Source organism: Paenibacillus sp. IHB B 3415 (genome assembly GCF_000802655.2).
In the GTDB taxonomy this organism is placed as follows: domain Bacteria; phylum Bacillota; class Bacilli; order Paenibacillales; family Paenibacillaceae; genus Paenibacillus_AQ; species Paenibacillus_AQ phytohabitans.
Genome location: NZ_JUEI01000047.1, coordinates 1 through 57,671 on the forward strand (window position 1 = coordinate 1; position 57,671 = coordinate 57,671).

Below are 57,671 nucleotides of genomic sequence, written 5' to 3' on the forward strand. Positions count from 1 at the left end.
GCAAGTCTGCCGCGCCAGCCCCGGCGGCCACCGGCAAGTCTGCCGCGCTAGCCCCGGCGGCCACCAGCAAGCCAGCTGCGCCAGCCCCGGCGGCCACCAGCAAACCAGCCGTGCAAGCTCCAGCGGCTACCGCCGCGCCGGTGAATACGGTGACTCTCTCCATTACTGGGGATGAGGAGCACGGCGTTATTCTGGCCCCGGCGGCTTATGAAATAGAGAAGAATGAGACTGCGCTGGAGCTGCTGGGGCGGATTACCCGCCAGCACAAGATCCAGATGGAATATCAGGGCAGCAAAACCTTTGCCTATGTGGAAGGTATTGATAATTTGTATGAATATGATCACGGGGCAGAAAGCGGCTGGATGTATAAGGTGAACGGAGAGTTTCCGTCCAAGGCTTCCGGCAGCTGGGTTATGAAGCCCGGAGATACGGTTGAGTGGCTGTATACGCTTGATCTTGGCAAGGATATCGGAGCATCGGCGCCATGAACAGCGGCTTTCGGTCCATGCATCCTGCCGTAGCCCTGCTGTATTATGCCGGGCTGCTGCTGTTCGCCCTGCTGGGGCTTCATCCGTTGTTTCTGGTTACGGAAATAGCAGGTCTGCTGGCGTTGCTGCTGCTGCAGGACCAGGGGAAGGCGCTGCTGCGCGGTCTGCCTTTTATGCTCCTGATGGGCGGTTCAGTCGCAGTGCTGAATCCGTTGTTCTCGCACAGGGGTGCACATATTCTCTTCTACTGGCTGGACCAGCCGATTACGCTGGAGGCTGTGCTGTACGGACTTATAATGATGACCGTACTGCTGACAATCTTCATCTGGTTCATTTCATACAATTACACGGTAACGACAGATAAATTCATGTACCTGTTCGCCGCCGCTGCGCCCAGAACGGCATTACTTACGCTGATGGCGCTCCGGTTTGTCCCCTTATTCCAGCGGCGGCTGCGCCAGATTACCCTGATCCAGCGCCTGCGCGGTGTGGATGTCCGCACAGGAAGCCTGCGCAAGCGGATGCAAGACGGCATGACGCTGCTGAAGGTGCTGCTCACCTGGTCGCTGGAGGAAGCGCTGCAGACCGGAGATTCCATGACGGCCCGCGGCTACGGGGTTGCCAAACGCAGCACGTACAGTATATACAAGCCGGATCGGCAGGATAAGCTGATTCTGCTGGTACTGACGCTCAGCGGTATGATTGCACTATTCTTTTGGCTGCAGGGCTACGGTACGCTGGAGATTTATCCCCGGATGAAGAGTATGGATTTCGGCTGGCAGGATGCCGTGATGTACGGCAGCTTCTGTTTGTTCGTCCTGCTCCCTGCAGGTCTGGAAGGAAAGGAGAAATGGTTATGGAGATCCTCAAAGCAGAACAAGTATCCTTCCGCTATCCTGAAGAAGACAGGGACTCGCTCCATGAGCTCTCGTTCACAATAGAAGAAGGCGAATTCGTAGTGCTCTGCGGCCCGTCAGGCGGCGGCAAAACGACACTGCTGCGCCATCTGAAACGTGAGCTTGCCCCGGTAGGCATGTTCAGCGGAAGCCTGACATATAAAGGGCAGCCCCTGCCCGGTCTTCCGGCAGCCGTTGCCGCAGGGGAAATCGGAATGGTCTTCCAGAACCCGGATGCGCAGATCGTGATGGATACCGTCTGGCATGAGCTGGCCTTCTCTATGGAGAATCTCGGGATACCGCCTGCAGTGATGCGGACCCGGCTGGCTGAGATCTGCGCATTATTTGGACTTGAGCCGCTGCTCTACCAATCCGTGCACGAGCTGTCCGGCGGACAAAAGCAGCTGCTTAATCTGGCCTCGGTGCTGCTGCTTCAGCCCAAGGTGCTGCTGCTGGACGAACCGACCTCACAGCTTGATCCTGTAGCTGCCCGGGAATTCATTATGGCGCTGCAGCGGCTGAACGAGGAAATGTCAGTGACGGTAATCATCAGCGAACACCGGCTGGAGGAGGTGCTGCCGCTGGCCGACCGTGTGCTGATGCTGGAGGGCGGCAGGCTGGTGGCAGATGCAGGTCCGCGCGCTTTCGTTCAGCAAGCCGGCAGTGCATCGCTCGCTCCGCGTCAGGCTTATCTGCCGGCAGCTTCGCGGTTATATCTGGGACTGTCCCCGCAAGCGGGAACGGCCGAAGCGGAGAATATTCCGCTGACTGTGCGCGAGGGCAAACGCTGGCTGCATTCCAAGGAAGCGGGAGCTGCTGTCCTTCGTGAACATCCGGCTGCTATTCCCGGCGCAGGATTACCTGCTGCGATCTCCCGTGAAGCCTCTGCATCGCCGGGTATTGTCACATCCGGCGATGCAGTCGCTGAGCCCGTTACTCATCCGGCTGGAGCCTCCGGCCCGGGCGGGCCGGATTCACCCGTGAACCTTCCTGCACTATCCGCAGAAATTCTGCTCAGCTGCCGGGAGGTTACCTTCCGCTACGACAAGGAAGGCCGGGAGGTGCTGAGGAAGCTCTCGCTAACGCTGAGGCGGGGAGAGCTTCTGGCGGTTATGGGCGGGAACGGTGCCGGGAAGTCGACCCTGCTGCATGTACTGAGCGGCCTGATGAAGCCGCAGCGCGGCAAGGCCGAGCTGTCCAAGGGGAGTACAACCGGGCTTCTGGCCCAGAATCCGCTGCTCTATTTCAGCTATGATACTGTGGCTGAGGAGCTGCAGCATATGGCGAAGTATGCCGGGGCGTCCCTGGAAGAAGCCGGGCGGGAAATAGATGCCCTGCTGGAAGTCTTCCGGCTCCGCGAGGTGCTGCAGAGCCATCCGCATGATCTCAGCGGCGGGCAGCAGCAGCAGACCGCACTTGCCATGATGATGCTGCTGAAGCCGGATATCCTGCTGCTGGATGAGCCGACTAAGGGGCTCGACCCGGCAGCCAAGGACAGGCTGGCTGCTCTGCTCCAGCAACTGCGCGGGCAGGGGGCCAGTATTCTGATTGTAACGCATGATGTGGAGTTTGCCGCTAAATATGCTTCCCGCTGTGCGCTGCTGTTTGACGGCAGCATAACAGCGGAAGGGGCGCCGGCAGAGTTCTTCAGCAGTAATTATTTCTATACTACGGCAGTCAACCGGATGGTCCGGGACTTACTGCCGCAGGCATTGACAATAGAGGATGTGATTCGAACATGGTCCGGTTCCGCGCCCCCCTGCTGATTGCTCTGGGATTATTCGTGGCTGGCCTCGCGCTAACAGCGGCGCTGAAAGACCGTCATTATGTGCTGCTCAGCCTGGTGCTGCTGCTGGCTGCGCTGCTGCCGCTGTTTCTCCGGCTGGAGCGCCGCCAGCTGGCATCCCGTGAACTGGTGCTGCTGGCCGTATTATCTGCTATTGCTGCGGTCAGCCGGATTCCTTTTGCCGCATTGCCGGGGGTCAAGCCCGTGTCTGCCGTTGTCATTCTGTCGGCTTATGTCTTTGGGGCAGAGGCAGGGTTCGTCATCGGTGCAGTGGCGGCGCTGGTATCGAATATCTACTTCGGTCAGGGCCCCTGGACACCATGGCAGATGTTCGCCTGGGGGATGACCGGACTTACGGCAGGCTGGCTGCGGAATACCTGGTGGATGAAGAAACGGCCCGGGCTGCTGGTCTTCGGTTTTATCTGGGGATTCCTGTTCGGCTGGATTATGAATCTATGGGTTATTCTCAGTCTTCCGGATGCGTTCAGCTGGGGGCTTGTGGCAGCGACCTATGGAGCCAGCTTTTATTTTGACCTGGCCCATGCGTTATCCAATGTCTTTTTTCTGGCTATTCTGGCCGGAGGATGGACTAAAGTGCTGAAGAGATTTCGCAAGAAGTATGGACTGCTTCAAGAGTGAAAAGCTGTTTATAGGTCTTTGTTCATATGAATCGATAATATTTTTCAATTTTCGACATTTTTTTCAGCGTATTATCAACATTTTGGCCTAATTCTCCGATAAATACAGTACAGCAAGATATCGAGAAGGCGGGATTATAAGAAATGAGACATCTGAAGATTAAGCATAAAATGACTTTGCTGATTGCAGTGATCGTAGTGTTACTCATAGGCATTGGGACGACAGGCATTATGACCACCAGCAGAATGGCGGACAGGTCCCAGGAGACATACGAACAGAATTTGCTGCCGATTTATCTCATTACGGAGATCCGCGGGAATAACCGGGCGATCGAATCTTTTCTGCTGGAGGATCTCATTACCAAGGATGCTGCCAAAAGTCAGGAGCTTAAGGCGGCTATTGAAACGAATATCACTACGAACAATGAACTTTTGGAACAGCTCAAGACGGTTGAGTTCAGCAATGACAAAATCGCGGCTAATATCAACGAATATCTGCTCCTTCTGCCGGACTACCGCTCCCAGCGTGATAATATCATCCATCTTGCCGACAATAATCTGAATGATGAGGGTTATCAGGTTTTCTCGGGTGGAGCGTTCAGTGAATCGCGCCGGACGATGGTTAACCTGCTGGAGGATACTGCGGCCCTGCTTGTACAGGATTCATCCGCGCATAATGAGGACACTGTAGCAAGTGCCAAGAGCTCCATCACTTTAAGTGGCATTCTGATTACCATTGCCTGGGTTCTGAGTATTGTCATCAGCATCATGATTACCCGGTTGATTACGAAACCGCTCAAGGAACTGCAGCAGCTGATGAAGCGCGCAGAGGAGGGGGATTTGACTGCTGCCGCCTCCTATCAGTCGAAGGATGAAATCGGCCAGATTAACACTTCGTTTAATACGATGCTGGAAGGCCTCCAGAATATGATGCGCGGAGTTTCCGAGAGTGCCGAGATTCTGTCGGCTTCCTCAGAGGAGATGAGCGCCAGCGCAGAACAGACGGCGCATGCTTCCCAGATGATCGCCGAGACCTCAAGCGAAATCGCTGCCGGATTCGATGTGCAGGCCGAGAGCATCGCACGTACCGCCCGGTCAGTCCGGACGATGACGTATGATATTACCGAGGCCCGGCACAGCGGCAATGAAATGAACGGTCTGATGGCACAGGCTGCCTCATCAACGGACCGGGGTGTCGAAGCGGTTGAACGAATTCTGGTCCAAATGCGGGAGATTGACTCCAGTGTATCGGCAAGCCAGAGTATTGTCGGCAGTCTGGGCAGCCTGTCCGAAGAGATCAACACGATCATCACAACCATCAATGACATTGCTACCCAGACTAATCTGCTGTCACTGAATGCCTCGATTGAAGCGGCCAGAGCGGGAGAGCATGGGCGGGGCTTCGCTGTGGTTGCAGGTGAAATCCGCAAGCTTGCGGAAGCTACCGGAAGAAGCTCGCTGCAGATCACGGAGATTATTACCCATATCCGCCAGCAGACTGAAAGTGCAGTGGAATCCATGGAGCTGGGCTCCGGGATTGTCTCCCATGGCGTAGCGCAGAGTGAAGTGGTCTCCGCTGCATTTACTGAGATACAGACCTCTATTCAAGCAGCCAGCGAGCAGATGGAATTGATTACGGAGGTTATCGGACATGTCGCCCAGGAATCGGAGGGCGTAGCCCAGGCGATGGCCCAGGTGGATGAAATCTCGCGTAAAGGCGCCGGTGATGTTCAGGACACAAGCGCAGCGAGTGAGCAGCAGCTAACCGCAATGGGGGAGATGTCTTCCTCTGCCCAGTACCTCGCCACATTGGCCGAGGATCTGCAGAAGCATCTGGCCCGGTTCAAGCTATAGGAAGTACTGAAGCCTTGTTCGGCTAAAGATAACAGAGAGTTTCCTGTTATCTGCAGCTGAACAAGGCTTTTTTTGAATGAATAAGGTCATCCGGCCTACAACAACAGGCAGCTTTCTGCAACATACGGCTTACTGCTCACGTCTTTAATGATACCGGGAGAGCAGCTCCGGGGTATTGCTAAGGAAAAGGAAGGGCGCCTTGAGCGCGATTCCATGATTCCATGATTGGATGTTCATTCCAGGTTGTGAACCTGAATTCAAGGAGGCGATTCACAGGATGAGGACCCCAATATTCAAACTGGCCCTAGTTCCGGTATTAATGAGCACACTTATTGCCTGCAGTGCAGGTCAGGACGGAAATAATGCCGTTGTCCAGGAGCCGGGGAACAGCACGGAGGGCACGGGTACACCAGCCGGACCTGCCCGAACCGCTGAATCCGTCAAATCTGCCGAACCAACCCCGGAAGCAGCCGGGCCAGCGGTAACGGCGGAGGAGATCGGGCATTATGAGAATATAGTTATTTCTGATTGGATGGATGAAGATACGGTTGTAGTGTCCAAGGAGAACGACAAGTTAGGTAAAATGAGTCTGGAGGAACTCGCGGATTCATTTCCCAAAAGCTTGTACTTCTACCACCTGGATACCCAAGAATTCGAGTTGATCAAGGAACAGGAGGATGTGTTTCTGGGAGACGCTGTATTGTCATCCGATCATAAGCATCTGCTGTATAGTGAATTCTCATTAGGTGATCCGGTCTACTACGTGATGGATTTAGGGTCAAAGAAGACCTTCGGCATCACGGGCGAGCCGATTGCAGGGGCGTTAAGCGCCCGGTGGGCTGATGATGACACCGTTATAGGGCCTGCATACAGCGGCGGTGCTTTTACAGCAAATACCTCCGGTAAGATCGCTGCGGTGGAGGGACTTAGCGGTGAAGGACTGATTGTTGTCCGGCAAATCAAAGATAAGATTTATTACACTACCAATTCCGGCGAATCGCTCCAAACCTTCGATCTGAATACCAAGGAAAAAGCCACATTGAAAATTGACCGTGTGGGCAACGTAATTCCTTCACCGGACGGAGACCAGCTGCTGGTCCTGCAATATAAGGATTCCGCACAAGCGCTGCTCCTCACTGATACAGACGGGGGGAACCAGAAGATTATCGTGGAAGGCGCGGAGCTTGGCGGCATCTCATTGTCGCCGGACCAGCGGATGATTGCTTACAGCATGTCCGCTGACGGGAACGGTACGGCCTCTACTGCTCTTTATGTCTACGATCTGGAATCGGGTAAGTCTGCCAAGGTTGCAGACGGTACAGGGAACCTGACGACCTCCTGGAGCCCTTCGGGCAAACAGCTGGCGTATACCGAATGGAGCGGGGATGAGGGCAGCAGCAGTGTGGTTCAGTTGAAGGATTAGATATTATTAGCTTTCGAACTTGAAGGGACAATACAAGACGGAAGTGACGGAGGGGAAGTTCAAACCTTCACCGCAGTTACGACCACATCAATTTTAATTCATGATTTGCACCCAAAAAGCGGCCCGTCCCGGAACATACCGGAAACGGACCGCTTTTATTATGCTGCGTAGAAGGGACGTTCCCGCCCCTCATAAAGTTTAAGAGTACCAGCCCCACACGAAGATGAACAGGGTTCCGAAGATGGTAACCAGACCCACGAACAGTGCATAGGCGATGTTGATGTACAGCTCTTTCTTGGAGTCGGCCGATTCCCCGATGTGCATGAATACAAACAGCTGCAGAGAAGCCTGGATAAGCGCTGTAATCAGCAGCACGGCCATATTGGCCCCGGAGGAGAGATCTCCGTAGATGACAATCAGCGCAGCGGCAGAAAGGACCAGAGAGGCCAGATAACCCATCACATGGCGAATTGGGAACAGTTGCTTCATCATGTCACATCAGTCCTTTCAGGTAGACGAAGCTGAAGATAAAGATCCAGACAACGTCCAGGAAGTGCCAGAACAGGGAGAAGATAAAAGCTTTGTTGGCGGTGGCCGGTGTGATGCCGTGGCGCCACAGCTGAATCATGATTCCCGCTCCCCACAGGAAGCCGAAGCTGACGTGGGCACCATGCGTTCCGAGCAGTACGAACAGACTGGAGAGGAAACCGCTGGTTTGCAGTGTCGCGCCCTCATGCACGTAAGTGAAGAACTCATCGATTTCAATGCCGATAAAGCCGAGGCCCATAAGCAGCGTGATGGCCATAAAGACCATCATCGCTTTCTTATAGCCATGCCGCATGGCATGGATAGCCAGACCTATTGTGAAGGAGCTCGACAGCAGCAGGAAGGTTTCAACCAGCACAGGGCCGATTTCAAATATCTCGCTGCCGCTCGGGCCGCTGGCGAAACGGTTGACCATTACTAAATATACAGTGAACAATGTAGCAAAGAGAGGGATTTCAGCTCCGAGAAAGACCCAGAAGCCGAAGATCTTGTTACTGTTCTCTTCCGTTGAATATTCGAGCGGCTTGGACGCATCTATTTTCATACAGTCTCACCCCGCTTCAATTTCTTTTCTGTAGCGATAACCTCTTCAGCCGAAATATAGTAGCCGTGATCCCGGTCGAAGGACATGAAGGCCAGCATGACAATGACACCGATACCTGAGAGGATGGCCGGAATCCATAAGCTGAATACCAGGGAGAATCCCAGGATGAAGAAGATCACGCCCAGAATGAACGGCTTGCCGGTATTGCTAGGCATATGGATCTTGGTGATTTTTTTGTCGTCATAGAGCGGGATATTGTCCTGCTTCGCGGACCACAAGGCATCGCGGGTCTGCACAGTAGGTACAATTGCGAAGTTGTAGATCGGCATCGGGCTATGTGTAGCCCATTCAAGTGTCCGTCCATCCCATGGATCACTTGTTGTGTCTCTAGGCATATAACGTGTGCTCCAGTAAATATTGTAGACCAGCAGCAGGAATCCGATAGCCAGGCCGACTGCCCCTACGAAGGACAGCATATTAAGCGGACCAAAGCCCGATTCCTCGGAATAGGTATACGTCCGGCGTGTCATTCCCATCAGACCCAGGAAGAACAGCGGGAAGAAGGTTACGTTGAAGGAAATCACGATCCACCAGAAGGAATGCTTACCGAGCCGTTCATTCAGGCGGAAGCCGAACACTTTAGGGAACCAGTAATGGAATCCGGCGATGACGGCGAACACAGCACCCGGAATGAGTACATAGTGGAAATGCGCCACAAGGAACATCGTGTTGTGATACTGGTAATCGGCACTGGCCATTGCGAGCATGACACCCGTTACCCCGCCGATGGTGAAAATCGGAATAAAGGCGAGCGTATACAGCATTGGCGTTGTGAAGGTAATCCTGCCTTTTCGCAGGGTGAACAGCCAGTTGAATATTTTAACCCCTGTAGGTACGGCAATAGCCATTGTGGTAATCGAGAAGAAGCTGTTGACCATGGCGCCTTGACCCATCGTATAGAAATGGTGAGCCCATACGAGGAAGGACAGGAGCGAGATAATCAGCATACTGAATACCATGGAGGTATATCCGTACAGGTTCTTTTTGGAGAAGGTGGCGATAATTTCGCTATAAATACCGAAGGCCGGCAGAATAACGATATAGACCTCCGGATGACCCCATACCCAGAACAGATTGGCCCAGAGCATATCCATCCCGCCGTTGGCCATCGTGAAGAACTGGGAGCCGAACAGGCGGTCGAACATCATCAGCGCAAGCGCAACAGTAAGTACCGGGAAGGCGAAGACGATAATGACGTTGGTGATGAGTACGGACCAGGTGAACATTGGCATCTTCATCAGCTTCATGCCCGGTGCGCGCATCTTGAGAATCGTTACGATAAAGTTGACCCCTGTAATCAGAGTCCCGATACCGGAAATCTGCAGGGCCAGGGAGTAGTAGTTGTTACCGACCGTCGGGCTGAATTCAAGACTCGCCAGCGGGAAGTAGGCTGACCATCCGGCATCCGGCGATCCGCCGATAACGAAGGAAATGTTCAGCAGCATGGCCCCCATGAAGAAGAGCCAGAAGCTGACGGCGTTAAGCCGCGGGAACGCGACGTCACGCGCGCCGATCTGCAGCGGAATGATCACATTCATCAGACCGATGATGAACGGCATGGCCATGAACAGAATCATGATTAGACCATGCGTGGTAAATACCTCATTATAATGCTGGGCATCGAGGAATTTCATTTCCGGCGCTGCCGTCTGCAGACGCATCATCATCGCGTCCACGCCGCCGCGGAACAGCATGAGCAGCGCCGCGAGGATATACATGACACCGATTTTTTTGTGATCTACAGTGGTAAGCCATTCACGCCAGAGGTATCCCCATTTCTTGAAATAGGTAAGCCCGACGAGAATCCCGATGGTTGCCAGTGCAATACTGATCATGGCCCCGTATATTAAGGGTTCGCCGTGAACCTTAAATTTGTCTAAATCCATTAGGGTAGCTCCTTTCAGTGTGTTGCATCAAGCTCTTTCAGAGCTAGTGTCCTTCATGTGTACTTTCATCCACCGGTGAGCTTGGCAGTGGCTGATCGACCTCCGGATCAGGTTCGCTGTCAAATTCGGTTCCGCTGGACGGCTCAGGAGAAGGGTGGATCTCTTTGTTATCCTGATGCTCCTCACTGCCGTTGTCCATGTCCATCTCACTTCCGTTACCACTCATGTGTTCACTGTGGTCTCCAGGGGGAGGACTGAACCCTAAGTGGGTCGAGGAATAGGTTTTACGTCCGAGGAAGTCTGTGGCGAGCAGGCCTTTGAATTCATCCTCTGTAAGCTCTGGTGCGGTTTCCTTGACGTCATTCACCCATTCGTCGTAATCCTTGCTGCTCATAACAAGTGCTTCAAATTCCATGTGGGCAAAGCCTTTACCGCTGAAGTTGGCATTCTTTCCAATATAAGAGCCTTCGGTATCAGCAGACAGGTGAAGCGTGGTGAGCATGTCGCTCATGGCGTACTTTTGTCCGGCAAGCTGTGGAATCCATAAGCTGGTAATGGTGCCGAACGAGTACATTCTGAACTCAACTGCACGATGCACAGGCATATTCACGTAGTTAACCGTTTCAATACCTTCCTCCGGATAGCTGAAATGCCATTTCCAGTTGGAGGATGAAGCGTAAATGACCAGCGGTGTCTGATCTTTATAGTCCGCGGCTACGTTCTCGACTTCGGTAGTTGTCTTGACGGTTACAACTGACAAGAAGGCGACGATAATGATCGGGATAATAATCCAGATCGCTTCAAGTACCTTGTTGCCCTCCTCATGTTCAGGAATGTAACCCTCATTACTCTTCTTCGCCCGGTATTTCACCAGTACAAAGATATATAAGATGTAGACAACTGCCAGAACACCAAGCATTACAACAATGGAGAGAATGATGGTGTCCGATAACGTCCTTGCAGACGGCCCCTTCGGGTTCAGAACAGCGATCGAGCTGCATCCCGGCAGGAGAAGGATCAGGCTTAGAAACAAAGCGTATAACGGTCCCTTTTTTTTCATATAGAACTCCTTCCTTCAATACTACTTTTCATTCGCCGTTCATTAACGGGCTTACTACTTAACCTGTATCTATAGTAAGAACTACTTACCCATAATGCAAAATACATATTTTGTATAAATAGATAAAAAAGCCCTTAAAAATGGCGAACAAGTTAAATATGTGTGATCAAATTGTTACAACTACTTAAAGGTATGATAAAGATCACTGTAGTGGCGCAGTTTAAGCTAATTTTAAGGTTGTTCAAACTTTGTTCAAGAATGCACAATTGTTATTAATTTTGTCACATTTATTTTGAGTCAAAAACACGTGAATTAACCGCTTATGGCCTGCTGTGACAGCATTCGACGCAAATTGTCGTATTTCAGAAAAAAAGCTGAATATTCATTTTATCATTGCAAAAAGGGTAACAATATTTTAGCTTGCGGTTACAATCTCTCAAATTACGTTATATCTATGTGTGATAAAGTAATAGACAAATATACATAGATTGGAGATTGCTGCTGTGCCCATTAAAAAAATAATGCTGTTATTCCTCTCTTTATTCCTGATTACGGGTCTTGTACAGATCCCTGCTAACGCTGAAGGTAAGACTAATGTACTGAAGCTCGGGATCAACGATAAATTGAGCGGTATAGAAGCCGTGTCTGTAAAAGGCACTTATTATGTCCCGCTGCGTGCTCTGGCCGATGAATTAAAATGGACGCTTACCGGCCTGACCGACGGAGTTCTGGTGTCGGGCGGCTCCGGGTCGCTGACTTTGCAGGGCGATGCCGGCGCTGTGCTCAAAGATGGCACAGTGGTGCCTGTGAGCACTTTTTTGCAGGACGGTAAACTTATGGTTCCGCTGAAAGTAAGCGGGTATCTTGGGTATATCATAACCTTTGCGGGGGATAAATATTTACTCCGGGTGAAGGACGGCTCGGCGGGGCTTACGGATGAAGCCTTTGTCACCCAGTATGCAGCAGAACTGAAACCTGCGGAGACAGCCCCGGCGGAGCCTGAGCCCTCTGCTGAACCCGGCAAGCCGGGACAAACCGTGTATCTTACTTTTGATGACGGCCCGTCGGCGACGACTTCCCAGCTGCTGGATATCTTAAGCAAGTATGAGGTGCAGGCAACCTTCTTCATGCTGGGAAATAATATGAACAAATATCCTTCGCAGGTGAAGCGGATTGTGAAGGAAGACTACGGCCTGGGGCTTCATGGCATGACACACCGCAAGGAGAAATTCTATGCTTCCCCGGCTGCGGCACTGGCAGAGATGTCAGGCGATAATGCTGTCCTCAAGAAACTGACGGGCGCTACTACATCGCTAATCCGGCCGCCATATGGCAGCAAGCCCTATTTCACCAAGTCTTTCCGGGATAAGGTGCTGGGTCAGGGCTATCATCTCTGGGACTGGAATGTGGATTCCAATGACTGGAGATACAAAGAGGACAGTGACAAGATCTACAATACAGTAATGGAGCAGGTTCGCACGCTGAAGAAGTCGAAGACAAATCCGGTCATTCTGATGCATGATCAGAAGGCCACCCTCAAGGTGCTGCCGCGTCTGCTAGAAGCGCTTAAGAAGGAAGGCTACACCTTCCAGGTCATTACGAAGGATATGGAGCCGGTGAATTTCTGGAAGGATAAACGGTGATCAGAAGGATTTGAATGCAAAAGAGCAAGCTGCGGGAGTTTCCGCCGGCTTGCTCTTTTTTTGCGGCTTGACAGGGAAATATGGAACCAACCCTTGTGAAAAAAAGTGAAACGGTGAGTAGGGCTAGGCTGCCAGACCGCCAGACCGCCAGACCGCCAGACCGCAACTGCGAAAATCCTGCACGAAATACAACAATCGGTGGCGCAGAAGCGTCGATCTGGTGGGAATCTTGCACGAAATACAACAATCGGTACCGCTGAAGCGTCAATCTGCTGGAAATCTTGTACAAAATACAACAATCGGTACCGCTGAAGCGTCAATCTGGTGGAAATCCTGCAGAAAGTACAACAATTCTGGATATGGCCCGCCGAATCGCCGGAAATCCTGCAGAAAGTGCAACAATGCAGGTTCGCGCCGGCTGAATCAGCGGGCAAGGATGTATTAGCACTAGAGTAACGATGGCTCTATTTGTACAGATAATGGACAAGCATATTGACCAGCTCGGATTTCAACCGGTCCACGGTGATCCGCTGCGGGGAGAAGGAGATGACATCGACGATAGCGCTCACCGCTTCGAACACAATCACGGAAGCTGCCTCAACGTCCTCAGTCTTCAATTCATCCTGACCCATCTGCAAATACTTAAGGGTTCTGAGCCGGCCGGTTTCATACTGGGCATCCATCAGCTGCTTGATGACCTCATCACTGTGGTACATGATGCTCAGATCTTTATGATATCCGATAAACGCCTTATGCGAGAGCAGAAGGGTGTCTATCAGATGCAGAATCAGCTCGGAGCGGCCGATCGTTTCGAAATTAATCTCTGACATTGAAGCATCAATCCTGGCCAGAAGGTCATCGCCGTACATATGGAGAACATCGATGAATACGGCTCTTTTATCAATAAAATAGGAATAGAAGCTGCCTGTGGATACCCCGGCCGCCGCTGCGATTTCCTTGGTATTGGTCTGATGAAAGCCCTTGTCCGAGAATAGCTTCATTGCTGCCTTGATAATGGCTTCCTTGGTTCTGATACTGCGCTCCTGCTGCGGAGTTCTAACCTTGTCCTCGATTTCGCCCATGTCGTAAGGTCCCCCTTATAGTTCAAATTGTAGAGGAGCAGTTTTGAGCTGTCAATAAAAGTTGAACTATAGTTCATTTTTTGTAATTGACAAATGTGAACTTTGGTTCATATAATGCGAATATGAACTTTATTTCATATTTTGAAGGGTGATGGAGATGGGCATTAGAACACGCAGAGCGTTATCTTTTACGGCAATAGTCCTGGGCTTTTTCATGGCGCTGCTGGATACGACGATTATTAATATTGCCCTGCCGGAGATGACACGTCATTTCGGCAGAAGTGTATCACAAGTCTCTTGGGTGATGAACGGCTATAACCTGGCATTCGCCGTGTTTATACTCACCGCCTCCCGCCTGGCCGATCAGTTCGGGCGGAAGAAGGTGTTCCTCATCGGAGTGGCGCTGTTTACGCTGAGCTCCCTGCTGGCGGGTTTCTCTACTTCGCTCGGCATGCTCATTGTTCTTAGAGTCATTCAGGGATTGGCCGGTGCGGTGATTGTGCCGGTCACGATTCCGCTGACCACAACAACCTTTCCCAAAGAAATGCACGGCCTGATTATCGGCATCTGGGGTGCGGTCTCCGGGGTGGCGGCTGCAAGCGGTCCGGCGCTTGGCGGGATTCTGACACAAAAGCTGAGCTGGGAATGGATCTTTTTTGTGAATGTGCCGCTTGGGCTGCTGAGTATTGTGCTGACGGCCATATTCATTAAGGAATCACGGGATAACACGGCAGGCCGGTCTATAGATTACGGCGGGGTCCTGGGGATCACTGGAGGGATGTTCTTCCTTACATATGCTCTGATCAAAGTGCGGGATTACGGCTGGAGCTCACGAATTTTCCTTGCGCTGCTGGCTGCGGGAATATTGTTTGTGGTGTTCTTTTTTATTATGCAGTACAAGGGGGAGGAGCCGATGCTGCCCTTGTCATTGCTAAGGATCAGAGCGTTCAACAGCACATCGGTTTCTATGATCATTCTGGGTGCGGCGCTGATGAATGTTTCGCTGCTGACCTCCTTTTATCTGACCCGGGTGATGGGGGTATCCGAACTGAAGGCGGGTCTTGTCCTCTCCATGATGGCAGTCGGCTCCATCGCCAGCTCAGCCATTTCCGGACCGCTGTCTGCAAAATATGGCAGCAGCCGGTTTGCCGCAGCAGGCATGGTGTTGATAGGCGGCGCCACCTATTCCATGAGCGGGCTGCAGGCCGACTCTACACTGGGCGCGGTGATGCTCCGGCTCGCGCTGGCCGGCCTCGGCGTGGGGCTCTCGATGGCGCCTGTGATGTCTTCGGCGATCCGGGTCGTTCCTGAAGATAAGGTGGGTATTGCTTCAGGGGTAACCAATATGGCGAAGTCACTCGGGAGTGTAATCGGTGTGGCAATTATCGTCACCGTGCTGCAGCATAATACAGCTGGGCAGCTGAGAGCAGTGAACTCCGCTAACATACGGGTGATACCTGGAGCGGATGTGCAGCAGCAGGCTGCGGCAGATGCCTTCAGCCAGACCTATAAGTTCGCAAGTTACCTGATCCTGCCGGGAATCGTCGCAGCTTTATTCAGTGATGAACGCAGACAGCGGCGGGGCAGCTTTTGATAATTAGCGGTTCATAGCTCTACAGCTGTTTGCCTGTGCCCGGCGGAATCCCCGAAATAACATCTTTCTTATAACAACGAAAACTAATTGTTTGTGAAACTGGACATTGATTATTTTGTTCACCGGAGTCCCGAAACGTAGCAATACGCCCCGGCCGCGCATAAATTGAATAAGGACGAGATGCCGGGCAGTGTTCTCTGTGGTCCCCCATCCTGTTCAAGTACCGGGAGGGATGCTTATGCCACGCAGAATTGCCAGTACGCCCAGACAGGACGGCTACCGTATGCCCGGAGAATTCGAGCCGCACCAGGGGACATGGATGCTCTGGCCGACCCGGACGGACACTTGGAGACTGGGGGCGAAGCCGGCGCAGGCTGCTTTTGCCAGAGTGGCGGCAGCGATTGCGGAGTTTGAACCTGTAACGATAGGCACCATCAGTGCCCAATATGAGCATGTCCGGGCACTTGTGCCACCGCAGGTACGTGTGGTGGAGATCTCCTCGAACGATGCGTGGATGCGGGATATCGGCCCGACCTTTGTAGTGAATGGCAGCGGCGGGGTGCGGGGAATTGACTGGGGGTTCAATGCCTGGGGCGGACTGGACGGAGGGCTGTATTTTCCCTGGGACCAGGATCTGCTGGTGAAGCGGAAGGTGCTGGAGATCGAGAAGCTGGACTATTATGACCTGCGGCATTTCATCCTTGAGGGCGGGGCTGTTCATGTGGATGGAGAAGGTACGCTGATAACTACTGAGCAGTGTCTGCTGCATAGGAACCGCAACCCTCATCTGACCAAAAGGCAGATCGGGGGTTATTTGCGCGACACGCTGAACGTAGACAAGATTATCTGGCTGCCCAGAGGGATGAGCGATGATGAGACGGACGGGCATATTGATGAGGTGGCTGCTTTTGTGAAGCCGGGCGTAGTGGTGATGAGCTGGACGGACGACCGGGAAGACCCGCAATATGAGGTGCTGCACGAAGCCTATTCACGGCTCATCCGGCAGAGGGATGCCCGCGGGCGCAAGCTGGAGGTTCACCGGCTGCACATCCCGGAGCAGCTGGTCATTACAGATGAAGAGGCGGGATGGATCGACCCGGCCAGCGGCAGCTACAGCCGTGCCCCCGGCACAACATTCGCAGCAACTTATGTGAATTTCTATATCTGCAATGGCGGAGTGGTAATGCCGGCATTCGGGGACAGGCGGGACGCGGAGGCGCTGGAGACACTCCAGCGGATATTCGCAGACCGCAAGGTGGTCCAGGTCAATACCCGCGAGATCGCCTTGGGCGGCGGGAATATTCACTGTATTACCCAGCAGCAGCCCCGGGGCTGCTAGCTTTGCAGCTGCACCTGCACCGGGCTCGAAACGGGCCGGCATATCGTCTAACCCGGGTCCTCTTGTGGCCCGGGTTCTTTTTGTACATGGAGTGAAATGGCTTACCCGGCCAACTCGCTGAAAAAGCGCTGGTTGAGGTTCTATCTATGTTTGTATGTTAATGATTGACATATAACCGCAACTGTATTAATAATAGTAGTACAGTTAATACACCTTGACACCCTGTGAAACATCATATGAAAGGAGGACTGTCATGTTCGAACTCGATGTACGCAGCCGCAAGCCGATCTATGAACAGCTGACCGGTAAGGTCAAAGAGATGATTATGCATGGTATTCTGCAGGCGGATGAACAGCTGCCTTCGGTGAGGGCTTTATCCTCGCAGCTCACGGTGAACCCCAATACGATACAGAAAGCCTACAGGGAGCTGGAGCGGGAGGGCTACATCTATTCCCTGCAGGGCAAAGGCAATTTCGTGGCCCACCAGCAGCAGGGACGCAATGAGAGCAAACGGGCAGAGCTGAAGGAAGAGCTGCTGCGGCTGATGGCGGAGGCAGTCTACCTTGGATTCACCGAAAGCGAGATGAGTGCGCTGTACCGCCAGGCGCTGGATAAGAGAAGAGAGGAGAACAGCCATGATTGAGATACGCGGAGTGAGCAAGATTTTCCAGGAGGAAAAGGCTGTTGACAACATTTCGCTGACTGTACATAAAGGGACCATATACGGCTTGCTGGGCTCCAATGGGGCCGGCAAAACAACGCTGCTGAAGACGCTCGCCGGCATCTATCGTCCTGAAACAGGGAGTGTCAAGATAGACGGCCAGCCGGTGTTTGAAGCTCCTGAGATGAAGCGCAGACTGATCTTCATGCCGGACAGTCCTTATTTCTTCCCGCAGGCAACTATCAGAAGTATGGCGGCATTCTACCGTTCCATCTATCCGGAATGGAGCCAGAAGAGGTACGAGGAGCTCGGGACGGCGTTCCGGCTGGATACCCGGCGCAAGCTCAGCCGTTTCTCCAAAGGAATGCAGCGCCAAGCCGCCTTCTGGCTGGCCCTCAGCTGCAAGCCGGATGTGCTGATTATGGACGAGCCGATCGACGGGCTGGACCCGGTCATGCGCAGGCAGATCAAGAATCTGTTGTTCCAGGAGGTGGCCGAGCGGGAGCTGACCGTGCTGATCTCCTCGCATAACCTGCGGGAAATCGAAGATCTATGCGACCATGTCGGTATTATGCACGAAGGCCGGATGCTGGTCGAGAAGGATCTGGATGATCTGAAGGCAGACACGCATAAGATCCAGGTGGCTTTCCGCGATGAACGCCATGCGGCGGCGCTGGAGGCCAAGCTGCAGATTCTCCACCAGGAGCAGCGGGGAAGTGTCAGCCTGTATATTGTAAAAGGCGACCGGGAGCGGATCGCCCAGGCTTTTCATGTCTACGAGCCGTATGTGTTCGATCTGCTGCCGCTGACGCTGGAGGAAATCTTTATTTATGAAATGGGGGATGCCGGTTATGACGCGCAGCCGATACTTCTTTAACTGCAGCATTATCCGCCAGAACCTGCGCCAACACGGCTGGATTGGAATTCTATATACACTGGTCCTCTTGTTTGTGTTGCCGCTGGAGATGTTCATGGAGAGCGATCCGCTTGCGGAGCCAAATACAGTAGACAATCTGTTCAATATTGGTGGTGCCGATATCGCGCCGTTCCTTATCGTATTTCCGGTTGTAGCCGGACTGTTCCTGTTCCGTTATCTGCAATCCAAAATGTCTTCCGATCTGTGGCACAGCCTTCCGCTGCGGCGTTCGCATCTGCTGGCTTCCCATACGCTGAGCGGTTTGCTCCTGCTGCTTCTGCCTGTCTGGCTTACGGCTGCTGTTACAGCTATCGTCCGCCCGCTGGACGGCAATATGTATATCTATCATGGAGCTGATGTCTGGGAGTGGTGTCTGGTTATCAGTGTGTTGACGCTGTTTCTGTTTGTATTCACTATCTTTGTCGGCATTTGCACAGGACAGACCATTCTGCAGGGAATAGTGGTCTTCATTCTGTTAATTCTTCCGGCAGCGTTGCTGCAATTTATCGACATGCACTTGAACAGATATTTGTACGGGTATCCGGAAGGGCCAAGCTTGTGGGGAGCTCAGACTAACTGGGCGCCGTTACTGCGCATTATGGAACTGTCCTATGAGCCTCTTGGCCATAGAGACATATGGATCTATATCCTCTTGTCCGCTGTATTCCTGGTGCTGTCATTCCTGCTGTACCGTAAGCGCCACAGTGAAAAATCCGGGCAGGCGATGGCCTTCACCTACTTCAATCCGCTGTTCAAAGGCGGTGTAATGCTCTGCAGCATGCTGCTGGCGAGCAGCTACTTCGGCAGCATCAAGCAGCAGCCCGGCTGGATCATCGGCAGCGCCATTGCCGGAGGGCTGGTTGGTTACATTGTAGTAGAGATGATTCTCCGTAAAACCTGGCATATTATGACCCGCAAGCTGCCGCTTGAATTCGTGGTGTACAGCGTGCTGCTGGGTCTGCTGCTCTACATTCCCGTGTCGGGGTTAACCGGGTATGAGGACAGGGTGCCACAGGTTGATAAAGTGACTGCGGTATATGCCGGGGGGAATTACGTGTTCTTAACCCAGAATCCACCACAAGGGGTTAACGGCAATAAGGAACCGGAGGAAGAGATTCTATCCACGGATCCGCGGTACATCGAAGCTGTCACTGAGCTGCATCATGCGATTGTTACTTTGAAGCCGGATCCCCGGAATACCCCGAGTTATGATTATACGGGTAACCGGCAGTTCACCCTGGTATACAAGCTGGAGAGCGGGCGGAAGCTGATGCGGACCTACAATGTTCCGGCTAAGGGTTTCGAGCCGGAACTGAAAGCCATAATGGAGAATGCAGACTTTAAGCGCGTGAAATATGTTCTGTCCATGCTGGACCGGAATGTAGACAGCTTCAGACTGAGTAATCTGGATAAGGCGGTCAGTATTTCTGACCGGCAGGAGGTTCAGGAGCTTAAGGAGATTCTGAAGCGGGAAGTGTTGAAAATGTCCTATGAAGATCAGGTTTCCGGTCAGCTTGAGCGGGCATCCGTTCAGTTAGTCAATAAACCGGATTCGACAGGTTATCAGCGCTATTATTCTTATCCGTGGTATCCTTCCTACCATGAATTGGGGGCCTGGCTGGAACAGAAGGGCTATGCTAATAAAGTTAAAGCAACAGCAAAGGACGTATTGTCGGCTGTAATTTTCAAGGATTACAACAAGGATGGAATGGCTTCAGCACTTCGTGGCAGTATTGAACGGCGTTTGAATCTGGCCCGCAACGAGGAACGTACAGTCACAGTTACAGACAAGACACTAATTGATGATATTCTGGAGCACCGTCAGAATGTCACCGGACAAGATGGCAGGTACGTGGTGAAGATAGAGTACAAAATTGGAATGACTAGTTACATCTCAATAGACGAACAAGACGTAACACCAGCGCTAAAGGCACTTCTTCCATAGTCTTCTTGTCTATTGAATTAAACCAATGTCAGATTAATGCCCCCGTATCCGGTGATGTTTCTCGGGCGGGGGCATTTTTCTACCGCATCTATGGGGGAAAGAGAGGATGAGGCTGCTGCATTCAGGATGGATACTCTTGATTCCGCCTGGAGTGGGCCGGGAGAGGGAATGAGGTGCGGATAATGAGGCGCTTGCGTGTCTTAAGCCTCTGCTTGGGTTATGCTTATATAAAGTAAGCATAATGACTCACATGGAGCTGCCGTGTAAGGAGGGAACTTTAATGGAAGAGGTACTGGATCATCTGGATCATGGACTGCAGATCGTCTTCATAGGATTTAACCCCAGCATCCGTTCCGGAGAACTGGGTCACCACTATGCCAATCCGCGCAATAATTTCTGGCGCATCCTGCATAAGTCCGGTCTGACGCCGCGGCTGTATGATGCCTCGGAGGACGGCGAATTGCTGAAGCTGGGCTACGGGTTCACTAACATTGTCGCCCGCCCCACGGTAGGCGCTGAAGATATCACCCGGGAGGAATACACGCAGGGCCGGGAGCTGCTCCGGGCCAAGCTGGAGCAATACCGTCCGGAGATCGCCTGCTTTGTCGGCAAAGGCGTGTACACGGAATTCAGCCGCAGAACCAAAGCCGGCTGGGGATTTCAGGAGGGTGTGACTCCGGTGGTGGATGGAGTGCGGGAGTTTGTCGCGCCTTCGTCCAGCGGGCTCGTCCGTATGCCAATGCCGGAGATCGTGGATATTTACCGGCGTCTGCATGATTTTACGGAAGAGAAGGAGACTTGAGGCTCGGGGCTGTCCCGTCACAAGCACTGTTGTAGTTTGCGGACGCTGCTATTGGTGCGAATGCTGCTAATAGTGAATGGTGCGAATGCTTACGAATGCTTACGAATGCTTACGAATGCTACGAATGCTACGAACGCTGCTAATGTGATGCGCTATAAGGCAGTATTCTAGCTCCAATTCTAGCTCCAATGTTACTGGCAGTTCCAACTTGACCGGCAGTTGCTCTCTGCTTGCGGACAACAGATTCGTTATTTCGCTCGAAACAGGCCGCGTAGCACGCTTGCGGACACAGGAGACCTTATGTTTGGGAAACCCGGCTGAAATAGACTATACACAAGCTGATAAGCGCAGCTGTGTCCGTAACGAACAGAAAAGGGGTCATTTGCAGAGAATAAGGGCTCTTGAGTCCGCATGGATTACAGTTGGTCTGGAGCTTCAGCTTAGTGTGGGACTTCGGGTGGGTCTGAGTTTCAATCAAACGTAGTGTTTCAGCTGGCAGTGAACTGCACATAAAACAAAAGCCCCCTCAGCTCAAAGGCTTAAGGGGGCTTAACTAGTTAGATCTGAATCAGCAGCAGAATGATTGATGATAACGACAGGCAGACGCTGACCAGATACAGCACAGCGACGACCTGCTTTTGGTTCAGGCCGGCTTTGAGCAGGCGGTAATGAACCTGGGTGGCGTCGGCCTGATAGATGGCCTGCCCCTTGAGGAACCTTTTGACGACAACAAAAATATTATCGAAGATCGGCACGCCGAGCGCAAGAATCGGGATGCACAGCGACAGCACCGTTGCCTGCTTGAAGGCACCGTCGAGCGCAATCACGGCCAGAATGAAGCCGAGGAAGGTGGCGCCGGCGTCACCCATGAAGATTTTGGCGGGAGCCTTGTTGAAGCGCAGATACGCCACGGTAACACCGATCAGCGACATCGCCATGATGGCCGACGAGGATTGTCCCATGGTAATGGCGACTACGAACAGGGTTACTGCCGATATCGCCGTCAGTCCTCCGGCCAGACCATCCATGCCGTCAGAGAAATTAATCACCGTGGTGACGCCGAAGATCCAGATAATCGTCAGCAGGAACTGCAGAATGAACGGCAGTGAGATATAATCTCCTGAGAAGGGATTGATGAATCCCGTGAAGGCATTGCCTGAGAAAAAGACGAGAATCGCTGCGGCGATCTGAACAATGAATTTCGGAAGCGCCGGGAAGTCCTTGCCTTTGGTTTTGTACCAGTCATCAATGGTTCCTATAGTCAGCAGCAGCACGCCGCCGATGAACAGGGCCAGCGTCTCCAGTGAGAAGTCCCGGGCAAACAGCAGATATGTAATAAAGAAGCCTACGAATATGGCATAGCTGGCCGTGAGCGGAATCGGCTCCCTATGTATTTTGCGTTCTACATCTTCCCTGGGCCTGTCCACAAAATCAAGCCGGAAAGCGAGCTTACCAAGAGGGGGAATCAGCAGATAAACGATAAAAAATGACACGAGAAACGCTAAAACGTATAAAATGACAATCACCCCGTTGATTTATTTAAAATATAAGAACATATAGGTTTCACACGATAACTTATCCTTCTATTTCTCGCTGAAACGCTACCATCCTTAAAAAAAGGACGGCAAAGCCGTTTCTGCTTGGGCTGGTCTGTCCTAAATTATATCGCAGAAGGTTATACGTTGTCGAACCGGCAAACGAGATGGAGGGAATTATTTTGAAATACGAGTGTATTTTATTTGATGCTGATGATACGCTGTTTGATTACGGTATGGCGGAGAGCCATGCCTTGTACCACGCCTTTGCCCATTTTGGCCTGCCGACAGGGGCAGAGGACTATGCGGCCAGCTACAAAGCAATTAACCATTCGCTGTGGAAGGATTTCGAGCAGGGGCGGATTACCTCGGCCGCGCTGCGGGTGGAGCGGTTCAACCGGCTGTTTGCCGCACATCACCTTGAGCTTAAGCCGGATGAATTCAGCGAAGCTTATCTGCGGTTCCTCGGTGAAGGCACGTTCCTGATTCAAGGTGCGATAGAGCTATGCGGAGAGCTTGCCGGATGCAGGCTGGCCATTATTACCAACGGAATCAAGGATGTACAGCAATCCAGAATCAAGGGTTCGCCGCTGAGCGAGGTGTTCGAGGCGATTATTATCTCTGAGGAGACCGGGTATCAGAAGCCGGAGACGGGGATCTTTGACTATGCCTTTGAGCGGCTTAAGATTACCGATAAAAGTAAGGTGCTGATTGTTGGTGACTCCCTGACCTCGGATATCCAGGGCGGGATCAATTATGGCATCGATACCTGCTGGTTCAATCCGCTGGAGAAGCCGGGAGATCCGGATGTGCTGCCTACCTATGAAATCCGCAGTTTACATGAGCTGCTGGAGATTGTGCGCTAGGGCCAAGTTTGTGGCAGGCGGGTGAAGTGGAGCGCCAATCTCTCTTGAACTTGGCTTCCGGGAGGTTGAAAGATCATCCCCTGTGTTAAATATATAAGGACGCTATATTCATCCTATATTGATAACAACACACGGGAGAGGATTACTATGAACAAAAAATGGCTGATTGCCGCCGTTGTCACCGGACTTACGGTAACCGGCTCGGCAGGAGTCTACGCAGGCGCCAAGCTGCAGCAGATCAAAGCCTATCTCAACCACAGTCTCGGGATTGTGGTGGATGGCACTCCTTACTGGCTGAAGGACGGCAACGGCAAAACTCTAACGCCAATCACCTACGAAGGCACCACTTACCTGCCCATCCGTTCGATCGCGGATGCGCTGGATGTGCCGATAACTTATGATGCCGCGAATTATAAAGTGCGGATCGGTACCGGCAGCGAGGTCACTCCTTCACCGGGAACCTCTGCCGGCGGCGGGACTACAGCTCCGGTAGAGAGTACTGCCCGGCCGGTTAATCTGCCGAAGGATTTCCCGATTCCAGCCGATGCCCTGATTGCGACTACCCTTGATACGGATGCAAACGGTGTGAAAAAGGTAGCCTTCAGCTACTCCACAGAGGAAACGCTGGACATGATGGGATTCGTATACAGTGAATATGTGCGGATTAAGCGGCTCGATAATGCCTCTGAGACTGTAACCGCCAGCACGGTCAAAATTACTGGCAGACTCGGCGGTACGAGTCCGGTATCGATCACTGGTAAAGCTTCGACTGCCCGGCCGGGCTTCAATATCTTCACCGTTACCTGGTCAGAGAGCTGACGGAGTAAGTATGCCGTCACACAGCCGTATACAGACCAAAAACTCCGGACCGCTTGTCGGCCCGGAGTTTTTGCTGGGATGCTGCATATTCAGGCGGTGCCTGGTACACGGACTTCTGCACGCGGAGACCCTGATTGTCTGCTGTCCGTGGGTCCTCTAAGCAGGATAGATGCTGAGTCCACAAGCCGGGCAGGCGCCTTAAGCCTGCTGCCGGGTATCCAGCGGCTTCAAATGGGCTTCGATCTGTTCGCGTTTCGACTCCAGGAACGGCGGCAGGGCCAAGGCTTCGCCCAGATGCTCCACCTCTTCATCGGTGGCGAAGCCCGGACCATCCGTAGCCAGCTCGAACAGGATTCCGTTAGGCTCGCGGAAATACAGTGAGCGGAAGTAGAAGCGGTCGACGAATCCTGAATTGGGCAGCTGTACGGTGCGGATACGTTCGATCCACAGCTTGAGCTCTTCTTCGTTATCCACGCGGAAGGCGACATGATGCACACCGCCCCGTCCGAGGCGCTCCTGCGGCAGATCCTTGCGTTCCTCCAGATGGATCTCGGTGCCGGACCCGCCTTCTCCGGTCTCGAAAACGATGACCTCCGGCTGTCCGGTTACCGGCGAAGGATAAGTGCCTGCGCGGCGGAAGCCGAGCAGATCTTCCAGAATCAGTGCCGTATGTTCGGCTGTCTCCACTGTGAGATGTGCCGGGCCCAGTCCAACAATGGCATATTCCGCCGGAACGGGGCTCTTGTCCCAGGGCTTGCCGCCGGCCATGCCCTGATTATGCTCATCCGAGACGAGGATGAGGCGCTGTCCCTCGTGGTCGGTGAAGGCCAGCGTCTTGCGGCCGCCGCGTTCGGTAATCTCATCGTGCTCTACACCAAACACCGTGAACCGCTGGGTCCAGAAGAGCAGCGCATCATCACTTGGTACACGGAGTGAAAGTGCAGAGATGCTGTTGTTGCCGTCGCGGTTGCGGCCGGCGTTCGGCAGCTCGAAGAAGGTAAGCTCCGTACCCGGATTCCCGGTCTCATCACCATAGAACAGGTGATAGACAGAGACATCATCCTGGTTTACTGTTTTTTTGATCAGGCGGAGTCCGAGCACTTCTGTATAGAATTTGTAGTTTTCCGGTGCTTTGGCTGTAATGGCGGATACATGATGAAGCCCTTTTAATGTTAAACTCATGGGAAGACCTCCTAATAAAGTTTTGCCGCTGCGAAAGCAGCAGCTATAATTTTGTGACCTTAAGCGGATGTATTTGAACGTGCCGGATACTTAATGAGTATTTTTAAGTTACTATAATTTTAATAGTTAATAAGAATAAATGCAAGATGTATTTTGTAATCCTATTTAGTATCCGAGAAAGCGGGGTTAAACATGCATACCCAATCAAGTCTGCTGCGGCAGCTGGAGAACCTGCGAATCGATCCGCGCGGAACGCTGCTGGTCCATTCCTCCTATAAAAGCATAGGTGAAGTAGAAGGTGGGGCAGACACCGTTCTGGATGCGCTCTCCGAATATATGAAGGAAGGGCTGCTTGTCCTGCCGGCGCATACCTGGTCATATATTAACGGGTCGAATCCGAGGTTCTCTGTTCTGGAGTCGCCCGTCTGCGTCGGCATCCTGCCGGAGCTGTTCCGGAAGCGGCCGGGTGTAATCCGCTCCTGGCATCCGACCCACTCTGTAGCTGCGCTTGGAGCGGACGCGGCGGTCTTCACTGCCGGAGACCAGCGCTGGGATACGCCCTGCGCGCGCGGCTCGGTCTACGGCAAGCTGCTGGACCGCAAGGCAGAGATTATGCTGCTGGGTGTGGATCTGCGGAGAAATACCTTCATCCACGGAATTGAAGAGTGGGTGGATATCCCCGGCAGAATGACGGACGGGCATGAACTGCTCTACACTGTGACACCGGAAGGGGAGGAAATCGCTGTTCCTTCACGCAGACATTCCGGGCTGTCCTGGTCGCAGCATTTCTGGAAAGTGGAGCCTGTGCTGGAGGAAGGCGGCGCTCTGCGCCGGGGGAGCTTCGGGGATGCCGGGGTCATTATCTGCGGAACCGTGGAGACCACGGATATCCTGAGCCGCATGCTGGCGGACAATCCGGATTTGTTCTCGGACAATGAACCGCTAAGCGGAGGGGATGTGCCTGAAGCATTACCTAAGACGAAGCCCGGAATTCCGCAGCACCGGCCAGCCCGGGAGAGCCCCCGCCCTTAATCCGGCACCGGGTATCTGTTCATTCTGGCAAGGCTCTATCAATGTATGGTATATTATTCTCACAAAAAACAAAGTAAGGAGATTGGAAATGACAAAAACTTTGATCTTTGGACACAAAAACCCGGATACTGATACCATCTGTTCAGCAATTGCTTATGCAGCACTCAAGAAGGAACTGGGCTGGGATGCCGAGCCGGTCCGGTTGGGAGAAGTCAGTGGAGAAACCCAATATGCGCTTGATCACTTCGGGGTACCGGCACCGCGCCTGGTGGAGAATGTTGCAGCAGAAGCGAAGCAGGTTATTCTCGTTGACCATAACGAACGCCAGCAAAGTGCGAATGATATCGATCAGGTCCGTGTGGTTGAAGTTATCGACCATCACCGGATTGCCAACTTTGAAACTGCACATCCGCTGTACTATCGTGCAGAGCCTGTAGGCTGTACTGCAACAATCCTGAACAAGCTGTACAAAGAGAATGGTGTAGCCATTCCGAAGGACATCGCCGGTCTGATGCTCTCCGCTATCATTTCCGACTCCCTGCTGTTCAAATCGCCGACCTGCACGGATGAGGATGTTGCCGCTGCCCGTGAGCTGGCTGACATTGCTGGTGTAGACGCTGACAGCTATGGCCTTGCCATGCTCAAAGCGGGTGCCGACCTAAGCGACAAGAGTATTGCCCAGCTGATCTCCCTGGATGCCAAGGAATTCAAAATGGGTGAATACAAAGTGGAGATCGCCCAGGTCAATGCCGTAGATGTGAACGATGTGCTCTCCAAGCAGGCAGAGCTGGAAACAGCCCTTACCGCGATTATCGACGACAAGGGACTTGATCTGTTCCTGTTCGTAGTTACCGATATCCTGAACAACGATTCGGTTGGACTGGCTCTGGGCCGCGTGGCCGGTGCCGTGGAGCAGGCTTACAATGTGAAGCTGGACGACAACAAAGCTGTGCTGAAAGGTGTAGTTTCCCGCAAATCACAGATCGTACCGGTGCTGACCGAAACGATTGCCAAGCTGTAACAGGCACGTCAGGAACTCATCCGGAACAGTGAATTATCCATAATTTTACATAAAGCCGGCTGCAGCATTCTTAACAGGATGAAGCAACCGGTTTTATTTTACAATCTAGAGCAACTCCTTCCGGTTTGGCGGGTATAAATTGCATAGGAATATTTGAGGGGGACGGAAATGATGGGGAAGATGCGTAAGCTGGCGGTTTCCACACTTGGGCTGATGATTATCTCAGGAGGGACTTTGCTGTATGCTGCTGCGGGCAAAACGGATCTCTCTGTATACATAAATAACGTGCTTCAAAAGCAGCCGGGGATATCATCGGAAGGCCAGACCTATGTGCCGCTGGACCAGCTTCCTGACAATATGCATGCGATCCTGTCTCTGGACGAGTCGGCGGGGACGGTCCGTATCTATAAGCCCAATGTGAACACGGTGCTGCTTGATGAAAAGGGTACTATTTTCGGAAAAGTAAGAACCGCGTCCAGCAGTACATTCTACACCCTGGTGCAGGTGGATCAGCTGAGAACGGATGTTTCCGATTTGAAAATAACAATTACTGACCCGGCCGGCAAAACGGATACCGTGGACAATCAGCAGATTACGGAGAAGAAGGAGAGCTTCTGGTTCAAGTCGGCGGCGTATAATTACACCTTCACGGAGAAGGGCAGCTATACGATCCAAGTCTATTTGAAAGACACTGCATCCAAGAAATGGTTCATCGTTTCCGAACTGCAGATATCGACCACTTAAGGTCTTCATCATGAAGGAGGAGCGGGGAATATGGCAAAAACACGAAACAGCGGAGCTCCCCAATATAAGTCGTTTGGTCTTGTGCTGCAGGCACTAGTGATTCTCGCGAAAAAAGGAAGTACCTGTTCCAGCTGCGAAATCGCCGAATTGCTGTCGTCCGAAGCCACACTGTTGAGGCGCATTATGGCTAATCTGACCCGTGAGCGGATTCTGGTGACCCGCGAGGGTCGTGACGGAGGGTATTTGCTTAACCGGGCGCCGGAAGATTTGACACTTGCGGAGATCTATCAGGCTATGGAGGCGGGAGAAGGACGCAATCATGCGCATGATGATACGGTGTGTGCGAACGCCTTGGGGACACCAATGAAGGGGGCCTTTTGCGAATTACTGGAAGAGCTGGACCAGAGTGCGCTAAGGGTTCTGGAACGTTATACGCTGGCCGATATGGTGCGCAAAACGGAAGATTGACAGGGTGCTTTTTTTTGAATTATACTGTGCGTAATATTATACAGTTAAACGCTGGCGCTAGAATACAGCGGTTGATGAAGTGCTAATTTGGATCAGGAAGAGGAGGATGAGCGTATGTCAGCAGAACTGAAGGTAGAACAGGAATTCGGCAAGGTGATTCGCGATAGGCATTCTGTGCGGAAATACGATCCATCCTGGACAATATCCGATGCGGAGATTAAGGAGATCCTCGAAGAGGCGATTCTGGCCCCGTCTTCGTCCAATCTGCAGCCTTGGCGGTTCATTGTTATTACCGACCCGGACGTGAAGGCACAGCTCCTGCCGATCGCCCATAACCAGGCACAGATTACCGAAGCCTCTGCAACGATAGCCGTGCTTGGTGATCTGGAGGCTTACCGCAATGCGGAGACCATCTATCAGTACGCAGAAGCAGCGGGCTATGTCACAGCAGAAATAGGTGCAGCTATGGCCAAAAGAAGCTATGACGGCTATTCGGGCATGCCTGCTGAGAAGCTGAAGGAGATTGCTCTGATTGATGGCGGGCTGATCTCCATGCAGCTTATGCTGGCAGCCAAAGCGAGAGGTTATGATACCGTGCCTATGGGCGGATTTGTGCACGACAGCTTCAAGGAGCTGTTCGGGATTACGGGGCGTTATGTGCCAGTGATGCTCATTGCACTGGGCAAGGCAGCAGTAGAAGGACGGCCGACAGCCAGACTTCCGCTGGAAGCAGTTGCGCAATGGAACGCTTTTCAGGCCTAATTCTGAAGGATTAAGCTTCACACTATACTACTGTACCTGCTGTCTTCTGAAGAAACGGATGCCGCCCCAAGGGCTGGTGCCCGTTTCTTCTTGTTTGCGGAGCTTTCTGCTACACTGAAGGTATGCAAGACCCTGAACTTCATTAAGACAGACCATAACAGCCTTTAGGAGGAGATCACAATGATTACAGTATATCCTGCAGAGTCTGCACACCGGTTCGATCACGGCTGGCTGAAGGGCAGTCATGTCTTCTCGTTTGGCGATTTCTATGATCCTGACAATACAGCCTTCGGCCCGATGCGGGTCTGCAACGACGATACCATCTCTCCGGGAAGAGGCTTTGGTGCCCACCCGCACAGTGATATGGAGATCGTCTCCATTGTGCTGTCCGGCGTGCTGCGCCATGAGGATAACCTGGGCAATGTGGCGGAGACTTCTTTTGGCGGCATTCAGCGGATGTCAGCCGGAACGGGAGCCATTCATACGGAGCATAACCCTTCTGACAGCGAGCCGGTGCGGCTGCTGCAGTTGTGGTTCATGCCGCGTACCCGGGGAACGGCTCCTTCCTATGCAACAGGCCGCTTCGATCCGGCGAAGCTGGATGGAAGACTGCTTCCGGTAGTGGCGGCTGAAGCCTCGCCGGAGGTCGTCGGCATTGCCCAGGATATGACCATCTATCTGGGCAGAACGCAGGCAGGCGGATTGCTTGATTTCCGGCAGGAGCCGGGCCGGCGGGTCTTCGTCTATTTAATCGGGGGACAAATTACGCTGAACGGGGACGCTGTGCTGAGGCCGGGAGATTCTGCCCGGATTGAAGGGGTGAGCCATTTGGAGCTGCAGGCAGACGGGGATACGCTTGTCATGCTGATTGATCTGCCTTAAATAAGGCGTAAACCTAAATGTGGAGGAGGAATCCTTGATGGCAGAGCAGGAAAGAGTACTGGTGAAGCATTCCGTAACAGGGCGTATGCTGATCAGCAGTACAGATGGCATAGGCTATACCTTTGATGAGCAGGGCGGGCTAACCGTGATTACCCTAACCGGAGTTCCGGCTGACAAGGGTGCGGCAGTTGCTGAACTCAAGGCTGAGCTGAATGTATTCCGTTTCGAGGAACCGGATGGCGGACCAGTGATTAAGCACTGGTATTATGTAGGTGATCATCCTGTAGTATATGATGCGGCCACGGGCCGTCTGACGATAGCTGTGCAATCCGAGATCGAATACCGGCCGGACCAATACTGGGAATAAAGCTGCAAAGACATCAATCTGACTCTCTAACGCTTCGCGTGAGGTTGATGTCTGTTTCTTGCTGGGTTTTGCTGAAAAAAGCTGAAAATGGGACAAAAGATATTGACAACATGTCCTGAAAGGTCTAGCTTTGTTATGAAACGTAACATGTACATAAAGTGGAGACAGGAGAAATGAATCTAATGGAATTGTTTGCGGCAATGGAGCGGGACGACTACGAGGAAGTGCTGTTTTGTCAGGATAAGGCATCAGGCTTGAAGGCAATCATTGCTATTCATGACACAACACTGGGTCCCGCACTGGGTGGAACGAGAATGTGGACCTATGCTACAGAGGAAGAGGCGGTTGTGGACGCTCTTCGGCTGGCCAAGGGCATGACGTATAAGAATGCGGTTGCCGGGCTGAATCTGGGGGGCGGCAAGACGGTGATTATCGGGGATCCCAAAAAAGATAAAAATGAGGCGATGTTCCGCGCCTTCGGCAGATACATACAGGGCTTGAACGGCCGTTATATTACAGCCGAGGATGTAGGCACTACGGAAGAGGATATGGACATCATCCATCAGGAGACGGATTTCGTCACCGGCATCTCGGCTACCTACGGTTCATCCGGCAACCCTTCACCGGCTACAGCTTTCGGGGTATACCGGGGAATGAAGGCAGCGGCGAAGGCGGCATTCGGCAGTGACTCACTGACCGGCAGAACCGTTGCCGTGCAGGGTGTCGGCAATGTATCCTTCACGCTGTGCAAATATCTTCACGAGGAGGGTGCACGCCTGATCGTCACAGATATTAATAAGCAGGCTGTCAGCCGGGCAGTAGAGGCTTACGGGGCTACAGCGGTGGACCCGGGCGAGATTACTCAGGCGGATTGTGACATCTACGCGCCGTGCGCACTTGGTGCCACCATTAATGATGAATCCCTGCCGCTGCTGAGAGCCAAGGTTGTGGCAGGAGCCGCTAATAATCAGCTTAAAGAACCGCGCCACGGGGATGCCCTGCATGAGATGGGGATTGTCTACGCCCCGGACTATGTCATTAATGCCGGCGGCGTAATCAATATCGCCGACGAGATGAACGGCTATAACAAGGAACGGGCGTTCAAGCAAATCGCCAAAATCTACGACAGCATCACCCGCGTGCTGGAAATCTCCCAACTGAGCGGAATTCCAGCTTATGCTGCAGCGGATCAGCTCGCAGAGGAGCGGATCTCGCTGCTGCGTAACAGCCGCAGTACCTTCCTGCGCAACGGGCAGCATGCCCTTAGCAGAAGATAAGGTGAGCAGCCGGGGCGGGAGCGGTGATCCCGCTGCATAATCCGGGCAGCATTGAATCTGTACATGAACGGCCCTGTTCCGCTAATCGGCGGTGAACAGGGCCCGGGGCGGGAGCGGTGATCCCGCTGCATAATCCGGGCAGCATTGAATCTGTACATGAACGGCCCTGTTCCGCTAATCGGCGGTGAACAGGGCCGTTTCTTTGGATGTGTAGCAGATCATTCGACAATTCGTTTGCTATTTCATGCAGGATAGTGAGAAATGTAGCAGTAGCCGGCTTGGATAATAAGGAAAATAGAACCAGGGAAGATCTTGCAGGATTGAAAGGTGGAGACACATGGCAGCGGTGAATATGAATGCGGCAATGAATTACGGAAGCAGGGAGTCTTACTTTGACGGGACACTTATCGAGTATATTGGCTGGTGCCTGGCAGGCTGGCTGGTTACGGTCTGCACCCTCGGAATTTGCTATCCTTGGTCTGTGGTGATGATCTACCGCTGGAAGGTGGAGCATACCGTAGTTAACGGGCAGCGTCTGCGGTTTGACGGCAGTGCCGTAAGCTTGTTCGGACAATGGATCAAGTGGTTCCTGCTGTCATTAATAACGCTAGGCATCTACAGCTTCTGGGTAAGAATTAAGCTGGAGCAGTGGAGAACGAAGAATACTCATTTCCAATAATCTGCCGCATGATTTAAGAATACTTATTATAGGCCAAGAGCCATCGTCCGTAACCGGAGGATGGCTCTTGCTTTGCTCTACTTGGTACTTCCGCTGCTGTAAGGGCGGCAGCGGAGTACGGGATAAATAGCGGTTATTGCACCTTTTGCGGCTCCGGATAGGTTACGCCAAGAGTATCGACCGTTACCTTCTTCATCACCGGCGGCTGTTCAGGGCGGTCATTAGCATCACGCGGCAGATTGACGATATCCTGCACGGCTTCCAGTCCTTCGGTAACCTTGCCGAAAGCGGCATAGCTGCCGTCAAGGCTCGGATACGCGGCGGCCATAATGAAGAACTGCGAGCCTCCCGAGTTCACATCCTGGCTTCTGGCCATGGATAGAACGCCTTCTGTATGCAGCAGATTATTGGTGAATCCATTGGCGGAGAACTCTCCGGCGATGCTGTAGTCCGGACCGCCCATACCTGTACCGTCCGGGTCGCCGCCCTGAATCATGAAGCCGGGAATGACCCGGTGGAAGATGGTTCCGTCATAGAAGCCCTTCTGGATCAGCGAAATGAAGTTGTTGACCGTGCCCGGGGCAACCTCGGGATACAGCTCAGCCTTAATAATGGCGCCGTTATCCATTTCAATTGTAACCACCGGATGGCTGGCTGTGGCTGAAGGTACGCCTTCCGTAGCTGCAGCAGCATTATCCTGTGGCGCCGTAGTAGCCTCGCTGCCTGCGGTAGTACTGTTTCCATTTCCGGATGCAGCATTATTGTTTACTGGTTTGTTGCCGCAGCCCGCCAGAATCACGAGCATCAGACACATCACCGCCAGCAGGATGACGGGTTTTCTAGTAGTAAGCTTCACGTACAAATCTCTCCTTTTATCTTTGAATAATAGGGTGCAGTCTCCCTTGTATCATACCTTCTTTGTCCCGCTTCATGCAAAGCCTGCCCCTCCGGCCGGGATTGGCACATTCTTCAAAGAGGGGTAGAATGGGAGAAGTGCTTCCAAAAAAACGCAGAAGGGATGTGTGCAGCATGAGTTTTTCATGGAAGCGGAACCTGATCGTGCTCTGGGTAGGGGTTTTCTTTTGCAGTACGGCATATTCGATCTCGATTCCGTTCCTCTCAATTTTTCTTAGCGACCAGTTAGGTGTTACAAGCCATTTGGAGATCTGGTCGGGGGTCAGCTTCGGCATTACGTTTCTGGCCAGCGCGCTAATCTCGCCTTATTGGGGTTCACTTGCCGACAAATACGGCCGCAAGCCGATGCTTATCCGTTCGGGCTTCAGCCTGGCGGCCCTGTATCTGATTAATTTCTTCGTGCATGATCCTTATGTATTCTTGGTCGTGCGGATTCTCCAGGGACTGCTCGCAGGGTTCGTTCCGGCAGCAATTGCTATGGTAGCGACCAACACACCGGAGGATAAGACAGGCTATGCGCTTAGCATCATGTCTACAGCCGGAGCCACCGGCAGCATCATCGGGCCGCTCATCGGCGGCGTAGTCAGCTATTATTCCAGCAACCGCATTGCGTTCCTGTTCTCGGCTGTTATTGTGCTGGTCTCCGCGCTGATCGCTACCTTCTTCGCCAAGGAAGAGAACTTCGACCGTTCTGCCCCGCGTTCCAGGGTAAGGGATGATATCCGGGAAGCCGGCCAGAACCGGGCATTTATCACCCTGCTTCTGCTTGCGGGCATCAGTACCTTCTCCGTCATGATTCTGGAGCCGCTGCTGCCGATCTATCTGCTGGACATGGGGATTTCGCGCAGCAGCGCCTCGCTTAGCTCCGGAATCGTTTTCTCAGCAGTCGGCATCGCTACCGTAATTATGGCACCGCAGTGGGGAAGAATCGGCAGCCGCAAAGGCTATGGCTTTATTCTCTTCATCGGCCTGATTGGCGGAGGCATCGGGAATATTCTGCAGTATTTTGTATCAGGTTATGTAGAGTTTGCTATTCTGCGGTTTGCCTACGGCCTGTTCTATGCGGGTGTGCTCCCGTCAGTCAATGCGATGATTGTCCAGGTCATCGAACCGGGCTTCCGCGGACGGGCCTTCGGCCTGAATCAGGCGGCCAGCCAGCTGGCAACGATGGCGGGCCCGATTATCGGCGGTCTGCTCGGAGCCTTCCTGCCGATCCGCTGGGTATTTGTCATTAACGGCGTCATGCTGCTTGTAGCGGCTGTGCTCGTGAAGACCCACAAGCTGGAATCGAAGGTGAATGCTGCCCACGCGGGAATCCAGGTGACACCCTGAGAATGAACTGCCGCCGTTTCTACTTGTGAAGCTCTTTGACGGCGGCCAGCGTCGTCCCTTCAGGAACAGGGAGCAGTGCGCTTTTGGAGATGCCGATGAGCTGGGAACTGTAGATGCCGCTGTGTCCGGAGAACAGATAGCTGATTACGCAGGCGATGAACATGTATACCGCTCCGCCGGAGCCAAACAGCTCAATGCCCATAATGAAGCAGGCGATCGGTGTATTGACCGCTCCGCAGAAAACGGCGATGAAGCCGAGCGAAGCCAGGAAAGGTCCATAGAGATGAAGCACGCCGGCCAGACTGTTCCCCAGAGTAGCTCCGATGGCAAATAGCGGGGTCACTTCACCGCCCTGAAATCCTGTGCCCAGGGTGAAGGCTGTGAAGACCAGCTTCCACAGAAAGGCGAAAGGATGTACATCCTCCGTAAAAGAACCGCTGATTAGCGGAATCCCGAGGCCCAGATAATCCCGTGTACCGGCAATGTACACCAGGGCGATAATGATGAGACCGCCGGTGGCGCTTTTGAGCATAGGGTTACGGATTATGGCTGTGAAGGTCCGCTTCAGATAATGAGTAAGCTCGCTGAACAGCAGGCTGACCAGACCGAACACAATGGACGCGGCAATCACTTTGACCAGCACCAGCGCATCCATTCCGGGGAAAGCATCCACCTGATAATGGATGTGGTGCACGCCCCACAAGCGGGAAGCGACAAGATCACCAGTGAAGCTGGCAACGAAACAGGGCAGCAGTGCCTTGTGGCTGATCAGGCCGATGGCGATAACCTCCAGACCGAAGACCGTTCCGGCCAGCGGGGTCCCGAAGATCGAGCCGAAACCGCCGCTGATTCCGCACATGAGCAGGATTTTGCGGTCCAGGGAGTTGATCCGGAGCCATCTTCCCAGCGCATCGGCCAGACTGCCGCCCATTTGCACAGCCGTTCCCTCACGCCCGGCAGAACCTCCGAAGAGATGGGTAATCAGTGTCCCGATAAGGACCAGAGGCGCCATCCGCAGCGGAATAGCTTCATCTCCCTGCTGAATCTGCTCTAGAATCAGATTGTTTCCCTTCCCGCTGGTTTTGCCGAACCGCATATACATACCGCTCACCAGAGCGCCCCCCACAGGCAGCAGGAACAGCAGCCAGCCATGCTCCAGCCGGACCCTGGTTACGGCATCCAGGCTTTTCAGGAAAATAGCCGAAGCACTCCCCGACAATAGTCCCACCATTCCCCCCAGCACCACCCATTTCACAAATGTACTCCAAAGAGCGAGCTGGCTCTGCCGCCCTGCAAGCTCCACCCACCGTGCATACTTCCTCTTCATCCTGCTATGCCCCCATATCCCGAGTCTACTCCCTGAAAATAAACAGACTCCTACCAGCAGTGATCACTGGTAGGAGTCATTAGTCCCGAAGGACGGTTATGGCGAACTCCATCGCCGTATTGAATGCAATTATAGTAAGTTTATTTCGTTCAAAAGTCAATACGGTTAAGCCGCTTATTCCTCTTCGCCGCTCGAGCCATTCAGCACATCGGTACCGGGCATAGCATCGGGGTCCGGGGAGACCGGGTCAATGGCGCTTCCGGGCTCAAGATCGTCGGCATCCGGAATATCCTCCAGCGGAAGCTCTTCCTCTTCTTCCAGCAGCTCATCCTCATCCGTATAATCAATTACATTGCCGGTCAGGCCTGCCGCGCCGGCAGCGTACAGTGCATCCGATTCCAGAAGCTCGTCCCGTTCCGGCGCCGGAGTCCCTGGCGGAGGGGGATTCCGGTCTGCACGCGGGCCCAGCCCGGAATCCGGCACATTCAGTCCGATGTCGGCAGCCAGAATATTATCGCCGACCAGTGCCGGATCGGAACCGTCGTCCACTACACCGTCGAAATCAATGGGTGTGAAATTTGCGGGATCGTGGCTGGCCAGAGCAGATTCAAGCGGCCGGTTCCCGGCGGTGTCTACTTCATCACTTGGACTTTGTTCGGTAATCGTGCCGAGCGGACGCAATTCTTCCAGCGGAATATCCTGTTCCGGGGAAATGCCGCCCATTTTGGTATAACGCTCGTACACAAAGTCGGCTTCGGTCTTATTGAATTCATTGCCCATTGCTGTTCAGCTCCCTTTATTTTAAGTCTGCCCCTCTTTGGGGACAGCATGATTAACCGCCGCTTTCTGATCCTTGTCCGGAAGTGCGCCGGGATAGGTGCCTTCCTGGAACAGTCCGGATTCTTCATCAATATCCCGCTCGGTTACCAGGTCCTCACGGTCTTGTTCTTCACCATCAGCAGGTTTCTTATGAGTGTCCATCGCGAGCCTCCTTTACCTATAGTAATTGTATACCCTTTAAACCGGCGGCGAATCTGTTCGGCAGCCAGGCAGCCATTCTGTTAATATATTCATTCCTCCCGTGGAATAACCACAATTAACACGTAATTATTAGAATGCATACGCTTCACAAGCTAACTTATCTTTCTATTTTTCGAGGTTTTTTGCAGGATAAGGCAGGTATAGTGCGAACGTTGTCGAAAATAAGAATCATATGAACTACGTAAATACAACTAAGGATTCACTGGGGTGCCACAATGAAGTTGCCTTCAACCAAAACAGCAGCCGCACTAATTATGCTGCTGCTCGTAATTGCCATAATCCCGGTTGGCATTGCCATGGAATGGGGCGGACATAAGGAAGTAGCCCTCCCGGCATGGCAGCTTAAATGGGAACATGCAGCTATACATGATATTCAGGAGGCGATGGCTGCTCCTTCCGGGGAGTGGAGGACTGTACAGGCGCGGGCAGACAGGCCGCAACCGCCTGCAGGTGCAGATTCAGTCTGGCTGCGGTTTTCTTTGCCGCGGACAGAGGCGAATTCAGCACTCCTGATCGACAAAGTATACGGTGACAGCCTTAAGGTATATATAGACCGCCGGCTCATCTATGATTCCAGTGAGGTGATCAATTACAGCGGCAACAAGGTGCTAATTCCGCTATCCGGGGAGGACAGTGCCAAGCAGCTGTATCTATGGAGTGCCGGCGGAGGCAGAGATTTCGGCATCGGGGGAAAGGTCAGGGTAGGCAGCTATGACAAGCTGCTGTCTTTCTATGTGAAGCAGGATCTGGTGGATATTGTCATTGGAGCGGCGCTGATATTTATGGGCGGAGCGCTGATGATCTGTCTGTTCTTCCTTAAACCGGAATTTTTCTCGGGCGGAATTTTTCTGATTCTGGTCGTTATATCCTTAGGCGTGCTGCTGATTACGTATTCCCCGTTTCTGCGGCTGATCGTGAACAGCCAGGAGCGGCTTACGGGAATCTGCTTCGATCTGGCGCTCTTCACACTTCTGCCGGCGTTTACGATCTACTTTGAACAATTATTTGGACCCGGCAAGCGGGGGTATACCACCCGGCTGCGCAATTTTCAGCTGGCTTACTCCTTGTTCTGCCTGGGTGCGCTTGCTCTGAATGCCGTGCTCTCTTTCCGGCTTGACTACCTGTACTCCTTCCTGACCATCAATGTGACAGGTGTGCTGATTATGGCGCAGTTTATTTATTTGCTGTATATGTCGCTGACTTATGCCCTCAGGGGCAATAAAGATGCTGTGATTTTCTCGATGGGGTTCTCTGTCTTTGCCTTCCTGTCCCTGAGTGAGCTGCTGATCTATTATTTCTCTTCGGAGAGGTATCATCTGTATTGGTGGAAGTGGGGAATGGTTCTGTTCGTTATTTCCCTGATTGTTATTCTGGGAAGACGGTTTGCGGGGAGTCATGAGCAGGCTTTGGAATACTCCAGGGAACTGGAGAAATTCAATAATGATCTGCAGCGGTCGGAGAAAATGGAGATTATCAGTGAACTCGCGGCCTCGGTTGCCCATGAGGTACGGAATCCTCTGCAGGTAACCCGCGGTTTCCTGCAGATTCTGGGAGAACGCTCCGGCAAGAAGGAGAAGGAGTATCTGCAGATGGCCGTGGAGGAGCTGGACAGGGCCTCGGTCATCATTACCGACTTTTTGACATTCGCTAAGCCTGGTATGGATACGGTAGATGTATTTGAAGTTTCCGGAGAGCTGAAGCATGTGTCAGGCATTCTGGTGCCCCTCGCCAATCTGCAGGGTGGAGCCATTGAACTGCATCTGCAGGAGGATCTTCAAGTGTTGGGCAGCCCGGCCAAATTCAAGCAGGCGTTCATTAACCTGATCAAGAACAGCATTGAGTCATTGCAGGAGGAAGGCCTGATTGTAGTAACTGCCTGGAAGACAGGCGGACATGTGGTTATCAGTGTGCAGGATAACGGCGAAGGCATGAAGGTCAGTGAGCTGGCCCGGCTGGGTGAACCGTATTATTCCAATAAGACGAAGGGGACGGGGCTTGGTCTCATGGTTACCTTCCGGATTATTGAAGCGATGAACGGTTCCATAGAGTTTCAGAGCAGGAAGGGTGAGGGGACAGAGGTTATTGTTAAATTACCAGCTTCCGGAAATAATTAGGAATTATTTTTGTTTATCCCGTTTTTTTGAAGGGATGGGCGGAGGGCGGAGCGAAATACTAACATTAACAGAACTTTGTTTCTGAAACTTTCTTCTGAGGTGCTTGCATGTCTTTGATATTCAAAAGTTTACATATAACCTTGGTACTGTTTCTGCTCTCAGTAACCTGTGGGCCGTTTCTGGTATCGGCGCAAAGTTATTACCCTGCCAGCGAGATCAGCCATTGGCAATTGAAGTGGCAGGAGGGTCCGGGAGACAGCGGGCGGAAGGTTCCTCTGAGGGAAACGGAGGGATGGATGGAGGTCGAAGCGAAGACTGTGATGCCACAGCTGCCTTCCGGGGTATCCTCTGCCTGGACGAAGCTAACACTGCCCTCATATAGCTACGCTGCCCCTTCCGTCTATATTGATGCGATCTATGCCCTGCATGTCAAAGTGTACGTGGAAGAGCGGCTGATTTTCGAGAGCGACCGCAGCTTTATTAAGGATAATTATTCGCTGCTTGTGCCTCTGGATATGACGGACAACGGCAAAACGATGTATATTTGGACGGAAACCCTGAAGGACCGGATTGGAATCAAGGATAAGATCGTGGTCGGTGAGCATAGTGTTTTGATCAAGGATTATATTAAAAATGGACTTATCGATGTGATCCTGGGCGGCGCCTTTGTGTTCGTGGCGGTGGTCCTGTTTGTCTGCTCATTTTATCTGAACAAGGAGTACTTCCCGGTTGCAGCTTCCTTAGCCATAGTGATAGCCTCCACCGGAGTGCTGTCTATTACCTACTCACCGTTTACATATACCTTCTACAGTTATCTGGGACCGGTCAGCGTGGTGTTCTTTGACGTGGCGCTATTGTCGCTGTTGCCTTCCCTGACCTTTCTGTTTGAGAAAATATTCGGCGGCGGCAAATTTGGCATCATCCGCTCGTTCCGCAAATTCGAGTCCTTTTACTCCCTTTTTTGCATCCTCTGTCTGATTGTTAATACGCTTTCCGGCGACCGGATTTTGGAATTCTACTATTTTGTCTCGACTAAGATTCTTGGGATCATCATGATCCTGCAATTCATTCTGCTAATCGCCTGCGTGATCATATTCTCCCTGAAGCGTAATAAGGATGCCATCATTTTTGCCATTGGTTTCGGTACTGCAGCATTAACCGGGGCCTCGGAGCTGGTCTGGTATTATGTTAAGGGCGGAAATTATGACCTGTTCTACTGGAAATGGGCGCTGGTTGTATTCATTCTGTCGCTGATCGTCATCCTGGGCCGGCGGCTGGCGCAGAATCATCAGCAGGTGGTGAAATATTCGCGTGAGCTGGAGCTGTTCAACAATGAACTGCAGCGTTCGGAGAAAATGGAGATTATCAGCGAGCTGGCAGCGTCTGTAGCCCATGAGGTGCGCAATCCGCTTCAGGTCACCCGGGGGTTCCTCCAGCTGCTCAGCGAGAAGTCGAACGGCGATGAGCGGAGATATCTGTTCATGGCACTCAGTGAACTGGACCGTGCAGCGAGTATTATCACGGATTTCCTGACCTTTGCCAAACCGGAGTTTGAGCAGGTTTCCCTGCTTAACGTGAACGATGAATTCAAGCATATCCAGAGCATACTCTTGCCGCTGTGCCATTTAAATGGAGGCAAGATGATTCTGGATGTTGAGGATTGCTTATGGGTTAAGGGCAACTCGTCCAAATTCAAGCAGGCACTGATCAATATTATCAAGAATAGTATCGAATCACTGGGAGAAGACGGCGCGATCCACCTGCTGGCCTATGGTAAAGGGGATAAAGTATACATTCATATTAAGGATAACGGGGCGGGGATGGAGCCTGCGGTCCTCAGCCGTCTGGGTGAACCGTATTTCTCTTCCAACAAAACAAAAGGTACGGGTCTTGGACTGATGGTTACCTTCCGTATTATCGAGGCGATGGAGGGGGAAATCCGCTTCATGAGCAAAAAAGGAGCCGGAACCGAATCCATCACCATTCTGCCGCGTGCAGAAGGTCCGGATGATTCCAACTCCCTATTAACATGATTTCATTAGTGAAAGTTACCAGATGCCGAGCGCAGAGACATTAGTCTTCATCATTCCGGAGGCCGGACTTGGAGGAATAACGAGATAGAACTCATTGGAGCCTTCCTCTACTGTCTTAAGTGTAATGTTATCAGGAAGGGTAATGCCGAGCACTTCTTTGAGGGCTGCTTTCGGATCTGTGAGTAGTCTCTGTTTGAAACTTGGATCTTCCCAGGCCTTCTGAATCACTTGATTCTTAAGAATTGCGTCTGACAATACAATCACCCTTTCAATATGGTTATATTTTCCTGATAAGCATAACATAGGCCAATCTATAATTCTATTGCTTTTTTATATATTTTATAAAATATTCATATTTTTGGTTAACCAATAATTGAGCCCTCCGCTTTGCAATAATTGCTTCTCGGCTTCGATCGCTGCGGCCATATGCTGCAGGTTCTTCACCAGCACCTGATGGAAGGATAACAGATGGGGAAGCTCCAGCGTGAAGGCTTCCAGTGTGCTGTGATTAACCAGAGCTGTCCCCGCATACGAAGCAAGTCCGCCTGTTGTAAAAATAAAATCCTTCACCGATGATTTAGTGGGCGGTACTCCTTCATCCTCCCCATGGCAGCGTGCCAGAGACAGCAGGCAATTGTAATTTCCCTCCTCCAAATCCTGTTCCCAATCCTCATAGTCGTCAAGCATCTGCAAAGTCAGCAGTACGCCATGAATCATCTCTTCAGCTTCGGTTATCAGGTGGGGTTGGTCTGAGAGCAGCAGTGCCGCCGTGCTGGTAAGCTTAAGCGGACTGGCTTTGTGGGAGATGCGGAGGCGGTCCCTCAGGAAATAATCTCCGCCGGCTTCACCGCTTACACTGTCTGCCCACTCCGAGATATAACGGCCAAAGTATGACCAGAACGGGGAATCCGCCGGGAAAAGTGGACGGTAAATATTCAGAAACTCGACATAGAGCAGATTGGCCAGCGGCAGTGCCTGTGCAGCGGAGAGCTCATTACTGTCCATCAGATCATCCTGGAGGAAAAAGTAGAGCATAAAGAAGACGTTGCCGACCGACATTTGACGGGTCAGGGGGATACTCAGGCCGCATCTGTCCTGCAGCCAGAAGGGGAGAAGATAACATATGTAATTTTTGTGGCTTCCTGCCCTAAATACGTTAAACTGATCAAGATAGGACAGGCCTTGGGCATTAAGCGGTTCGGGAAACGCTGAGATAACTGTGCAGCTCTCCTGAAAAACCAAGCGGAGCTCGTCCTCGTAATCATGAAGCCAATCCATAGGCTTGTCTCCTGTCAACAATGTATTGTTCTTCTACTATTAGGAAAAAAGTGGGTATTTGTCATGATTATAGTCCTAGATTCAGCCTATTTCAATCCAATTTTGGAAATGAGGTCCCTGGGGGTCTAACGGACTATTTAACCGGAGAGATTACAGGCCGGGAGAAGGGCTGGAGCAACGGAATAAGACTATGTGAGCAGTGCAGAAAGGAAGAATGTTAAGCATGGATATTATCAGGTTCGGACTGGTGGGCGGAGGCTGGCGGGCTGAATTCTATCTGCGGATCGCCAGAGCACTTCCGGAGCGCTTTGCCGTAGGGGCAATGTACGTCCGTAATAAGGATAAAGCGGAAGAATTGAAGAGAATCTGGGGAGTGGAAGTATATACTTCAATCGATACGTTTATTGAAGCAGGCGGCTATTCCTTTGCTGTTATCTGCCTGAAGCGGGAGGCCAGTAAAGACTTCATCATTAGACTAGCGGCGGAAGGGATCCCGCTCCTGGCGGAAACCCCGCCGGCGCCGGATCTGGAACAGCTCACTCAGCTATGGAATGCGCTGGACCGTTCAGCCGTTATCCAGATAGCCGAGCAGTATATGTTCCAGCCGATGCATGCAGCCCGGATCCGGCTGGCCCGCTCAGGACGCCTCGGAACAATCAGTCAGGCGCAGGTGTCAGCGGCCCATGGATATCACGGGATCAGCCTGATCCGGCAGCTGCTGGATCTCCGCTTCGAGAATGTGAGTATCCGTGCACAGCGTTTCGGTTCTTCTATTATTAACGGCCCGCAGCGCAGCGGGCCTCCGGCTGCCGAGGAGCTGGTGCAGACCGAGCAAACGCTGGCTGTCCTGGATTTCGGCGGCAAGCTGGGGGTCTATGATTTCACCCGTGACCAGTATTTCTCCTGGATTCGCGCTGGCCGGGTGCTCGTCCGGGGAGAACGTGGAGAGATGATGAACGATGAAGTCTCCTGGCTGCAGAGCTATGACACTCCAGTCTACAGCAAGCTGCGCCGGATTGATGCCGGTCATGGCGGGAACCTGGAGGGCTTATATCTCAGGGGGATTATGGGGGACGGGGAGTGGCTGTACCGCAATCCCTTTATTCCTGCCCGGTTAACGGAGGAAGAAATTGCTATCGCCGAGAGTCTGGACAGAATGCAGCGGCATGTAGAGGGAGGCCCTTCATTCTACAGTCTGGCCGAGGGCAGCCAGGATCAATATCTGGCGCTGCTGATGGAGCAGGCAGCGGCAAGCGGTGAGACCGTCATTTCAACTACTCAGCCTTGGGCGGCGGAGTGACCAACTGGCGGGTGGCGGATGGAAGAGCGGAGCAGTATCAGGGAAGTTCCGGATGTAGTAAAAAACGAGTCCCAATTCCACTATTGTGGATAGGGACTCGTTTGTTTAGAGATCATGAATGGTTAGGTACCGCATTCCAGTACAACTTCGATCAGAATTCCTGCACGAAATACAACATTCTTCGAGATATATAACCCTTAACCGGAGATTGTTGTAGAAAATACAGCATTTCTCCTCTTCCAACCGGCTTAGCGGGGGAATTGTTGTATTCCATACAACATTCCTTCTAAAAGCCCGCCTATCAGGAGGTTAAAGCTGTAATTCTTACAACATTTTTTTGCGCTTACCTGTTCTGATCACACTAAGCGCGTGTGTAGTCCTGGGACTAACTCTATCCTTGTACTTCAGCCTCACTGAGCTTGGCTGCAAGCGCAACATACTCTCCGCGCAGGCGGACCAGCTTCGACACACTGTGCTCCAGGCCGCCGAGCCGGTTGCGCCGGGCCCATAGCTGCCGGTAATGATGTAGCAGGAGATCCAGATCATGGATCAGCTCCTGAACGAGTGCCGCATCAATCTGCGGCGTTGCCCCGGCCATCTGTTTCTTAAGCCGGGTCAGCTGCACGGCATGCTTCACGAAGTGAATCCCGTTGCTTAGCTCTTCTACGACAAGACCGGCATCATCGCATTCCAGGGCGAGCCCTTCAAGCTTTGCTTCTATGCCGGCGATGTAATGCTCAAGCTGCTGAAGCTGCTCTCCGGTCAGCTTCTCTGCCAGATGCACATGATCCAGACTGCTGCGCAGCAGCATGGACATTTCCGTATCATTCGGGCGGAGGGTTCCGGATTCGAAGGTATAATAATTTCCGAGATCGAGCAGTAATTGCCCGATGGCTCCGGAGCGGTCTTGGAAGATGGAGGTGTTCAGGTATTCGGCAACATCCGCTTCAAGGTTGCCCTCCACATTCCAGGCCAGTGCAGCCCCGTATACGAATCCGGCGTAGCTGACCGGCAGATGCTGCCAGTGGCCGAAATCGCCCCAGTCTGTAATCAGGTAGCCGATCGCACCGTTACGTTTGCCGTGGACTGCCGCACTGCGCAGATTAGCCAGCATATTGTCGGTCCGTCCGGTAAGTGAATTCCAGGAGCTGGTTCCCGGACAGACATAGAACGGAATCTCTGCTTCACGGAATTTCAGGGTATCCGCTTCGAACGGATGAGCGGCGCTGTAGCCCCATTCCATGGCGATAATATCCTTCGGCAGGCGGGGAATCAGCTCCGGATGCTGGATAATGATATCACCCCAGAACTGCATGGTTTTACCGCGCTCCGTAACGAGCCCGTGGATTTTCTCCAGGAAAGAGAGATAGAGCTCGCCTTTACCCTCGGAGTCGGCCTTCGCTTTGCTTTTGCCAAGTCCCAGTTCATAGGTCTCGTCACATCCGACATTGAATAGCTGCGAATGGAAGTAAGGAAGAAGGTCATCATACATTGTGCCCAGAAGCTTCAGTACTTGCGGATCTTCCGTATCGAAGGTTCCGGGATGCATAAACAGCCCATCGGGATACAGATCGCTGTCATACATATGATCAGGGAGCATGAAGCCCCCGGGAATTTCGGCCAGGCTATTGAATTCAGGACGGGTCAGCCAGCCCTCCATATGGCCGAAGCTGTTCTGGTTAGGCACCAGCTCGATATAACGCTCACGGCAGTAGGCATCCAGCAGCAGAATTTCCTCACCGGTAATGGGCGTTTCCAGCTCCCAGACCTGCGGGAAAGACTCATAGGCAAATGGAACTCCTTCTATATATAGCTGTAACTGATTCAGCTTCAGATCGGACATCAGATCAATGATCCGGTACAGGGTTTCCAGCTTGGGAATTTTGTTGCGGCTGATATCGATCATGAGTCCTCTGGCGGCAAAGTCCGGCTGATCACGGATAACCAGCTGGGGAATACTTCTGCCATACTGCTCCAGCAGCTGCTTCAGCGTTCCAACCGCATAATAAGCGCCTTCCGGTGAGCCATAGGCAACGGTGATTCCGTGTTCATCAATGTGAATCTCGTAGGCTCCGGCCGCCAGCAGGGCATTATAGCTGAAGGTAAACGCGGAAACGGTGGAAGGGCGTATCCCCACTGACAGAGACAGACGTAGCTGAACCGCCTGTAAAGTAATCTGTTGAAGCTTGCGGGCTGCCGGGAGTGCGGTTTGATTCCTCTCACCGGCCAGAACAATACTTCCCTTGGCCGGAAGGAGAAACAGGCCCTGGGATACTGTGACCTGCTGGGGGTAAGGGAGCAGCTGTAAATTACGGATTTCAGGCATAGCGTGGACACCTCTTATTCATGTAGAATATGATCATCTTCATTACAACCATAACACTCCTAAACAGGTGGAGGAATGCAATGTATGCCCAAGCTCATGGATTATATGATCAGTCCCTATCCGATCCGGATTATCGATCCCAAGGTGGAAGCTTCGAGGCTCCGGCTGAAGTCGATACGGATAGGGCAAGCGGGTCATCTGCCGGGAAGAACGCTTTTTCGTTCAGGTGTGGTGTTCGAGCACTGGGCGCTCGTATACATAGTTTCGGGAGGCGGTTCGTATAGTGAGAACGGAGGCAAGGAGCAGCAGGTCCGCGAAGGGAGCCTGTTCTTTTTTCGTCCCGGCTGCAGCTACAGTTTCGGACCGCCTTCAGGAGGGTATTGGGATGAATACTATATTAATTTCGCCGGAAGCCGTGTCACGGAATGGCTGGAGACCGGAATGATAGCCGGAGGGGCTGTCTGTCAGGCGAATGCGGTGCAGGGACTTACGGCCTTGTTTGAAGAAGTTCTGGGTCTAATGGACGGCGGGGCTCCCGGAGATGCGGACCGGGCGGCCTTGAAGCTCGAAGAGATGCTGCTGGAATGTTCACTGCGTATCCAGGGCAATAATCGGCTCCTGCAGGCAGAACCTATGTCTCATATACGCGAAGCGCTGAATGCCTGCATCTATGAGGAGCCTGAGCTGCCTGGAATCGCTGCAGGTCTGCACATCTCCATGTCCACACTCCGTCGTACGGTTCGCAGAAGCAGCGGTTACCCCTTGCATGAATATATCCACCGTCTCAAAATGGCAGAAGCCAAACATCTTCTGCTCAACACTTCCCTGCAGGTGCAGGAAATCGCGGGGATGCTTCATTATAGAGATTCTTTCTATTTCTCAAGGCTGTTTAAGAAATATATGGGCATTTCTCCGCAGAACTGCCGCAGCAATGTATAAAAACCGACATAATTCTACTTTATTTATGGATATATGTCGTAATTTGCAGATTATTGTTGACATGCAGAAAAAGACAGTGATATGATTTAGAACATATTAGCAGTTTTTTGAATAGTTCTTCTAGACTATGCCGGAGATGAAGCCATGAGAGAATATTACTGCATCAGTTGCCGCAGTCTCCATAAGGTGGACGCAAGAAACCATACCTTACGTATTCTGTCCACCGGGTATCATATCGTTGGCGAACAGCGTTACCAGATTTGCATATGTAATAGGGCCGAGCAGCAAGTAGCCTTGCCGGCGGTGACTGAGTAGACTGCAGACGACAGAATGATCATGACGGTAGTGAATATTATATAACGAACAGCCTGTCCCTCCAGGGGGACAGGCTGTTCGTCTTGTGCAGGATTCATCGATTAACCATGAATACGCTATTATTTGGAATTATGGATATAACTGAGTGCGAATTTGTAAAAAAAGGTTAATGACATGCTTTTTATTTTAAAAGTAAACGCTGTCATTAAAAAGCGAAACTTGTTATTGTGATTTTTCTCATGTATGATGCTTTTAAACATAGCTTAGAATAAGCTCGAATTTTCCACAAACTGGAGAATAGGGTGGTGGGATGAAAATTAAAGCAACAGCCGAAGACAGAATGATCGCCTTTTACAGAACCATTTCTTTGTCCCTCACATCGTTTATGTTCCTCATGGTTCCTGCGGGGCCTTCCGTAATATACAAATCCCTACTAATCATTGTGCTATTCTTATTTGCTCAAGTATTCACTTACTATTACCGGAGGCTTCGTGCAAGACCGCGTATTCTTATGCTCGTTATCAGTATAGAGCTGGCGGGAATCATTGTATTGACGCTACTTACAGGGGGATATGACAGCCCGTTTAAGCTGTATGTGCTGAGTCCCGTCCTGATTGCTGCTGGATCGCTATCATACTATTTTGCATGGAGCCTGCTTCTCGGGTATTTCGGCATCGTTGCCGCGCTATGTTATTTTCTCCCCGGTTCTGCGGGGAAATCTTTCTCCGAAATCGTGCTTGCAAATGGCAACATGTTTCTAGCCCTGGCTCTTGCGGTTATAGTTATGCAAATGGTTAACGGGATAAAGCGGCAACGGGAGGAAGCAAACGCGCGGACCAACGATACCATGGAACATATTAAGTCGCTTTATCACATCGTGGAAACATCGAGCCAGCATGATTTCATGAACATAGGCCAAGTCATTACCGACTACGTTGTAAAGCTTACCAAGCTGGAGAAGGCCTTGTTCTGGTTCGCGAAGAAGAGCGGGGAGCCCGCTCCGGAGAGCCGGCAGACGGGCTGGCAGCATGAGGAAGAACGGTTTCTGTTCATGGAGCTGGAGAAGCATGAGCATGAATGGAGGCTGCAGCGGGAACCGGTATTCAAGAGTCTGCCGGGTCTTGGAGATTTCCTGCTGATGCCGGTAAGGATGAGCACACGTTTCGTCGGGATGATCGGCGTGAGGCTGGAATCCTCGGAAGGGCTGGAAGGCCGCAGATGGTATATCCAGCAGCTGATGTTCCTGTCGGAGCTGAGTGCGATTATTCTTGAGCGCCATGAGCTGGGTGTGATCGAGAACCGGCTAATCATCACGAACGAACAGAACCGGATAGCCGATGAAATGCATGACAGTGTATCGCAGAGCCTTTTTGGCATTGTATATGCTACGCATTCCCTGAAGCAGTCCTGGCGCAAAATGTCCGAAGGCGAGCTGGAGGAGCAAATTGAGCTGATCCACGATTCAGCCACCAAGGTGGCCAAGGAACTCAGGATCACCATCTACAGCCTCAGCTCCAAGAAGAGCGGCGGCCCCAGCTGGCTTGGCATGGTGCGCTCCCATCTCAAGAGCCTGTCCCGGCTCAATGATGTGGAGATTGAACTAAAAATAACGGGGGATGATTTCAGTCTCCCTTATCCTTACCACAAGGCGCTCTTCCGGATTATCTCCGAAGCGACAGGCAACGCCATACGTCATGGTGCGGCCAGCCGGGTGGATGTTGAATTGTCCCTGAAGCCCAAATGGATCAGACTATCGATTATCGACGATGGCGTCGGATTCGATACGGACTTGATCTGGACCGAGTCCGAGGATAACACCGGCGGACTGGGAATGAAGAATATGCAATATTTGGCACAGTCCCTTGGCGGTGACTTCCAGTTGTCCAGCAGTGAGAATGCAGGCACCAGAATTTTGATCTCAATCCCTGTCGGTGTGGCTGAACTAAAAAATGCATAAACTTTAGGCAGGAGGTCGTTCAAGTGAAAATCGTCATTGTTGATGATCACCCTTTGGTGAGAAGAGGATTGGCTGCTGTGATTTCAATGCAGTCTAATCTGGAGTTTGCCGGTGAGGCTACGAATGGCCAGGAAGCTCTTCTCGTTATAGAAGAGATACAGCCTGATCTTGTGCTGATTGACCTGAAGCTTGCCGATGAATCCGGTCTGGACATTATCAAGGCAGCCCGTATACGCGGAATTGCCAGTAAGTTCATTCTGCTTACGTCCTCCGCAAGCCGGGAGGATTTCCTGAAGGCGGAAGAAGTGCTGGTAGACGGTTACGTGCTGAAGGAAGCTTTGCCGGAGGAATTGCTGTTTGCGATTCAACTGGTGCACAAAGGCAGAAAGTATTATGATCCCGGCCTGATGGAAGACAAGATGCGGATGAGCGGCAACAGTCCAACGGATGAATTGACACCGAAAGAGAAGGAAGTGTTGATTGAGCTTGGACAGGGGGCCTGCAACCGGGAGATCGCTTCCCGCTTGTTCATCAGTGAATTCACAGTCAAGAAGCATGTCAGCCAGATTCTGGCGAAGCTTCAGGTAGCGGACCGGACGCAGGCGGCATTATATGCCAACGCGGTTGGGCTTACCAAATACGAGATGTCGTACGACTAAGGTAACCTCATAATGGATGGTTAATGAACACGGACAATGTTGTCCGTGTTTTTTTGTGTTCTTTGGTCCCTAACCTACCAAGGGCATCTGAACAGTTTCTGAACAGTTTCTTTATCTTTCAAAAGCATGAAGTGACACGTGAAGTAGGTAACGCTACCGGATACTGTTAGTTATTACCAGCCATATGGTACTAAAGTATACCATCTCTACCCTCTTAGGGACTAAACGGCATCACACGAAAGTGAAGTGTAAAGGGATGCTATGAGGCATGTGACAAATGTTGTGCGTTGATAGAATAAAAGCAAGAGTTCTGAAATTTTCATGATTGCTTTCAAAATGAACACATGCGGAAGGAGGGTTACTGTGGAAAAGACGATTTTGGATTACATTAACCTGATTAAAAAAAGATTATGGTTAATCACGGTGTTCGTGCTTATCTCCTGCGCCACCACCTTCTATGTCAGCAAAAACTTCGTTGTCCCCGTCTACTCCGCCTCTGGACAGCTACTGGTCAACAACGTCGTAAATGTTCCCGAGAGCAACAATCTCAACGCACTCAACTTCAGTCTTAACCTCATCGAGAGCTATAAGGAAATCATGAAGTCACCAACGATTATGAAGAGTGTGATCGCGGAGCATCCGGAATTCGGTCTGACGGCAGGCCAACTTGCTGCCAAGCTGCAGATCAAATCCTCAGAGAAAAGCCAAGTAATTAATCTGAGTGTGCAGGATGAGGATTACGCCACCGCAGCTACGATCGTAAACGCGGTCTCACAAACATTCATCCGCAGCCTGCCGGCACTGATGAATCTGGACAATGTAACGTTCCTGACCCCGGCGGACCCGGCAAATCAGCCTGGACCGGTCAATAGCGGTTCTACCATGAACATCATCATCAGCTTTGTAGTCTCGCTGATGGCGGCAGTAGGAATCATCCTGCTGATGGAAACGCTGAACGGTACATTAAGATCCGAGAAGGAAGCAGAGTTTGATCTTGGCCTTCCGGTTATTGCCAGTATCCCGGCAATCCGTAAACGTGATTTGGGCAAGGCGGCAAATGCCAAGGCAAGAGTAGGGGAGGGCGCTTATGTTACGGCTGAATAGAAGTTTGATTACGGACATTAACCCGTCCTCGCATATCTCTGAGTCCTTCCGCTCGCTGCGTACCTACATCCGCCAGCTCGGTCTGCTGAAGGGCAATGGTGGACAGGTGCTGCTCTTCACTTCTGCGGAAGGCGGGGAAGGCAAGACAACGATTCTCTCCAATCTGGCCGTATCCTTTGTCCAGGACGGCAAGAAGGTTGCCGTTGTAGACTGCAACCTGAGGAAGCCCGGACTGCACAGTGTGTTCGAGGTAGAAGGAAGCCAAGGGCTGGCCGCTTATCTGGCCGGTTATGAGGAAACCAAAGATATTGCCGTATACGGCAGTCTGGCTAATCTGGCTGTAATTCCTGCCGGTATTACCAGTGTCAGTCCCCCGGATCTGCTCGGCAGCGACAAGATGTCAGCCCTGCTGGAAGAACTGAAAGCCAGCTTTGATCTGATTCTGCTGGATTCGCCGCAAGCGGTGGAATTCAGTGATGCCCGTATTCTGGCTCCGCTCTCAGACGGAGTAATCATCGTGGCCAGACATGGCCGGACGAAGCGTGAGTCTCTCCGCAAGCTGAAGGCTCTTATAGAACAGACAGGTGTAAGAATTCTCGGAATTGCGATGAACCAGACCAAATAATGTACTGAAGCGGCAAGGTGAATGAAACTTTTGGGAGGTATGTGTGATGAAAAAGGTCAAAAAGGTAATAATCCCGGCAGCCGGGTTAGGCACACGTTTCCTTCCGGCAACCAAAGCGATGCCTAAGGAAATGCTGCCCATTATCAACAAACCAACGATTCAATATATCGTGGAGGAAGCGATCGCTTCCGGGATCGAAGACATCATCATCGTAACCGGTAAAGGAAAGCGGGCGATTGAGGATCATTTCGATAATGCCTTTGAACTCGAATCCAGATTGCTGGAAGACGGTAAGCTGGAGCTGCTCAAAGAAGTACAGCGTTCCTCAAAAGTGGAAATTCACTATATCCGGCAAAAGGAACCCAAAGGTCTGGGCCATGCCGTATGGTGTGCCAGACGGTTTATCGGGGATGAACCCTTCGGCGTTATGCTCGGCGATGATATTGTAACCGGACAGGTCCCCTGCCTGAAGCAGCTGATTGACCAGTATGAAGAAACACAGAATTCAGTGATTGGTGTTCAAATCATCCCTGATGAATTCACCAACCGCTACGGGATTATTGAACCGGATCTGCAGGACGGACGGCTCTACCGGGTTAACAACTTCGTGGAGAAGCCTCCGCTCGGAACAGCTCCTTCCAACCTGGCAATTATGGGACGTTACGTGTTCACACCGAAGATCTTCAAGTATCTGGACCTTCAGGAAAAAGGCGCGGGCGGCGAAATTCAGCTCACGGACGCGATCCAGAAGCTGAACCAGAGCGAACGGGTATATGCTTATAACTTTGATGGTACGCGATATGACGTTGGTGAACGCCTCGGTTATATTTTGACCACACTGGAATTTGCTCTCCAGAGTGAAGATTTGCGCTATCAGGTTATGGATGCAATGTCGGAATGGCTGAAACAGGCCGGACAAACCACACTGAGCAGCTGAACCAACAATATTTAGGAGGAATGAGGAGAGATGAGCATGCAAAAACTGCCGGAAGACTATGAGGCCGTCCTGCCGAAACTTTACATGCTGCATGCCAATGAAGGAAGTAAGGAAATGGATTCCTATCTGGTATTGAAGCGGATTATCGACATTTTTTTCTCCGCTCTTGGCCTTCTCGTACTGCTGCCGCTGTTCGCGGTGGTGGCTGTCCTAATCAAGCTGGAGGATCCTAAAGGCAAAGTATTCTTCCGCCAGAACCGGGTCGGCAAGGATGAGAAGCTGTTCCCTATGTACAAATTCAGATCCATGGTCTCCAATGCCGAGGAGCTGAAGGCCAATCTGATGGCCTACAACGAGGTGAGCGGCGCAATGTTCAAGATCAAGAATGATCCCCGCATCACGCGGACAGGAAGATTCCTGCGCAAGACAAGTATTGATGAACTGCCTCAGCTCTGGAACGTGCTTATGGGCCATATGAGTCTGGTCGGCCCCCGTCCCCCGCTCGTTGAAGAGGTGGCGCAGTATACGGAGTATGACAAACAACGGCTGATGGTTACACCGGGCTGCACCGGGTACTGGCAGGTTAATGCCAGAAACAGCGTTGGCTTTGACGAAATGGTCCAGCTGGACCTGACCTATATCCACATGCGCAGCACTATGCTGGATCTTAAGATCATTGTCAAAACCGGCCTGATGCTGCTCGGCTCCAAAAATGCTTATTAAAATTATGGGAATTGGGTGAATGCCGATGCTTGTACACGGAGAAGTACCTAAGATTTCCATTATCATCTGCACCTACAACCGGTCGGCTCTGCTGGTCAAGACTCTTCATTCGCTGCTTCCGCTGGAGAATCTGGACCAGGCCGAAATCATCGTAGTGGATAACAGTTCCAAGGATGATACGGCAGCAGCCATCCGGAGGTTTATTGATACCTATGGTGCTGATATGGATATCCGTTATCTTCTGGAGCCGGTGCAAGGATTGTCGGCGGCCCGGAATACGGGGATTCTGGCTTCCAAATCGCCGCTCATCGCCTTCCTGGATGATGATGCGATACCTTGCCGGACCTGGATTAGTACGATCGTCAGTACGTTTGAGCAGAAGCCGGAAGTGATGGCCATGGGCGGTAAAATTGCTCCGATCTTCGAGAGCAAACGGCCGGAATGGCTGATTAAGCCATTCGAGCTTCCATATACCATAGTTGATCTGGGCAACCGGATCAGGGAATATCCGAAGCGTCTGCACCCCTGCGGAGCCAATATGGCGATGCGCAAGATCGTGTTCGACATCAGCCTGTTTCCGCTGGAGCTGGGGAGAAAAGGTGATTCGCTGCTCTCCGGTGAAGAGACCTGGCTGTTCGGCCAAATCCAGCAGGAGGGGCATTCCATTCTCTATCATCCGGAGATGGCGGTGGATCATTTCGTACCGGCTAACCGTTTGACGGAAGACTGGATTATGAAACGTTATTACAGCCAAGGCATCTCGAACGCGATGAAAAGCGAAGGGATGAAGGGCAACCTGCTGCTGCTGGGTAAAACAGGGGCCAAGGTGATGTACATTCTGGCAGATTCCATTCTCTCCCGCAGTCAGGGAAGAAGGCTGCTGAACAAATGCCGGCTGGAGAGTATTCGCGGAACTCTCCATATGATTTGGAACCGGAAGAGGGAATCCGCAGCGGGGTGAGGGGAGTGCGTGACATGACTAATTTTGAATGGGGCTCCAAAATAAACGCTTTGCCATACGGAATGCTCTATCTCATGTCCGCATTATTCCTGGGGGCAGCGGTCATCTACCAGCCGGTCATAGCCGTAGCTGCTGTACTCCTGATTATGCTGCTGTTCGTCTCCATCTCCCGTCCGGAACTGATCAGCTACTTCGTTCTGTTGACCACCGCAGTCTCGATTAACTTCCTGTTCAGCGGCAGTATGTTCGGTGTTGAGATTCTCTCACTCTACAAACTGGTTATCCTGATGCTGCTGGTGCCGTGCATTCTGGTCAACGGCCTGAAGTTCCGGCTCAGCCAGCCCCTGTGGGCGATGCTGGCGCTGGTCTTCATCACCTTCACCTTCTCCATCTGGCTGCCGGAGATGAGCTCATCGATTGCAGTCAAAGCTTTTATCGGATTATCGCTGCCCTTCGTATTCCTGCTTATCAATTGGAAGAAGGAGGTGGCTGAGAAGCAAATCCGCATCATCACCCTGCTGCCGCTGGTCAGTGTATTAGCCGGAGTGGTGCTGCAGGCGGCTCATCTGCATTCCTTACTCGACATCGAATTCACCGGCGCAGTACGGATTCAGGGGGCGAATATTCCGGCGCATCTGGCTATGCTGGCTTTCATGGGAGTCGCGATCGCATTCATTGAAATTAAGCGAAGCCCGCAGCATATCCGCTTTTACTACACAATGCTGGGTCTGAATTTCCTGATCCTCATTGGAACCGGGACACGGGGGCCGATCCTGGCACTGGTCCTGATGGTGCTCTATTATTTCTACGACATCTCCCGGCAGTATTTAAAAGGCAAAACGAAATTCCTGATCCCGCTGCTGTGCTCGCTGCTGGTAATCACCTCGGCAGTATACCTGCAGCTCGATAACATCAAGAAACGTTCCTTCGAACGTACGACGGAAACGGGGGTCGACCTGTCAGGGCGTGCGGAAGCCTGGGAGTACTTCCTGAACAAAGCGGAGGATTCCCCCTATGCGGGGCGGGGTCTTGGAGCGGTGACGGTGGCGAATGACGGATCGCTCTACAAAGGGTTTGTTGTTCCGCACAATGAGTATATCCGCTTCTACTTCGATGGAGGGTATTTCGGCGCAATCCTGCTGCTGCTTTCCTTGTTGGCTGTGTTCCTTCTGGTGTACAGGGCTTTGGCACCGCCGGTCAAACCTTATTATCTGCTCTTTATAGCAGCGTTTCTGATCTACTCTTTTACAGATAACACGCTGTCGACGGTCCAATTCATCATTCCGTTCTGTTGGTACCTGAACTGCCTGTATCGATCTTCACAGCTGGCCGATTCCCCACAAAAAGAAGTGATACGATGAACCAAGTGAATATGTTCGATGTCAATTTCGATAACTATGATTTCATGGATCTGCTCGATTACATTGACAAAACGATTCAGGAAAGGAATCAGTCCTACATCCTGACATGCAATGTCGATCATGTGATCAAGCTCCGCAAGGACAAAGAGTTCCAGGAAGTCTATTCCGAAGCCGGAGCTGTTGTGGCAGACGGAATGCCGCTCATCTGGGCTTCCAAAATGCTCGGTAAGCCGCTGAAGCAAAAGGTATCGGGAGCGGACCTGTTCAGCAGGCTGGGCAATGCTTTTGAACAAAGGAAATACCGGCTGTTCTTCCTGGGCTCAGCGGAAGGCGTGCCGGAGCAGGCGACGAAGAACCTGAAAGCAGCTTATCCGGGTATCAATGTTGTCGGCTGCTATTCTCCTTCCTACGGCTTTGAGCACAACGAAGAAGAGAACCAGCGGATTATCCAGATGCTGACCGAGAGTCAGCCGGATATTGTGTTCGTAGGCGTGGGAGCGCCGAAGCAGGAGAAATGGATATACCGTCACTATACCTCTTATCAGGCGCCGATCTCGATCGGTGTGGGCGCAACCTTCGACTTCCTGTCAGGCTCGGTCAAACGGGCTCCGGATTTCATGCAGAGAACCGGAATGGAATGGCTGTGGAGGCTCAGTCAGGAGCCGGGCCGTCTATGGAAAAGATACCTGGTCGATGATGCCCAGTTCCTGGTGCTGCTCCTCAAGGAGCTGCGCAAGCGGGATAAAGTGAAGAACAGCAAATCGCAATAAACGAGAAGCGGCGGAGACGGGAGGCGGGGGAATGAAGATGCTAAGCAGGGATGAGAACAGTCTGAGTCTTCCATCTAGATCAGCTGTGAAGTCAGCGGCAGCGATGACCATGATCTGCGGCGCAGCAGTGATTCTGCCGCTGCTGATCGGCTTCGCCAGTGCGAAGCTCAGCTCATCGAATAGTCTGCAGGGAGTGATACTGGCAGGAATCCTCTTCCCGGCCTTCCTGCTGGCGCTGCTGAATACACGGATGCTGATTCCTTACACGCTGCTGATCTGGGCGGTTGCCCCGGAGCTGCGGCGGATCGCAGACTGGTATGAAGGCGTGTATCACTCCGTATCACTGCTGAGTCTGGCGCCCCTGCTCACCGGAGCTACCTTAGCCATTCCGGTGCTGAAGGAGATTCACAAGATCCGCAAATCCTCTACCCGGATCCTTCTGCTGTTCTCCATTGCGCTGGCCTACGGCGCGATGATTGGCCTCGCGAAGAACGGCATTGGCTCGGTATACGATCTGGCGAATTATATCGTACCGCTGCTGCTGATTCCGTTCTTCGCGGTAACCCAGTACAAACCGAAGGATATCGACCGGCTGCTGTACGCTTTTGCCAATATCGCCGTGCTGGTTGCAGCGTATGGAATTGTACAGTATCTGACGGTTCCTCCGTGGGACGCCTTCTGGATGCGGAACGCGGATATGATATCCATCGGAACACCGTATCCCCTGGAGATCCGGGTGTTCTCCACTCTGAATTCTCCGGGCCCGGCGGCAACCTTCCTGGTCTTCGCACTGGTCCCGATGATTCTGGAGAAAAGATGGCAGGGGACGCTGCGCTGGATCGGTGTTCTGCTCGTAG

General features: G+C 52.2%; 53 protein-coding genes and 1 riboswitch (1 of these 54 running past the window's edge). Of the genes, 39 read left to right on the plus strand and 14 right to left on the minus strand.

The window, feature by feature from the left end:
• The 6 genes from QW71_RS38130 to QW71_RS20515 form a co-directional block, all read left to right on the plus strand.
• Window positions 1–488, plus strand: a 488-nt coding sequence (locus QW71_RS38130) for a DUF4430 domain-containing protein (RefSeq protein WP_152679815.1), incomplete at its 5' end; no start/stop codon positions are given.
• On the plus strand, window positions 485–1,429 hold the full coding sequence (locus QW71_RS20495) for an energy-coupling factor transporter transmembrane component T (RefSeq protein WP_052770107.1): 945 nt from the start codon (window positions 485–487) through the stop codon (window positions 1,427–1,429). The genes QW71_RS38130 and QW71_RS20495, both read left to right, overlap by 4 nt.
• Window positions 1,345–3,150 (plus strand): ABC transporter ATP-binding protein, encoded by a 1,806-nt coding sequence (locus QW71_RS20500; RefSeq protein ID WP_039302896.1) that lies wholly within the window; start codon window positions 1,345–1,347, stop codon window positions 3,148–3,150. The genes QW71_RS20495 and QW71_RS20500 overlap by 85 nt, the downstream gene beginning before the upstream one ends.
• Complete coding sequence (locus tag QW71_RS20505) at window positions 3,123–3,809, plus strand: ECF transporter S component (protein ID WP_039302898.1); 687 nt, start codon at window positions 3,123–3,125, stop codon at window positions 3,807–3,809. Before QW71_RS20500 ends, QW71_RS20505 begins: the two co-directional genes overlap by 28 nt.
• A gap of 143 nt (window positions 3,810–3,952) precedes the next feature.
• On the plus strand, window positions 3,953–5,662 hold the full coding sequence (locus QW71_RS20510) for a methyl-accepting chemotaxis protein (RefSeq protein ID WP_039302901.1): 1,710 nt from the start codon (window positions 3,953–3,955) through the stop codon (window positions 5,660–5,662).
• A gap of 277 nt (window positions 5,663–5,939) precedes the next feature.
• Complete coding sequence (locus tag QW71_RS20515; protein ID WP_039302904.1) at window positions 5,940–7,085, plus strand: hypothetical protein; 1,146 nt, start codon at window positions 5,940–5,942, stop codon at window positions 7,083–7,085.
• A 198-nt stretch (window positions 7,086–7,283) separates the two neighbouring features.
• On the opposite strand, the gene qoxD is transcribed toward QW71_RS20515, so the two are convergent.
• The 4 genes from qoxD to qoxA are packed head-to-tail and all read right to left on the minus strand — an operon-like array spanning window position 7,284 to window position 11,181.
• Window positions 7,284–7,577: a cytochrome aa3 quinol oxidase subunit IV gene (gene qoxD, locus QW71_RS20520; protein WP_039302907.1), complete on the minus strand. Its 294-nt coding sequence runs from the start codon at window positions 7,575–7,577 to the stop codon at window positions 7,284–7,286.
• Window position 7,578: 1 nt separating this feature from the next.
• On the minus strand, window positions 7,579–8,175 hold the full coding sequence (qoxC, locus tag QW71_RS20525; RefSeq protein WP_039302910.1) for a cytochrome aa3 quinol oxidase subunit III: 597 nt from the start codon (window positions 8,173–8,175) through the stop codon (window positions 7,579–7,581).
• Window positions 8,172–10,121 carry a cytochrome aa3 quinol oxidase subunit I gene (gene qoxB / locus QW71_RS20530; protein WP_039302913.1) on the minus strand — a complete coding sequence of 650 codons (1,950 nt, stop codon included), beginning with the start codon at window positions 10,119–10,121 and terminating at the stop codon, window positions 8,172–8,174. The genes qoxC and qoxB overlap by 4 nt, the downstream gene beginning before the upstream one ends.
• A gap of 43 nt (window positions 10,122–10,164) precedes the next feature.
• Window positions 10,165–11,181, minus strand: a complete 1,017-nt coding sequence (qoxA, locus tag QW71_RS20535) for a cytochrome aa3 quinol oxidase subunit II (protein WP_039302916.1) — start codon at window positions 11,179–11,181, stop codon at window positions 10,165–10,167.
• A gap of 503 nt (window positions 11,182–11,684) precedes the next feature.
• Between qoxA and QW71_RS37215 the strand changes: the two genes are divergently transcribed.
• Window positions 11,685–12,824, plus strand: a complete 1,140-nt coding sequence (locus QW71_RS37215) for a polysaccharide deacetylase (protein ID WP_052770108.1) — start codon at window positions 11,685–11,687, stop codon at window positions 12,822–12,824.
• Window positions 12,825–13,288: 464 nt separating this feature from the next.
• Here QW71_RS37215 and QW71_RS20545 read toward each other — a convergent pair whose 3' ends face one another.
• Window positions 13,289–13,906 (minus strand): TetR/AcrR family transcriptional regulator, encoded by a 618-nt coding sequence (locus QW71_RS20545; protein WP_039302919.1) that lies wholly within the window; start codon window positions 13,904–13,906, stop codon window positions 13,289–13,291.
• 157 nt (window positions 13,907–14,063) lie between these two features.
• Here QW71_RS20545 and QW71_RS20550 point away from each other — a divergent pair, with 157 nt between their 5' ends.
• From QW71_RS20550 to QW71_RS20575, 6 genes are all read left to right on the plus strand, one after another.
• The gene (locus tag QW71_RS20550; RefSeq protein ID WP_039302922.1) at window positions 14,064–15,500 is read left to right on the plus strand and encodes an MFS transporter; all 1,437 of its coding nucleotides are present in this window, start codon (window positions 14,064–14,066) and stop codon (window positions 15,498–15,500) included.
• A gap of 238 nt (window positions 15,501–15,738) precedes the next feature.
• Window positions 15,739–16,839, plus strand: coding sequence for an agmatine deiminase (gene aguA, locus QW71_RS20555; protein WP_039302925.1), 1,101 nt, complete (start codon window positions 15,739–15,741; stop codon window positions 16,837–16,839).
• A gap of 253 nt (window positions 16,840–17,092) precedes the next feature.
• Window positions 17,093–17,482, plus strand: coding sequence for a GntR family transcriptional regulator (locus QW71_RS20560; protein ID WP_039302929.1), 390 nt, complete (start codon window positions 17,093–17,095; stop codon window positions 17,480–17,482).
• Window positions 17,475–18,377 (plus strand): ABC transporter ATP-binding protein, encoded by a 903-nt coding sequence (locus tag QW71_RS20565; RefSeq protein ID WP_039302932.1) that lies wholly within the window; start codon window positions 17,475–17,477, stop codon window positions 18,375–18,377. The genes QW71_RS20560 and QW71_RS20565 overlap by 8 nt, the downstream gene beginning before the upstream one ends.
• On the plus strand, window positions 18,352–20,361 hold the full coding sequence (locus QW71_RS20570; RefSeq protein WP_052770109.1) for a DUF6449 domain-containing protein: 2,010 nt from the start codon (window positions 18,352–18,354) through the stop codon (window positions 20,359–20,361). The genes QW71_RS20565 and QW71_RS20570 overlap by 26 nt, the downstream gene beginning before the upstream one ends.
• A gap of 280 nt (window positions 20,362–20,641) precedes the next feature.
• Complete coding sequence (locus tag QW71_RS20575) at window positions 20,642–21,163, plus strand: mismatch-specific DNA-glycosylase (RefSeq protein WP_152679816.1); 522 nt, start codon at window positions 20,642–20,644, stop codon at window positions 21,161–21,163.
• A gap of 557 nt (window positions 21,164–21,720) precedes the next feature.
• Here the strand turns inward: QW71_RS20575 and QW71_RS20585 are convergent.
• Window positions 21,721–22,680 carry an MraY family glycosyltransferase gene (locus QW71_RS20585; RefSeq protein ID WP_200905949.1) on the minus strand — a complete coding sequence of 320 codons (960 nt, stop codon included), beginning with the start codon at window positions 22,678–22,680 and terminating at the stop codon, window positions 21,721–21,723.
• A 200-nt stretch (window positions 22,681–22,880) separates the two neighbouring features.
• Here QW71_RS20585 and QW71_RS20590 point away from each other — a divergent pair, with 200 nt between their 5' ends.
• Both QW71_RS20590 and QW71_RS38135 read left to right on the plus strand, forming a co-directional pair.
• Window positions 22,881–23,564 (plus strand): YjjG family noncanonical pyrimidine nucleotidase, encoded by a 684-nt coding sequence (locus QW71_RS20590; protein ID WP_039302939.1) that lies wholly within the window; start codon window positions 22,881–22,883, stop codon window positions 23,562–23,564.
• A 147-nt stretch (window positions 23,565–23,711) separates the two neighbouring features.
• Entirely contained in the window at window positions 23,712–24,383 is a 672-nt protein-coding gene (locus tag QW71_RS38135; RefSeq protein ID WP_052770110.1) for a stalk domain-containing protein, read from the plus strand.
• A gap of 198 nt (window positions 24,384–24,581) precedes the next feature.
• Here the strand turns inward: QW71_RS38135 and QW71_RS20600 are convergent, their stop codons facing one another.
• Window positions 24,582–25,565, minus strand: coding sequence for a ring-cleaving dioxygenase (locus QW71_RS20600; protein WP_039302941.1), 984 nt, complete (start codon window positions 25,563–25,565; stop codon window positions 24,582–24,584).
• Window positions 25,566–25,757: 192 nt separating this feature from the next.
• On the opposite strand from QW71_RS20600, the gene QW71_RS20605 reads away from it, so the two are divergent.
• From QW71_RS20605 to QW71_RS20645, 9 genes are all read left to right on the plus strand, one after another.
• Window positions 25,758–26,597: an AAC(3) family N-acetyltransferase gene (locus QW71_RS20605; RefSeq protein WP_039302943.1), complete on the plus strand. Its 840-nt coding sequence runs from the start codon at window positions 25,758–25,760 to the stop codon at window positions 26,595–26,597.
• Between the two features lie 88 nt (window positions 26,598–26,685).
• Window positions 26,686–27,618, plus strand: a complete 933-nt coding sequence (locus QW71_RS20610) for a manganese-dependent inorganic pyrophosphatase (protein ID WP_039302945.1) — start codon at window positions 26,686–26,688, stop codon at window positions 27,616–27,618.
• A gap of 168 nt (window positions 27,619–27,786) precedes the next feature.
• Window positions 27,787–28,362, plus strand: a complete 576-nt coding sequence (locus QW71_RS20615; protein ID WP_152679817.1) for a hypothetical protein — start codon at window positions 27,787–27,789, stop codon at window positions 28,360–28,362.
• Window positions 28,363–28,392: 30 nt separating this feature from the next.
• On the plus strand, window positions 28,393–28,830 hold the full coding sequence (locus tag QW71_RS20620) for an Rrf2 family transcriptional regulator (protein ID WP_039302949.1): 438 nt from the start codon (window positions 28,393–28,395) through the stop codon (window positions 28,828–28,830).
• A gap of 114 nt (window positions 28,831–28,944) precedes the next feature.
• Complete coding sequence (locus QW71_RS20625; RefSeq protein ID WP_039302952.1) at window positions 28,945–29,592, plus strand: nitroreductase family protein; 648 nt, start codon at window positions 28,945–28,947, stop codon at window positions 29,590–29,592.
• A 180-nt stretch (window positions 29,593–29,772) separates the two neighbouring features.
• The gene (locus QW71_RS20630; protein WP_039302954.1) at window positions 29,773–30,474 is read left to right on the plus strand and encodes a pirin-like bicupin family protein; all 702 of its coding nucleotides are present in this window, start codon (window positions 29,773–29,775) and stop codon (window positions 30,472–30,474) included.
• Window positions 30,475–30,511: 37 nt separating this feature from the next.
• A complete protein-coding gene (locus QW71_RS20635) occupies window positions 30,512–30,841 on the plus strand; it encodes a hypothetical protein (RefSeq protein WP_039302957.1) in 330 nt (109 codons plus the stop codon).
• 182 nt (window positions 30,842–31,023) lie between these two features.
• Window positions 31,024–32,118 (plus strand): Glu/Leu/Phe/Val dehydrogenase, encoded by a 1,095-nt coding sequence (locus tag QW71_RS20640; protein ID WP_039302958.1) that lies wholly within the window; start codon window positions 31,024–31,026, stop codon window positions 32,116–32,118.
• 337 nt (window positions 32,119–32,455) lie between these two features.
• Entirely contained in the window at window positions 32,456–32,797 is a 342-nt protein-coding gene (locus QW71_RS20645; protein WP_039302961.1) for a DUF898 family protein, read from the plus strand.
• 133 nt (window positions 32,798–32,930) lie between these two features.
• Here the strand turns inward: QW71_RS20645 and QW71_RS20650 are convergent, their stop codons facing one another.
• On the minus strand, window positions 32,931–33,653 hold the full coding sequence (locus QW71_RS20650; protein WP_039302963.1) for a peptidylprolyl isomerase: 723 nt from the start codon (window positions 33,651–33,653) through the stop codon (window positions 32,931–32,933).
• Between the two features lie 173 nt (window positions 33,654–33,826).
• On the opposite strand from QW71_RS20650, the gene QW71_RS20655 reads away from it, so the two are divergent.
• The gene (locus tag QW71_RS20655) at window positions 33,827–35,044 is read left to right on the plus strand and encodes an MFS transporter (protein WP_039303039.1); all 1,218 of its coding nucleotides are present in this window, start codon (window positions 33,827–33,829) and stop codon (window positions 35,042–35,044) included.
• 19 nt (window positions 35,045–35,063) lie between these two features.
• Here QW71_RS20655 and QW71_RS20660 read toward each other — a convergent pair whose 3' ends face one another.
• From QW71_RS20660 to QW71_RS20670, 3 genes are all read right to left on the minus strand, one after another.
• On the minus strand, window positions 35,064–36,371 hold the full coding sequence (locus QW71_RS20660; RefSeq protein WP_039302965.1) for a voltage-gated chloride channel family protein: 1,308 nt from the start codon (window positions 36,369–36,371) through the stop codon (window positions 35,064–35,066).
• 63 nt (window positions 36,372–36,434) lie between these two features.
• A riboswitch (Fluoride riboswitch) is annotated at window positions 36,435–36,496 on the minus strand.
• A gap of 49 nt (window positions 36,497–36,545) precedes the next feature.
• Window positions 36,546–37,151, minus strand: coding sequence for a hypothetical protein (locus QW71_RS40555; protein ID WP_039302966.1), 606 nt, complete (start codon window positions 37,149–37,151; stop codon window positions 36,546–36,548).
• Between the two features lie 21 nt (window positions 37,152–37,172).
• Window positions 37,173–37,352, minus strand: coding sequence for a hypothetical protein (locus QW71_RS20670; RefSeq protein ID WP_039302967.1), 180 nt, complete (start codon window positions 37,350–37,352; stop codon window positions 37,173–37,175).
• Window positions 37,353–37,627: 275 nt separating this feature from the next.
• Between QW71_RS20670 and QW71_RS20675 the strand changes: the two genes are divergently transcribed.
• Complete coding sequence (locus tag QW71_RS20675; protein ID WP_039302968.1) at window positions 37,628–39,526, plus strand: sensor histidine kinase; 1,899 nt, start codon at window positions 37,628–37,630, stop codon at window positions 39,524–39,526.
• A 113-nt stretch (window positions 39,527–39,639) separates the two neighbouring features.
• The gene (locus tag QW71_RS20680) at window positions 39,640–41,559 is read left to right on the plus strand and encodes an ATP-binding protein (RefSeq protein WP_373604785.1); all 1,920 of its coding nucleotides are present in this window, start codon (window positions 39,640–39,642) and stop codon (window positions 41,557–41,559) included.
• A 15-nt stretch (window positions 41,560–41,574) separates the two neighbouring features.
• Here the strand turns inward: QW71_RS20680 and QW71_RS20685 are convergent, their stop codons facing one another.
• A complete protein-coding gene (locus QW71_RS20685; RefSeq protein WP_039302970.1) occupies window positions 41,575–41,814 on the minus strand; it encodes an NHLP leader peptide family RiPP precursor in 240 nt (79 codons plus the stop codon).
• An 84-nt stretch (window positions 41,815–41,898) separates the two neighbouring features.
• Complete coding sequence (locus QW71_RS20690; RefSeq protein WP_039302971.1) at window positions 41,899–42,837, minus strand: hypothetical protein; 939 nt, start codon at window positions 42,835–42,837, stop codon at window positions 41,899–41,901.
• A gap of 223 nt (window positions 42,838–43,060) precedes the next feature.
• On the opposite strand from QW71_RS20690, the gene QW71_RS20695 reads away from it, so the two are divergent.
• The gene (locus tag QW71_RS20695; RefSeq protein ID WP_052770111.1) at window positions 43,061–44,137 is read left to right on the plus strand and encodes a Gfo/Idh/MocA family protein; all 1,077 of its coding nucleotides are present in this window, start codon (window positions 43,061–43,063) and stop codon (window positions 44,135–44,137) included.
• A 391-nt stretch (window positions 44,138–44,528) separates the two neighbouring features.
• Here QW71_RS20695 and QW71_RS20700 read toward each other — a convergent pair whose 3' ends face one another.
• Window positions 44,529–46,463, minus strand: coding sequence for a glycoside hydrolase family 20 zincin-like fold domain-containing protein (locus QW71_RS20700; RefSeq protein ID WP_047013884.1), 1,935 nt, complete (start codon window positions 46,461–46,463; stop codon window positions 44,529–44,531).
• A gap of 84 nt (window positions 46,464–46,547) precedes the next feature.
• Here QW71_RS20700 and QW71_RS20705 point away from each other — a divergent pair, with 84 nt between their 5' ends.
• The 11 genes from QW71_RS20705 to QW71_RS20755 form a co-directional block, all read left to right on the plus strand.
• Window positions 46,548–47,402, plus strand: a complete 855-nt coding sequence (locus QW71_RS20705) for a helix-turn-helix domain-containing protein (protein ID WP_039302976.1) — start codon at window positions 46,548–46,550, stop codon at window positions 47,400–47,402.
• A 625-nt stretch (window positions 47,403–48,027) separates the two neighbouring features.
• Window positions 48,028–49,674 (plus strand): sensor histidine kinase, encoded by a 1,647-nt coding sequence (locus tag QW71_RS20710; RefSeq protein WP_039302979.1) that lies wholly within the window; start codon window positions 48,028–48,030, stop codon window positions 49,672–49,674.
• Between the two features lie 23 nt (window positions 49,675–49,697).
• Window positions 49,698–50,333 (plus strand): response regulator transcription factor, encoded by a 636-nt coding sequence (locus tag QW71_RS20715; RefSeq protein WP_039302980.1) that lies wholly within the window; start codon window positions 49,698–49,700, stop codon window positions 50,331–50,333.
• A 363-nt stretch (window positions 50,334–50,696) separates the two neighbouring features.
• Complete coding sequence (locus tag QW71_RS20720) at window positions 50,697–51,437, plus strand: YveK family protein (RefSeq protein WP_039302983.1); 741 nt, start codon at window positions 50,697–50,699, stop codon at window positions 51,435–51,437.
• Window positions 51,421–52,062: a CpsD/CapB family tyrosine-protein kinase gene (locus tag QW71_RS20725; protein ID WP_039302985.1), complete on the plus strand. Its 642-nt coding sequence runs from the start codon at window positions 51,421–51,423 to the stop codon at window positions 52,060–52,062. The genes QW71_RS20720 and QW71_RS20725 overlap by 17 nt, the downstream gene beginning before the upstream one ends.
• 46 nt (window positions 52,063–52,108) lie before the next feature.
• On the plus strand, window positions 52,109–52,999 hold the full coding sequence (gene galU / locus QW71_RS20730) for a UTP--glucose-1-phosphate uridylyltransferase GalU (protein WP_039302988.1): 891 nt from the start codon (window positions 52,109–52,111) through the stop codon (window positions 52,997–52,999).
• A gap of 30 nt (window positions 53,000–53,029) precedes the next feature.
• Window positions 53,030–53,722: a sugar transferase gene (locus tag QW71_RS20735; protein ID WP_039302991.1), complete on the plus strand. Its 693-nt coding sequence runs from the start codon at window positions 53,030–53,032 to the stop codon at window positions 53,720–53,722.
• Window positions 53,723–53,741: 19 nt separating this feature from the next.
• Window positions 53,742–54,683 (plus strand): glycosyltransferase, encoded by a 942-nt coding sequence (locus QW71_RS20740; RefSeq protein ID WP_231637773.1) that lies wholly within the window; start codon window positions 53,742–53,744, stop codon window positions 54,681–54,683.
• Between the two features lie 14 nt (window positions 54,684–54,697).
• Window positions 54,698–56,044: an O-antigen ligase gene (locus QW71_RS20745; RefSeq protein WP_039302995.1), complete on the plus strand. Its 1,347-nt coding sequence runs from the start codon at window positions 54,698–54,700 to the stop codon at window positions 56,042–56,044.
• Entirely contained in the window at window positions 56,041–56,814 is a 774-nt protein-coding gene (locus tag QW71_RS20750) for a WecB/TagA/CpsF family glycosyltransferase (RefSeq protein WP_039302998.1), read from the plus strand. Before QW71_RS20745 ends, QW71_RS20750 begins: the two co-directional genes overlap by 4 nt.
• 31 nt (window positions 56,815–56,845) lie before the next feature.
• Window positions 56,846–57,671 carry the 5' portion of an O-antigen ligase gene (locus tag QW71_RS20755; RefSeq protein ID WP_039302999.1) on the plus strand. 674 nt of this gene lie beyond the right edge of the window, so only the first 826 of its 1,500 coding nucleotides appear in the window; its start codon is at window positions 56,846–56,848; the stop codon falls past the right edge of the window.

Bases quoted from the DNA above. Each gene is read 5' to 3' on its own strand.
- qoxA (WP_039302916.1), bottom strand. From the start codon at position 11,181: ATGAAAAAAAAGGGACCGTTATACGCTTTGTTTCTAAGCCTGATCCTT.
- QW71_RS38135 (WP_052770110.1), top strand. From the start codon at position 23,712: ATGAACAAAAAATGGCTGATTGCCGCCGTTGTCACCGGACTTACGGTA.
- QW71_RS20725 (WP_039302985.1), top strand. From the start codon at position 51,421: ATGTTACGGCTGAATAGAAGTTTGATTACGGACATTAACCCGTCCTCG.
- QW71_RS20510 (WP_039302901.1), top strand. From the start codon at position 3,953: ATGAGACATCTGAAGATTAAGCATAAAATGACTTTGCTGATTGCAGTG.
- QW71_RS20735 (WP_039302991.1), top strand. From the start codon at position 53,030: ATGAGCATGCAAAAACTGCCGGAAGACTATGAGGCCGTCCTGCCGAAA.
- QW71_RS20670 (WP_039302967.1), bottom strand. From the start codon at position 37,352: ATGGACACTCATAAGAAACCTGCTGATGGTGAAGAACAAGACCGTGAG.
- QW71_RS20495 (WP_052770107.1), top strand. From the start codon at position 485: ATGAACAGCGGCTTTCGGTCCATGCATCCTGCCGTAGCCCTGCTGTAT.
- QW71_RS20740 (WP_231637773.1), top strand. From the start codon at position 53,742: ATGCCGATGCTTGTACACGGAGAAGTACCTAAGATTTCCATTATCATC.
- QW71_RS20750 (WP_039302998.1), top strand. From the start codon at position 56,041: ATGAACCAAGTGAATATGTTCGATGTCAATTTCGATAACTATGATTTC.
- QW71_RS20545 (WP_039302919.1), bottom strand. From the start codon at position 13,906: ATGGGCGAAATCGAGGACAAGGTTAGAACTCCGCAGCAGGAGCGCAGT.
- QW71_RS20550 (WP_039302922.1), top strand. From the start codon at position 14,064: ATGGGCATTAGAACACGCAGAGCGTTATCTTTTACGGCAATAGTCCTG.
- QW71_RS20615 (WP_152679817.1), top strand. From the start codon at position 27,787: ATGATGGGGAAGATGCGTAAGCTGGCGGTTTCCACACTTGGGCTGATG.
- QW71_RS20600 (WP_039302941.1), bottom strand. From the start codon at position 25,565: ATGAGTTTAACATTAAAAGGGCTTCATCATGTATCCGCCATTACAGCC.
- QW71_RS20630 (WP_039302954.1), top strand. From the start codon at position 29,773: ATGATTACAGTATATCCTGCAGAGTCTGCACACCGGTTCGATCACGGC.
- QW71_RS20695 (WP_052770111.1), top strand. From the start codon at position 43,061: ATGGATATTATCAGGTTCGGACTGGTGGGCGGAGGCTGGCGGGCTGAA.
- QW71_RS20640 (WP_039302958.1), top strand. From the start codon at position 31,024: ATGGAATTGTTTGCGGCAATGGAGCGGGACGACTACGAGGAAGTGCTG.
- QW71_RS20655 (WP_039303039.1), top strand. From the start codon at position 33,827: ATGAGTTTTTCATGGAAGCGGAACCTGATCGTGCTCTGGGTAGGGGTT.
- qoxC (WP_039302910.1), bottom strand. From the start codon at position 8,175: ATGAAAATAGATGCGTCCAAGCCGCTCGAATATTCAACGGAAGAGAAC.
- qoxB (WP_039302913.1), bottom strand. From the start codon at position 10,121: ATGGATTTAGACAAATTTAAGGTTCACGGCGAACCCTTAATATACGGG.
- aguA (WP_039302925.1), top strand. From the start codon at position 15,739: ATGCCACGCAGAATTGCCAGTACGCCCAGACAGGACGGCTACCGTATG.
- QW71_RS20660 (WP_039302965.1), bottom strand. From the start codon at position 36,371: ATGAAGAGGAAGTATGCACGGTGGGTGGAGCTTGCAGGGCGGCAGAGC.
- QW71_RS20745 (WP_039302995.1), top strand. From the start codon at position 54,698: ATGACTAATTTTGAATGGGGCTCCAAAATAAACGCTTTGCCATACGGA.
- QW71_RS20675 (WP_039302968.1), top strand. From the start codon at position 37,628: ATGAAGTTGCCTTCAACCAAAACAGCAGCCGCACTAATTATGCTGCTG.
- QW71_RS20705 (WP_039302976.1), top strand. From the start codon at position 46,548: ATGCCCAAGCTCATGGATTATATGATCAGTCCCTATCCGATCCGGATT.
- QW71_RS20575 (WP_152679816.1), top strand. From the start codon at position 20,642: ATGGAAGAGGTACTGGATCATCTGGATCATGGACTGCAGATCGTCTTC.
- galU (WP_039302988.1), top strand. From the start codon at position 52,109: ATGAAAAAGGTCAAAAAGGTAATAATCCCGGCAGCCGGGTTAGGCACA.
- QW71_RS20505 (WP_039302898.1), top strand. From the start codon at position 3,123: ATGGTCCGGTTCCGCGCCCCCCTGCTGATTGCTCTGGGATTATTCGTG.
- QW71_RS20620 (WP_039302949.1), top strand. From the start codon at position 28,393: ATGGCAAAAACACGAAACAGCGGAGCTCCCCAATATAAGTCGTTTGGT.
- QW71_RS20610 (WP_039302945.1), top strand. From the start codon at position 26,686: ATGACAAAAACTTTGATCTTTGGACACAAAAACCCGGATACTGATACC.
- QW71_RS20690 (WP_039302971.1), bottom strand. From the start codon at position 42,837: ATGGATTGGCTTCATGATTACGAGGACGAGCTCCGCTTGGTTTTTCAG.
- QW71_RS20515 (WP_039302904.1), top strand. From the start codon at position 5,940: ATGAGGACCCCAATATTCAAACTGGCCCTAGTTCCGGTATTAATGAGC.
- QW71_RS20700 (WP_047013884.1), bottom strand. From the start codon at position 46,463: ATGCCTGAAATCCGTAATTTACAGCTGCTCCCTTACCCCCAGCAGGTC.
- QW71_RS20635 (WP_039302957.1), top strand. From the start codon at position 30,512: ATGGCAGAGCAGGAAAGAGTACTGGTGAAGCATTCCGTAACAGGGCGT.
- QW71_RS20645 (WP_039302961.1), top strand. From the start codon at position 32,456: ATGGCAGCGGTGAATATGAATGCGGCAATGAATTACGGAAGCAGGGAG.
- qoxD (WP_039302907.1), bottom strand. From the start codon at position 7,577: ATGATGAAGCAACTGTTCCCAATTCGCCATGTGATGGGTTATCTGGCC.
- QW71_RS20625 (WP_039302952.1), top strand. From the start codon at position 28,945: ATGTCAGCAGAACTGAAGGTAGAACAGGAATTCGGCAAGGTGATTCGC.
- QW71_RS20500 (WP_039302896.1), top strand. From the start codon at position 1,345: ATGGAGATCCTCAAAGCAGAACAAGTATCCTTCCGCTATCCTGAAGAA.
- QW71_RS20710 (WP_039302979.1), top strand. From the start codon at position 48,028: ATGAAAATTAAAGCAACAGCCGAAGACAGAATGATCGCCTTTTACAGA.
- QW71_RS20565 (WP_039302932.1), top strand. From the start codon at position 17,475: ATGATTGAGATACGCGGAGTGAGCAAGATTTTCCAGGAGGAAAAGGCT.
- QW71_RS20605 (WP_039302943.1), top strand. From the start codon at position 25,758: ATGCATACCCAATCAAGTCTGCTGCGGCAGCTGGAGAACCTGCGAATC.
- QW71_RS20570 (WP_052770109.1), top strand. From the start codon at position 18,352: ATGACGCGCAGCCGATACTTCTTTAACTGCAGCATTATCCGCCAGAAC.
- QW71_RS40555 (WP_039302966.1), bottom strand. From the start codon at position 37,151: ATGGGCAATGAATTCAATAAGACCGAAGCCGACTTTGTGTACGAGCGT.
- QW71_RS20560 (WP_039302929.1), top strand. From the start codon at position 17,093: ATGTTCGAACTCGATGTACGCAGCCGCAAGCCGATCTATGAACAGCTG.